At 26.8% G+C, this 54,801-nt stretch carries 54 protein-coding genes; 30 read left to right on the top strand and 24 right to left on the bottom strand.

All coding sequences use genetic code 11. From position 1 onward, the window contains the following. Positions 1-262: 262 nt before the first annotated feature. The gene (gene aldA / locus KO488_RS11600) at positions 263-1,714 is read left to right on the top strand and encodes an aldehyde dehydrogenase (RefSeq protein ID WP_216058979.1); all 1,452 of its coding nucleotides are present in this window, start codon (positions 263-265) and stop codon (positions 1,712-1,714) included. Between the two features lie 119 nt (positions 1,715-1,833). Continuing rightward, positions 1,834-3,438, top strand: a complete 1,605-nt coding sequence (locus KO488_RS11595; protein ID WP_216058978.1) for a cation:proton antiporter — start codon at positions 1,834-1,836, stop codon at positions 3,436-3,438. A gap of 14 nt (positions 3,439-3,452) precedes the next feature. Here KO488_RS11595 and KO488_RS11590 read toward each other — a convergent pair whose 3' ends face one another. Together KO488_RS11590 and KO488_RS11585 are read right to left on the bottom strand one after the other, a co-directional pair. Then, on the bottom strand, positions 3,453-3,800 hold the full coding sequence (locus KO488_RS11590; protein WP_216058977.1) for a nucleotide pyrophosphohydrolase: 348 nt from the start codon (positions 3,798-3,800) through the stop codon (positions 3,453-3,455). Between the two features lie 22 nt (positions 3,801-3,822). Next, positions 3,823-4,908: a methyltransferase gene (locus KO488_RS11585; protein ID WP_216058976.1), complete on the bottom strand. Its 1,086-nt coding sequence runs from the start codon at positions 4,906-4,908 to the stop codon at positions 3,823-3,825. Between the two features lie 156 nt (positions 4,909-5,064). Here KO488_RS11585 and KO488_RS11580 point away from each other — a divergent pair, with 156 nt between their 5' ends. Next, positions 5,065-6,066, top strand: a complete 1,002-nt coding sequence (locus KO488_RS11580; RefSeq protein WP_216058975.1) for a tRNA pseudouridine(13) synthase TruD — start codon at positions 5,065-5,067, stop codon at positions 6,064-6,066. A gap of 4 nt (positions 6,067-6,070) precedes the next feature. Here KO488_RS11580 and KO488_RS11575 read toward each other — a convergent pair whose 3' ends face one another. Further along, positions 6,071-6,448 carry a thioredoxin family protein gene (locus tag KO488_RS11575; RefSeq protein WP_216058974.1) on the bottom strand — a complete coding sequence of 126 codons (378 nt, stop codon included), beginning with the start codon at positions 6,446-6,448 and terminating at the stop codon, positions 6,071-6,073. A 159-nt stretch (positions 6,449-6,607) separates the two neighbouring features. On the opposite strand from KO488_RS11575, the gene KO488_RS11570 reads away from it, so the two are divergent. Continuing rightward, positions 6,608-8,062, top strand: a complete 1,455-nt coding sequence (locus KO488_RS11570; RefSeq protein WP_216058973.1) for a protein adenylyltransferase SelO — start codon at positions 6,608-6,610, stop codon at positions 8,060-8,062. A gap of 52 nt (positions 8,063-8,114) precedes the next feature. Here the strand turns inward: KO488_RS11570 and KO488_RS11565 are convergent, their stop codons facing one another. After that, positions 8,115-8,663 carry a YceI family protein gene (locus KO488_RS11565; RefSeq protein ID WP_216058972.1) on the bottom strand — a complete coding sequence of 183 codons (549 nt, stop codon included), beginning with the start codon at positions 8,661-8,663 and terminating at the stop codon, positions 8,115-8,117. 185 nt (positions 8,664-8,848) lie between these two features. Here KO488_RS11565 and KO488_RS11560 point away from each other — a divergent pair, with 185 nt between their 5' ends. From KO488_RS11560 to KO488_RS11540, 5 genes are all read left to right on the top strand, one after another. Then, positions 8,849-9,463 carry a TetR/AcrR family transcriptional regulator gene (locus KO488_RS11560; protein WP_216058971.1) on the top strand — a complete coding sequence of 205 codons (615 nt, stop codon included), beginning with the start codon at positions 8,849-8,851 and terminating at the stop codon, positions 9,461-9,463. Beyond that, entirely contained in the window at positions 9,456-10,523 is a 1,068-nt protein-coding gene (locus tag KO488_RS11555; RefSeq protein WP_216058970.1) for an efflux RND transporter periplasmic adaptor subunit, read from the top strand. The genes KO488_RS11560 and KO488_RS11555 overlap by 8 nt, the downstream gene beginning before the upstream one ends. A gap of 8 nt (positions 10,524-10,531) precedes the next feature. Continuing rightward, on the top strand, positions 10,532-13,660 hold the full coding sequence (locus KO488_RS11550; protein WP_216058969.1) for an efflux RND transporter permease subunit: 3,129 nt from the start codon (positions 10,532-10,534) through the stop codon (positions 13,658-13,660). Positions 13,661-13,669: 9 nt separating this feature from the next. After that, positions 13,670-14,911, top strand: coding sequence for a TolC family protein (locus KO488_RS11545; protein WP_216058968.1), 1,242 nt, complete (start codon positions 13,670-13,672; stop codon positions 14,909-14,911). Positions 14,912-15,054: 143 nt separating this feature from the next. Then, entirely contained in the window at positions 15,055-15,921 is an 867-nt protein-coding gene (locus tag KO488_RS11540; protein ID WP_216058967.1) for a delta-class carbonic anhydrase, read from the top strand. Between the two features lie 53 nt (positions 15,922-15,974). Here the strand turns inward: KO488_RS11540 and KO488_RS11535 are convergent, their stop codons facing one another. Then, positions 15,975-16,664, bottom strand: coding sequence for a response regulator transcription factor (locus tag KO488_RS11535; protein ID WP_216058966.1), 690 nt, complete (start codon positions 16,662-16,664; stop codon positions 15,975-15,977). Further along, complete coding sequence (locus tag KO488_RS11530) at positions 16,657-18,378, bottom strand: ATP-binding protein (RefSeq protein ID WP_216058965.1); 1,722 nt, start codon at positions 18,376-18,378, stop codon at positions 16,657-16,659. Before KO488_RS11530 ends, KO488_RS11535 begins: the two co-directional genes overlap by 8 nt. 97 nt (positions 18,379-18,475) lie before the next feature. Here KO488_RS11530 and KO488_RS11525 point away from each other — a divergent pair, with 97 nt between their 5' ends. After that, positions 18,476-19,339 carry a DMT family transporter gene (locus tag KO488_RS11525; RefSeq protein ID WP_216058983.1) on the top strand — a complete coding sequence of 288 codons (864 nt, stop codon included), beginning with the start codon at positions 18,476-18,478 and terminating at the stop codon, positions 19,337-19,339. 6 nt (positions 19,340-19,345) lie between these two features. Here the strand turns inward: KO488_RS11525 and KO488_RS11520 are convergent, their stop codons facing one another. From KO488_RS11520 to KO488_RS11480, 9 genes are all read right to left on the bottom strand, one after another. Further along, positions 19,346-19,591 carry a hypothetical protein gene (locus KO488_RS11520; protein ID WP_216058964.1) on the bottom strand — a complete coding sequence of 82 codons (246 nt, stop codon included), beginning with the start codon at positions 19,589-19,591 and terminating at the stop codon, positions 19,346-19,348. 48 nt (positions 19,592-19,639) lie between these two features. Further along, complete coding sequence (locus KO488_RS11515) at positions 19,640-19,984, bottom strand: metal-sulfur cluster assembly factor (RefSeq protein WP_216058963.1); 345 nt, start codon at positions 19,982-19,984, stop codon at positions 19,640-19,642. 9 nt (positions 19,985-19,993) lie between these two features. Next, positions 19,994-20,401 (bottom strand): SufE family protein, encoded by a 408-nt coding sequence (locus tag KO488_RS11510; protein ID WP_216058962.1) that lies wholly within the window; start codon positions 20,399-20,401, stop codon positions 19,994-19,996. Between the two features lie 13 nt (positions 20,402-20,414). Continuing rightward, complete coding sequence (locus tag KO488_RS11505; RefSeq protein ID WP_216058961.1) at positions 20,415-21,599, bottom strand: cysteine desulfurase; 1,185 nt, start codon at positions 21,597-21,599, stop codon at positions 20,415-20,417. Continuing rightward, a complete protein-coding gene (locus tag KO488_RS11500; protein WP_216058960.1) occupies positions 21,592-22,626 on the bottom strand; it encodes a SufD family Fe-S cluster assembly protein in 1,035 nt (344 codons plus the stop codon). The genes KO488_RS11505 and KO488_RS11500 overlap by 8 nt, the downstream gene beginning before the upstream one ends. Next, on the bottom strand, positions 22,613-23,368 hold the full coding sequence (gene sufC / locus KO488_RS11495) for a Fe-S cluster assembly ATPase SufC (protein WP_216058959.1): 756 nt from the start codon (positions 23,366-23,368) through the stop codon (positions 22,613-22,615). The genes KO488_RS11500 and sufC overlap by 14 nt, the downstream gene beginning before the upstream one ends. 21 nt (positions 23,369-23,389) lie before the next feature. Beyond that, a complete protein-coding gene (gene sufB, locus KO488_RS11490) occupies positions 23,390-24,835 on the bottom strand; it encodes a Fe-S cluster assembly protein SufB (RefSeq protein WP_216058958.1) in 1,446 nt (481 codons plus the stop codon). Positions 24,836-24,969: 134 nt separating this feature from the next. Further along, complete coding sequence (locus KO488_RS11485; protein WP_228319155.1) at positions 24,970-25,635, bottom strand: amino acid ABC transporter permease; 666 nt, start codon at positions 25,633-25,635, stop codon at positions 24,970-24,972. Positions 25,636-25,770: 135 nt separating this feature from the next. Next, on the bottom strand, positions 25,771-26,565 hold the full coding sequence (locus tag KO488_RS11480; protein WP_216058957.1) for a transporter substrate-binding domain-containing protein: 795 nt from the start codon (positions 26,563-26,565) through the stop codon (positions 25,771-25,773). 250 nt (positions 26,566-26,815) lie between these two features. Between KO488_RS11480 and KO488_RS11475 the strand changes: the two genes are divergently transcribed. From KO488_RS11475 to argH, 9 genes are all read left to right on the top strand, one after another. After that, complete coding sequence (locus KO488_RS11475) at positions 26,816-28,012, top strand: NifS family cysteine desulfurase (protein WP_216058981.1); 1,197 nt, start codon at positions 26,816-26,818, stop codon at positions 28,010-28,012. A gap of 30 nt (positions 28,013-28,042) precedes the next feature. Continuing rightward, positions 28,043-29,023 carry an iron-sulfur cluster assembly scaffold protein gene (locus KO488_RS11470; RefSeq protein ID WP_216058956.1) on the top strand — a complete coding sequence of 327 codons (981 nt, stop codon included), beginning with the start codon at positions 28,043-28,045 and terminating at the stop codon, positions 29,021-29,023. Positions 29,024-29,160: 137 nt separating this feature from the next. Then, positions 29,161-30,390 (top strand): MFS transporter, encoded by a 1,230-nt coding sequence (locus KO488_RS11465; RefSeq protein WP_216058955.1) that lies wholly within the window; start codon positions 29,161-29,163, stop codon positions 30,388-30,390. Between the two features lie 53 nt (positions 30,391-30,443). Beyond that, positions 30,444-30,965 carry a GNAT family N-acetyltransferase gene (locus KO488_RS11460; RefSeq protein WP_216058954.1) on the top strand — a complete coding sequence of 174 codons (522 nt, stop codon included), beginning with the start codon at positions 30,444-30,446 and terminating at the stop codon, positions 30,963-30,965. A gap of 52 nt (positions 30,966-31,017) precedes the next feature. Continuing rightward, complete coding sequence (locus KO488_RS11455; RefSeq protein ID WP_216058953.1) at positions 31,018-31,785, top strand: sulfite exporter TauE/SafE family protein; 768 nt, start codon at positions 31,018-31,020, stop codon at positions 31,783-31,785. A gap of 21 nt (positions 31,786-31,806) precedes the next feature. Beyond that, complete coding sequence (locus KO488_RS11450; RefSeq protein ID WP_216058952.1) at positions 31,807-32,424, top strand: hypothetical protein; 618 nt, start codon at positions 31,807-31,809, stop codon at positions 32,422-32,424. 73 nt (positions 32,425-32,497) lie between these two features. Beyond that, positions 32,498-32,932: a hemerythrin domain-containing protein gene (locus tag KO488_RS11445; RefSeq protein ID WP_216058951.1), complete on the top strand. Its 435-nt coding sequence runs from the start codon at positions 32,498-32,500 to the stop codon at positions 32,930-32,932. Between the two features lie 6 nt (positions 32,933-32,938). Beyond that, the gene (locus KO488_RS11440; protein ID WP_216058950.1) at positions 32,939-34,207 is read left to right on the top strand and encodes a hypothetical protein; all 1,269 of its coding nucleotides are present in this window, start codon (positions 32,939-32,941) and stop codon (positions 34,205-34,207) included. A 57-nt stretch (positions 34,208-34,264) separates the two neighbouring features. Continuing rightward, positions 34,265-35,659 (top strand): argininosuccinate lyase, encoded by a 1,395-nt coding sequence (gene argH, locus KO488_RS11435; protein ID WP_216058949.1) that lies wholly within the window; start codon positions 34,265-34,267, stop codon positions 35,657-35,659. Between the two features lie 53 nt (positions 35,660-35,712). Here argH and KO488_RS11430 read toward each other — a convergent pair whose 3' ends face one another. Then, a complete protein-coding gene (locus tag KO488_RS11430; protein WP_216058948.1) occupies positions 35,713-36,618 on the bottom strand; it encodes a chemotaxis protein CheV in 906 nt (301 codons plus the stop codon). 62 nt (positions 36,619-36,680) lie between these two features. Continuing rightward, positions 36,681-37,331, bottom strand: a complete 651-nt coding sequence (locus tag KO488_RS11425; RefSeq protein ID WP_216058947.1) for a tRNA threonylcarbamoyladenosine dehydratase — start codon at positions 37,329-37,331, stop codon at positions 36,681-36,683. 60 nt (positions 37,332-37,391) lie between these two features. Here KO488_RS11425 and greA point away from each other — a divergent pair, with 60 nt between their 5' ends. The 8 genes from greA (at position 37,392) to nth (ending at position 45,832) form a co-directional block, all read left to right on the top strand. Further along, positions 37,392-37,877 carry a transcription elongation factor GreA gene (gene greA, locus KO488_RS11420; RefSeq protein ID WP_216058946.1) on the top strand — a complete coding sequence of 162 codons (486 nt, stop codon included), beginning with the start codon at positions 37,392-37,394 and terminating at the stop codon, positions 37,875-37,877. Further along, positions 37,877-38,881, top strand: coding sequence for an N-acetyl-gamma-glutamyl-phosphate reductase (gene argC, locus KO488_RS11415; RefSeq protein WP_216058945.1), 1,005 nt, complete (start codon positions 37,877-37,879; stop codon positions 38,879-38,881). Before greA ends, argC begins: the two co-directional genes overlap by 1 nt. Next, positions 38,871-39,569 carry a UDP-2,3-diacylglucosamine diphosphatase gene (locus tag KO488_RS11410; protein ID WP_216058944.1) on the top strand — a complete coding sequence of 233 codons (699 nt, stop codon included), beginning with the start codon at positions 38,871-38,873 and terminating at the stop codon, positions 39,567-39,569. Before argC ends, KO488_RS11410 begins: the two co-directional genes overlap by 11 nt. Beyond that, positions 39,566-40,105, top strand: a complete 540-nt coding sequence (locus KO488_RS11405) for a hypothetical protein (RefSeq protein WP_216058943.1) — start codon at positions 39,566-39,568, stop codon at positions 40,103-40,105. Before KO488_RS11410 ends, KO488_RS11405 begins: the two co-directional genes overlap by 4 nt. A gap of 104 nt (positions 40,106-40,209) precedes the next feature. Next, positions 40,210-41,295 carry an ABC transporter substrate-binding protein gene (locus KO488_RS11400; protein ID WP_216058942.1) on the top strand — a complete coding sequence of 362 codons (1,086 nt, stop codon included), beginning with the start codon at positions 40,210-40,212 and terminating at the stop codon, positions 41,293-41,295. 4 nt (positions 41,296-41,299) lie between these two features. After that, positions 41,300-43,114, top strand: a complete 1,815-nt coding sequence (locus KO488_RS11395; RefSeq protein ID WP_216058941.1) for an ATP-binding protein — start codon at positions 41,300-41,302, stop codon at positions 43,112-43,114. 85 nt (positions 43,115-43,199) lie between these two features. Then, positions 43,200-45,173 carry an excinuclease ABC subunit UvrB gene (gene uvrB / locus KO488_RS11390; RefSeq protein WP_216058980.1) on the top strand — a complete coding sequence of 658 codons (1,974 nt, stop codon included), beginning with the start codon at positions 43,200-43,202 and terminating at the stop codon, positions 45,171-45,173. Positions 45,174-45,184: 11 nt separating this feature from the next. After that, positions 45,185-45,832 carry an endonuclease III gene (gene nth, locus KO488_RS11385; protein WP_216058940.1) on the top strand — a complete coding sequence of 216 codons (648 nt, stop codon included), beginning with the start codon at positions 45,185-45,187 and terminating at the stop codon, positions 45,830-45,832. Positions 45,833-45,843: 11 nt separating this feature from the next. On the opposite strand, the gene KO488_RS11380 is transcribed toward nth, so the two are convergent. Next, a complete protein-coding gene (locus tag KO488_RS11380; protein WP_216058939.1) occupies positions 45,844-46,242 on the bottom strand; it encodes a hypothetical protein in 399 nt (132 codons plus the stop codon). Between the two features lie 2 nt (positions 46,243-46,244). After that, on the bottom strand, positions 46,245-46,490 hold the full coding sequence (locus tag KO488_RS11375; RefSeq protein WP_216058938.1) for a hypothetical protein: 246 nt from the start codon (positions 46,488-46,490) through the stop codon (positions 46,245-46,247). 108 nt (positions 46,491-46,598) lie between these two features. On the opposite strand from KO488_RS11375, the gene KO488_RS11370 reads away from it, so the two are divergent. The 3 genes from KO488_RS11370 to KO488_RS11360 are packed head-to-tail and all read left to right on the top strand — an operon-like array spanning position 46,599 to position 49,496. Beyond that, entirely contained in the window at positions 46,599-47,759 is a 1,161-nt protein-coding gene (locus tag KO488_RS11370; protein ID WP_216058937.1) for a DUF829 domain-containing protein, read from the top strand. A 1-nt stretch (position 47,760) separates the two neighbouring features. Next, complete coding sequence (locus KO488_RS11365) at positions 47,761-49,143, top strand: cytochrome P450 (protein WP_216058936.1); 1,383 nt, start codon at positions 47,761-47,763, stop codon at positions 49,141-49,143. Then, positions 49,143-49,496 carry a hypothetical protein gene (locus tag KO488_RS11360; protein ID WP_216058935.1) on the top strand — a complete coding sequence of 118 codons (354 nt, stop codon included), beginning with the start codon at positions 49,143-49,145 and terminating at the stop codon, positions 49,494-49,496. Before KO488_RS11365 ends, KO488_RS11360 begins: the two co-directional genes overlap by 1 nt. On the opposite strand, the gene KO488_RS11355 is transcribed toward KO488_RS11360, so the two are convergent. From KO488_RS11355 to KO488_RS11335, 5 genes are all read right to left on the bottom strand, one after another. Then, complete coding sequence (locus tag KO488_RS11355) at positions 49,491-50,681, bottom strand: capsule biosynthesis protein (protein ID WP_216058934.1); 1,191 nt, start codon at positions 50,679-50,681, stop codon at positions 49,491-49,493. The two genes, KO488_RS11360 and KO488_RS11355, sit on opposite strands and share 6 nt — an antisense overlap. Further along, on the bottom strand, positions 50,682-51,779 hold the full coding sequence (locus KO488_RS15260; RefSeq protein WP_228319152.1) for a hypothetical protein: 1,098 nt from the start codon (positions 51,777-51,779) through the stop codon (positions 50,682-50,684). Beyond that, complete coding sequence (locus tag KO488_RS15255) at positions 51,766-53,652, bottom strand: glycosyltransferase (protein WP_228319150.1); 1,887 nt, start codon at positions 53,650-53,652, stop codon at positions 51,766-51,768. Before KO488_RS15255 ends, KO488_RS15260 begins: the two co-directional genes overlap by 14 nt. Continuing rightward, positions 53,645-54,472, bottom strand: a complete 828-nt coding sequence (locus tag KO488_RS11340; RefSeq protein ID WP_216058933.1) for a glycosyltransferase — start codon at positions 54,470-54,472, stop codon at positions 53,645-53,647. Before KO488_RS11340 ends, KO488_RS15255 begins: the two co-directional genes overlap by 8 nt. After that, positions 54,472-54,801, bottom strand: a 330-nt coding sequence (locus KO488_RS11335) for a GDP-mannose 4,6-dehydratase (RefSeq protein WP_216058932.1), incomplete at its 5' end; no start/stop codon positions are given. The genes KO488_RS11335 and KO488_RS11340, both read right to left, overlap by 1 nt.

Below are 54,801 nucleotides of genomic sequence, written 5' to 3'. Positions count from 1 at the left end.
GTTTTTTCATGAAAGTCCTATCTGTATTATAATTTGACGTGATTATATCTAAGTTTATCTTTGAATTTAAATGAAGAAATGTATAGTATTTTACTTGTGATTTATTTAAGATTAAACTTAAATAATTAGTGTTATATTATTATCGTTAAAGTGATGAGTTTTTTTCAAAGCTTATTTAGCTTTATATGAAGCAAGAGAGAGTGGAAATAACAAAGTAGTAATTTCTTAATATATAAAAAATATTAACTCAAAGGAGTTTCTTATGTCAAAGAATAGAGTCTATGAAATGTATATTAATGGTGAGTTTATTTCAAAAAATGAAACAATACCTGTAATAAATCCTGCTGATAAAAAGATAATATCTTATATTCCTAAAGGAACAGAAGAAGATGTGAATATAGCTGTAAATGCTGCTTTTGAAGCTCAAAAATCTTGGGAAAAACTTCCTGCGATTCAAAGAGCTTCATATCTTAAGAAGATTGCTCAAAAGATAAGAGATAATGCTGATATGTTAGCAAATACTATTACTGAAGAACAAGGGAAACTTTTAGATTTAGCTCTTGTTGAAGTAAATTTCACAGCAGATTATCTTGATTATATGGCTGAATGGGCTAGAAGATATGAAGGTGAAATCATCCAAAGTGATAGACCTAATGAAAATATATTTTTATTTAAACTTCCAATTGGTGTTGCTGCTGGTATTTTACCTTGGAATTTCCCTTTCTTTTTAATCGCTAGAAAATTAGCACCTGCATTAGTTACAGGTAATACAATAGTTATAAAACCAAGTAGTGAAACACCAAATAATGCTTTTGAGTTTGCAAAACTTGTTGATGAGATTGATTTGCCAAAGGGTGTTTTTAATCTAGTTTCAGGGACAGGTTCTGAAGTAGGAAATACTTTAGCTGGAAATGAAAAAGTTGGTATTATTAGTTTTACAGGAAGTGTTCCTGTTGGTGTTAAGATTATGGAAACTGCAGCTAAAAATGTAACAAAAGTTTCTTTAGAACTTGGAGGAAAAGCTCCTGCAATTGTTATGGCGGATGCTAATATTGATTTAGCAGTTGAAGCTATTAAAAACTCTAGAGTTATAAATAATGGTCAGGTTTGTAATTGTGCAGAAAGAGTATATGTTCATAAGAGTATAGAAAAAGAGTTTACTCAAAAATTGATAGAATCTATGAAAGAAGTAACTTATGGGGATCCATTAAAAGAAGAAGTAGCTATGGGACCACTTATTAATCAAGCTGCAATATCTCATGTTCAATCATTAGTTGATAGTGCAAAAGAAGCGGGAGCCACGATTGCTTTAGGTGGAGAGCCTTCATCAAGAGTTGATGGCTTTTATTATGAGCCAACAGTAATTACAAATGTAAAACAAGATATGAGAATTATTAAAGAAGAAATTTTTGGGCCAGTTCTTCCTGTAGTTACATTTGAAACATTTGATGAAGCAATAGAAATGGCAAATGATAGTGAGTTTGGGTTGACATCTTCAATTTATACACAAAATATAGATTTAGCTATGAGAGCTTGTAAGGAGATTAAATTTGGTGAAACATATATAAATAGAGAAAACTTTGAAGCTATGCAAGGTTTCCATGCAGGATGGCGAAAATCTGGTATTGGTGGAGCTGATGGTAAACATGGTTTAGAAGAGTTTTTACAAACAAAAGTTGTATATCTTCAATATGATATGAATAAACAACAATAATTTTTAAAAAAAGATGTAAATCAATTAATATTTATTTTTTGGTTTACATTTAAATCTATTTGTTTAGCTAATATACTTAATAATTGAACTAATCCCTCATTTTTAGCTAAAATATCAAAATGGAATCAATTTTAGTTATTATCTTTATATCCTTAGCCCTAGCAACAATTTTAAATATCTTTTTAAAAAAATGGGGTATCTCTCATATCATAGGTTATATAATAACAGGTACTATTATAAATAATATCTTTCACTTTAATAATCAAAATAACCTACAAGCACTTGAATTAATTGCTGAGTTTGGAATAGTTTTTCTAATGTTTACTATTGGTCTTGAAATGTCTGTATCTAAGTTAAAAAAAATGAAAGAGATTTTATTTTTAAATGGCTTTTTACAAGTAGGGATTAGTACTCTTATTATTTTTATGATTTCATACTATGTATTTTCAATTGATATTACTTCATCTATTATTATTTCACTTGCTTTTTCACTCTCTTCTACAGCTGTAGTTTTAACTTATTTAAAACAGTCAAAAGATATCTATACACCTTATGGAGAAAAATCAACTGCTATTTTGATTTTTCAAGATTTAGCAGTAATCCCAATATTACTACTTATTGGTTTCTTATCTAATTCCACACTTTCTATTTCTGAAGTTTTACTTCAAACATCTGTATCTGCAGCTGGAATTATATTATTTATGTTTACAATAGGTAAAAAACTTTTAAATTGGTTTTTATATTTTGCTACTAAAGCTAAGTTAGAAGAACTTTTTTTAGGTTCGGTTTTCTCTATTGTTATAGGTACATCTTTATTAGCACATGAAATTGGATTTACTTACTCTTTGGGTGCTTTTATCGCAGGAATGATTATTGCTGAAACAAATTATCATGTAAAAGTTGAATCAGATATTTCATCTTATAAGGATCTGCTTTTAGGTGCTTTCTTTTTTTCAGTTGGAACAAAGATTGATATTACATATTTTATTTATAATCTTCATTATATTTTTATAGTATTGTTATCAGTAATGATTATAAAAGCATTGGTAATATATTTTGTTATAAAAAGAAAAGCTAATAAAAGTGATTCACTTAAAGCTGCATTTGCATTATCTCAAGTTGGTGAATTTTCTTTTGCAGTATTTGCATTGGCTTCAAGCAATACTCTTCTAACAGATGAATTAAGTGAATTTCTTATTTTAGTTACTGTACTTTCCATGATTATTACACCTTTTATTGTAAATAATATATATAAACTTGCTTCATTTTTTGTAGTAGAGTTCTTTGAATCAGATAAAATTACACCTATTAATTCTAAAAATCATATCATACTTTGTGGATATTCTACTCTTGGAAGAATAGTAGCAAAACAACTAGAAGAGAAAAAAGAAGAGTTTGTTATCATATCTGATGATTTAAGACATGTATTACTTGCACAAAAAAGAGGATATCAAGCCTATTTTGGACACTTAAATAAATCTCCTGTTTTAGAATCTCTAAAAGTAGATGAAGCATCAAGCATAATTATTACAGTACATAACCTAAGCAACAAGCGGCTTATTTGTGAAGCACTTTTATCATTTAAAGAAGATATGAATATTATTCTAAATGTAGATACTGTTGAAGAAAAAAAGAGCTTAAGAGATTTACCTATTAAGTCTTTTGTCTTAGCTCAACATGAAGTTGCCGATTTATTAGTTGAAAAAGCATCAGGCAATGATTAAATACGAAACTTTTGTTACTTTTTCTTTCCGTAAATAATTTTTTCACCATTTTCATCTACTAAAGGGTAGTTTAGTTCATTTAGTTTCATTTTTTCTTTTATTGCATCTTCTAAATTTATATTTAAAGTCATGCACATTCTTATTAAGTATACTGCAATATCAGCTATTTCTTCTTTTGCATGTTGATGTTTTTGTTTATCTAAGTTTGCTGATTGATCAAAGTCTAACCACTGAAATATTTCTAAAAGCTCTGAAGCTTCAACATTTAGTGCCATCGAAATATTTTTTGGATTATGAAACTTATCCCAATCTCTTTGTTTTGAAAAATCTTTTATGATTTTTTCTATATTTTGCATATCCATGGTAATCCTTTATCAAATAGTGTTATTTCTCTTTTTTATGAGCTAATACCCATAACTCTACTTTTTCATTTTCTCTATTATCTGTTCTTTTTGTTCGCTTAGATGACGCTCTAACATCTCTTCGTAAGTGCAAGTCTTTTCTAAATCGATTATTATTTCTTAACTCTTCTATTATTGGATGTGGAGTTTCTTTATCAACTACTTCTGAAAAGTTTGAAAATATTAATACTATTTTCCCCTCAGGTTCTAAGTGTTGTTTAGCTTGTTCAAAGAATCTTGGAAAAAGTTCATCTTCATAATACATAGCTTTATCAATTCCCTCTTCTAATTTATGCTTAGCTTTTAACCAAGGAGGATTGAAAACTATTACATCTGCTTTTTCTTCGCAATTTTCAAATAAATCCCCATGATTTAAACTTATCTTATCTTCAAAACCTAATCTTTGAGACTCTTTTGCTACTCCAATAATTGCATTTTTATTTGTGTCTGTTGCTGTAATATTATTAAATCCATTTTGAATTAACTGAAAAGATAAAACACCACTGCCAACTCCAATCTCAATTGCTTTTTCTTTTGAACCATCATATTTTTTTAGCCATTTATCAAATAGTTTTAGATGATCAAATCTCGTAGGAAAATATGTTCCATAATAGGGATAAATATTTAAGTCTAATGTTTTAATCTCTATTCCTTTTTTATACCATTGCCATGAACTATTCATTCCTTGAATATCTGGATATGAGATATAAAAATCTTTTACTTCAGGATATAAAATTTCTAACCATCCAATATTTGGAGCTTTTTTTAAAGGTAGTTTATTATCTATTACTTTTATTAGTAATCTATGCGAAGCTTCTCTAAATGCAGAACGATATTCTCTTTGACCTTTAAAACTTTTATCTGTAAATGTTTTTAAAAGAACTTTTTTAAGCTCGGCTAAGACTTCTAATCCATTACTATAGTATTCTTCGACGATTACGTACTTACCTGCAATCATATCAAGAACAGTTGCACTAGTGTCCATTTTACGGTAGAAACTTATTGCTTCTACTTCTGTTGTTATAATCTCTGGTCTATCTGCTTTGATTGATTGTATATTGTTATTCATGTATTTATTCCCTTTATATTATGGGTCATTTTATTGTATAAGGGCTTATTTTAAGATTGGGATAAATTTTTAGATTTCAGCTTAAGTATTTTGGGCAATGAAAAGTAAATAAAACTTAGACTATAATTGCAAAAAATAAATACAAAGATATAACTTATGATTAAAAGAGAGTTTCTACAAAAGCACGAAAAATTAGATTTTAAATTCTATCAAAATGTTGATGATTTTATTGTTGAAGAAGTTCCAATCCCTTTTAAAGGTCGAGGTAATTTTATAATTGCAAAGATTAAAAAAACTAGATTAGGAACTTGGGATTTATTAGAAAGTTTATCAAAAGGCCTTCGAATTTATGAAAATGAATTAGGCTATGCTGGACTTAAAGATAAAAATGCAACAACAACACAATATATATCAATTCCCAAAAAGTATTCAAAAGATTTAAAACAATTTAGACACAATAAAATCAAAATCTTAGAAACTACACTTCATGGAACAAAACTAAATATTGGAGATTTAATAGGAAATTCTTTTGAAATAAATCTTCATGAAGTTAAAGCCCAAGATGTAGGAAAAATAGAAAAACTTTTAAAAGAGATTTCAAATGTTGGTATGCCAAACTATTTTGGTTACCAAAGATTTGGACGAGATGGTAAAGATAACTTAGAAAAAGCTAGAAGATATATTTATGAAGATTATCAAATAAAAGATAGAAAAATATCTAAGATGTTAGTGTCTGCTTATCAAAGTGATTTTTTTAATAAATGGTTAGTTGAAAGATTGAGTTTATGTGAAGATACATTTGTTCCAATGGATGGTGATGTATTTAGAGAATATAGAAGTGATGAGTTTTTCACACCAAAAAACTTAACACCACAAATGCTAAATGATTTTAATAATAAGAAAATTGTTCCGACAGGTTTATTACCAGGAAATAAAGCTTTTAGAAGTATTAAAGATGCAAGAGAAATTGAAGAAAAATATGATGATACTTATATTCAAGAAAAAGGCTACAGAAGGGATGCGATTGTTTATCCTACAAATATAAATGTAAACTATGATAAAAATACTAAAAAATGTAAGTTGAAGTTTACTTTGCCAAAAGGCTCATATGCTACAGTTTTAATTGAGAATATTGCTAATAGAAACCTAAGAGCTTAGGTTTCTATTTATTAGAAGAGCTTGTAAAATACTCTTTTTCATAATCTTTTAGTTGCTCAATACTTCGAACTCCAATTTCTTTAGCAACAATTTTTCCATTTTCTAAATATATTAAAGTAGGAATAGCTTTAATTTCAAATTGTGCTGTAAGAAGTTTTTGTTTTTCTATATCTAGTTTATAAATTTCTATATCACTTTGTTTGCTTGTATTATATTTTGTCAAGTTTTTACCTAAAACCTTACAAGATGGACACCAAGTAGCATAAAAATCGATAATTACATTTTTGTTCTTTAATTTATCTTCAATGTTTTCAAGAGTTAAATGCTCAAATGCAAATAATGATGAAAAACTAAGAGATAAAAGTAGAAATAATTTCTTCATTTTATCAATCCTTTTTATTTGACAAAGTATAGTTTTTATATGTGTAGTCTTTGTAAAGACAGCACTGTAAATTAAAAGAAGACAAATTTTATCTTATTCTCTAAATAGTTTTGATATCTTATTTCTTACAATTATATATTTTATTAAAAGAGAAGAATTATGAAATTAAGTAAATTAAAAGTTGATATGGATTATTTTAAAATAGATGAAAAATTATATCAAAAACTAAAACCAACACCTTTAAAAAATCCAAAGCTAGTATCCTTTAATAAAAAAGCCTGTGATTTAATAAACTTAGATTATAAAGAGTGTGAAACACAAGAGTTTTTAGATTTTTTAAATGGTACAAAAACTTTAGAAAACTCACAACCTTATGCTATGGTATATGCAGGTCATCAGTTTGGATATTTTGTACCACAATTAGGAGATGGTAGGGCTATAAATTTAGGAAATATAAATTCTTGGCACTTACAAACAAAAGGTTCAGGGCCTACAAAATATTCAAGACGAGGAGATGGTAGAGCAGTTTTACGCTCTTCAATTAGAGAATATATTATTAGTGAAGCAATGTATGCTTTAGATATTCCAACTACAAGAGCCTTAGCTATTATTGATTCGGATACATATGCGCATAGAGAATGGGAAAAAGAATCTTGTTCTATTGTTTTAAGAATGTCATCATCTTGGATAAGAATAGGTACTTTTGAATTTTTTGCAAATACAGAAAATTCAAAAGAAAATGTAACAAAACTTGCAGATTATGTAATAGAGCAAAATTATCCACATTTAAAAGAAGTAGAGGGAAAATATGAAAAAATGTTTTATTCTCTAGTTGACAAAACAGCTTCTATGTTAGCACGTTGGCAAGTATATGGATTTATGCATGGAGTTATGAATACTGATAATTTTTCAATGGCTGGCGTTACTATTGATTATGGTCCTTTTGCATTTATGGATTACTTTGATAAAAATTGTATTTGTAATCATACTGATGGGGAAGGACGATATTCTTATAATAATCAACCCTATGTCGCAAGATGGAATTTAATAGTGTTAGCTAATGCCTTAAAAGAGATATGTGATGAAAGTAAACTTCTTGAATACATGAAAACATTTCTTCCTCAACATGAAAATGTATATTTAAAACTGATGAATGAAAGATTAGGTTTAATTGCAAGTAAAAGTGGAGATAGCAATTTAGATTTAATATTAGAACTTTTAGGAGCATTAGAAACATCTAAAATGGATTATAATGTATTTTTTCATAGATTAAATTCTATTAAATCTTTTGATGACTTATCATATATTACAGATTTATGTGTATTTAGAGATCCAATAGAAAAGTGGTTTGATTCATATAAAAAAGTTTGTGAGATACAAGAGAATAGTTTTTCAAAAAGAAATGAAATAATGAAGAAAGTAAATCCAAAATATATAATAAAAAATTATATGCTTCAAGAAGCAATTGAGTTAGCACATACAGGAGATTATTCACTGGTAAATGATTTATTAGAAATTGCACAAAATCCATATGAAGAGCATTCTAAATATGAAAGATATTCAAATCCAACACCCATGAAGTTTGCAAATATTAAACTTTCTTGTTCTTCTTAAATAATAAAAAGTTAATAGCCCCAAAAGAGCTATTAATTTTTATTGTTTAGGTTTATTTATATGGAAGTGTAAATGCTATTCCTACTTCAGAATATGACTTGTTTTCATGAAAAACTTCACATTTTTTTGCAAATGCTAAAAAAGAACTTTTCATAGAAAAATCCAAAATATCAATAGTTCCCTTTGCTACAATTTTTGAATCTTTCATATCATATGACATTAAAACTTCTTTTGTAACTTCATTCATAGTCATATTTAAAATTAATTTTTTATTTTCTTCATCAACACTTTTTATATTTCCATAGATAGTTTCTGAACTTGCTAAAGAAAATAAAGTACTAGTAATACTTTTATCTCTTCCTGGATTTTTAGAATCAAATGATGCCGTTGTTATAGCTACTTTTGCACTTTTTAAAAACTCTGATAAATTTTCACTTTTATTAATATTTATTTTTATATCTTTAAAAGTACCAGAAACAGCAACTTTTTTTGCAGTTTTATATCCAGTCCATTGTACACCTAAATCACCATCAATCTCATAAGCACTTAAATTAATACTTAATCCTAATGCTAAAATTGAACTTAATAATATTTTTTTCATTGTAAATCCTTTCTTGTTTACTAAAATGTACATGAATATTATTTAATAACCACTTAGTTTTATTTGAATTAAAAAAAAGATTTGTAATTTTAACTGACTATTGGTCAATTTTAAATTTAATTAAGAGTTTTAAGCTAAACTTTTAACTGACCAATAGTCAGTCAAAATAAATAAAAGGAAACTTTTTGCCAAAAATTGTTGATAAAGAACAGAAAAGAAAAGATATTGCACTGGCATGTAGTGATTTAATTCATGACCTTGGTATTAAAAAAATAACAGTTGCTCAGGTTGCAAAAACTGCTGGAATTGGCAAAGGTACTGTTTATGGATATTTTGAAAATAAAGAAGATATAATTTTTGAAATTATAAATATACATATAGAGAAATATCATAATAATTTTTTAAAATCTATAAAAGATTTAAAGTCAACAAGAGAAAAAGTTTTTCATTTCTTTAATTTTGTAATTGATAATAGTGAAGAAAATTTAAAACATTTTAATGGTTATAAAGAGTATTTATCTATTGTTTTATCTGATAATGATGAAAAGATGATTGATTTTAATGATACATGTAATGTTTTTTTTCATAATCAATTAAAAAAAGTAATTCAAGAAGGTATAGATGAAGGTGATTTAATGCCAAAATCTATTGATTTTTGTGAATCTTTAATCGTTTTTGAAAAAGGTCTTGTTTTAAAGAAAATGACGGAAGTTGATTTTAATCCAGAAGAGATATGTCTTAATTTTATAAATAATTTATTTGATTTAATAGAAATAAAAAAAGGAAAAAAGAATGTATAAGAAATTAATAATAAGTGTTGCTTTATTTTTAGTAACACTTACAAATATAAATGCTGAGGGAACGGCCTTAGTTAATACAGATGTTATAAAACTTTCAGAGGTAAATCCTTTGCAAGAATTTGTAGGAACTGTATCTTTTGATAAGAAATCAAAAGTAGCAAGTCAAAGTTCAGGAATTGCACAAAAGATAAATTTTGAAGTAGGAAAAAAAGTAAAAAAAGGTGATATTCTTGTATCTATTGATTCAGATATTTTAAATGCACAAATTAAAGCAGCTGAATCTTCAGTTAATATGTATAGAGTGCAACTTAAAAATACAAAGAAAAACTACTTACGATATAAAGCTTTATTTGCAAAAAAATCTATTGCTCAGAAAGTTTTTGATGATTCAAAATTAGCCTATGATGTAGCCAATGAAAGTTTAATCTCTTCAGAATCTAGATTAAATGAATTAAAAATTCAAAAATCTAAAAAAGTTATAAAAGCTCCATTTAATGGTGTAATAGTAGAAAAGAATGTAAATATAAAAGAATGGTTAAATATAGGTTCCAAAGTAGCAACTATTGTGAATACACAAGAAGTTCAAATTATATTTAATTTACCACTTAGTTTTATAAATGGTCTAAAAACAGGTGATGTTTATGATGTAAATATTTCTGAAAAAATTGTAAAAGCTAAATTATATGCGGCAATTCCAAGTGGAGATACACTAACTAGAACTTTCCCTGTTAGATTTAAAGCAAATGTTGGAGATATGTTTATTTACGATGGAGCACAAGCAAAAGTTAGCTTTGCTAAAAATGCTAAAACACAAGCTTTACTAATAAATAGAGATGCCGTAATTAATAGATTTAATATGGATGTTGTATTTGCAGTAGTTGATAATAAAGCTGTAATGATTCCTGTTCAAATTGTAGGTTTCCAAGGAACAAATGCTGCGATTGCGGGAAAAGGTTTAGTTGAAGGAATGGATATTGTTGTTAAAGGAAATGAGAGAGTTTTCCCTAAAATGGATGTAAAGATTTTAAATAAACAAGATAATAAAGAAAAAGTGAAATAGGGTAAATAATGGATTTAATTAAATTTTCAATTAAAAATCCTGTAACTATAATAGTTTCAGTTTTGATTGTGGTTTTATTTGGGTTTATCTCTTTAGATAAATTACCATATCAACTAACACCAAGTGTTAGTAAGCCAGAAATTAAAATTACAACTGTATGGCCAGGTGCTACTCCTTATGAGATAGAACGGGAGATTATAGAAGATCAAGAAGATGCCTTAAAGAGTTTAAACAACTTAATAGAGTATGAATCATCTTCACAAGATAATATGGGTGAGATTACTCTTACTTTTACATTAGGTACTGATATAAGAGCTGCACTTCAAGATGTTTCAAATAAATTAAATGAAGTAAGCTCTTATCCAGCAGATGCCGAAGAACCTATAATTGAAACTGCAAGTGCAAGTCCAATTATTTGGATGATGCTTCAAACACAAGAGAATAATCCAAGACATATTGATGAGTACAAAACTTTTTTCGATGATGAAATTGTTCCTTCTATCAAAAGAGTTTCTGGAGTTTCTGGAACTATGACAGCTGGTGGAAGAAAAGAGCAGATGCAAATTAGTTTAGATTTAAATAGTCTTGCATCATATAATCTTACAATTGCTGATGTTACAAGAATATTACAAAATGAAAATATAAATGTATCAGCAGGTGTGCAGAATATAGGAAGGCGTTCGTATAGAATTAGAACAGTTCATAAGTTTTCAAATGCACAAGATATAAAAGATATTATTCTTATTTCAAATAGAGAACAAAGAGTAACATTAGGTGATGTAGCTGAGGTTAATTTTGGATATGAAACAGCAAAATCTGTTGCTATGTTCTTAGGAAAAGATGGTATTTTCTTAGGAGTTCAACCAACTGCAAACGCAAATGCAGTTCAACTTACAAATGAAGTTGAAAAAGTAGTAAATGATTTAAATGCAACAATTTTAGAAAAAGAAAAACTAAAAATGATTTGGATTTATGATCAACGTGGATATATTGTAGGTTCTGTTGATTTAGTACAACAAAATATTATGATTGGTGGTGTATTAGCCATCTTTATGCTAATTTTATTCTTACGAGCTATTTCACCAACAGCTGTTGTTTCTATTGCAATTCCAATTTCTGTAATTGGTACATTTATTATTTTATCAGCACTTGATAGAAGTTTAAATACTATTTCACTTGCTGGTATTTCCTTTGCTGTTGGTATGTTAGTTGATAGTGCTATTGTTGTTTTAGAAAATATTGATAGACATAGAAAAGAGGGAATGAGTATTCCTGATGCTGCATATAAAGGTACGAGTGAAGTTTGGGGTGCATTAATTGCATCAGCTTCTACAACTATGGCAGTATTTTTACCAATCATTTTCTTAGAAGATGAAGCTGGACAATTATTCAAAGATATTGCAATTGCTGTTGTATCATCTGTATCTTTTTCTTTATTTGTATCAATTGCGGTTATTCCAATGTTATGGAAAAAGTTTGCAAGTATGTCAGGAAAAGAGATTAAAAAAGAGACAGCTTTAACAAAACTTGGAAATAAAATAGTTGATTTCTTTATGTCTTTTGTTAACTGGTCATTAAAATCTGTGCTAACAAAAGTAGCTACTATTTTAACTTTAGGAATATTATCTGCTTCAACAATTTATTTATTATTCCCAAAATTAGACTATTTACCTCAAGGTAATAAAAACTTAATTTTTAATATCTTAATTACACCACCTGGTTTATCATATCAAGAAAGATATGATATGGGTGAGTATTTAATGAAAAAAATAGAGCCGAATATTAATAAAGATGTAGATGGAGTTCCTGGATTAAGTCGTGCCTTTTATGTTTCTTTTGGAGACTTTAACCTTTTTGGTGGAACATCTATGCATGAAAGTAGAGCAAAAGAGCTAATACCATTTTTTAGACCAATAGTAAACTCTATGCCATCAATTTTTGGTGTATCTTTACAATCAGGTGTTTTTGAAAATGGAATAGGTGAGGGTAAAACTGTTAATGTAGATATTTCTGGTGAGAGGATAGAAGATATTGCAGGAGTTGGAACTCAATTATTTATGGCTTCTAGAGGAGTTATAAAAGGTGGACAAGTTAGACCTGTACCATCTATTGAGTTACTTTATCCAGAGTTTAGAATTAAACCTAATCAAGATGCTTTAAAAGCTTTAGGTATGAGTTCTTTAGATTTAGGAAATACTATTGATGTTCTAATGAGCGGAAGAAAAATATCTGATTTTGAACAAGATGGTAAAAAGAAAATGGATTTAGTATTAAAAGCAAATGAAGAGCAAATTCAAACACCTGAAGATATTATGGCTACTCAAATAGCATTGCCAAATTCTTCATTATTACCAATATCATCATTAGCTACTTCTGAAAGTATTACAGGTATTTCAGAAATTAGACACCTAGCAGGAAAAAGAACGATTACATTACAAGTAACACCACCTGCTACTATGACAATACAAGAAACAATGCTTACATTAGAGGGTATGATTAATCAAATGAAAGATTCAGGAAAAATTTCAAACAGTGTTGAAATTGGAATTTCTGGAACAGCTGATAAATTAACACAAACAATTTCAATGCTTGAGTTAAACTTTATACTAGCACTTATAATTATTTACTTACTAATGTCTGCATTATTTGGTAACTTCTTGTATCCTATTGTTATTATGTTTACTGTGCCATTAGCAACTGCTGGTGGGTTTATTGGACTTGCTTTAACAAATACATTTATAGCACCGCAACCTTTAGATGTCTTAACAATGCTAGGCTTTATTATTCTAGTTGGTATTGTTGTAAATAATGCAATTTTAATAGTGCACCAAAGTCAGAATCTAATTAAAAATGAAGGCTATGATCATAAAAAAGCAGTTGTAGAAGCTACAAGAACAAGAATTAGACCTATTTATATGTCTTCGTTAACTTCTATTTTTGGTATGTTGCCTCTTGTTTTACTTCCAGGGCCTGGAAGTGAATTTTATAGAGGTTTAGGTTCTGTAATTACAGGTGGTCTTGCGCTTTCTACTGTATTTACAATTTTTGTAACACCAGCTCTTTTAATGTTCTTTATAAAATTAGAACAAAGAATTGGTGGAAAAACAAAAGAACCAGTTGATGTTAGTAAAGCATAGGAGAAATAAATGAAAAATATAAAAAGAAAACTAATACTAAGTATGTTAGCAGCTTCGATTTTAACTGTTAATATAAATGCTTTAACATTACCAGAAGCTGTTGATATTGCCCTAGAAAATAATCATGAGGTACAAGCAAAAAACTTTGATTATCTAGAATCACTAGAAAATGTAAAGTTAAATGATGCAGATTTCTTACCAAAAGTAGGATTAGGTTTTGTATATAATAATAGAGATGAAATAGCTTATCCTACTCAAGTAGATACAGATGCTACTTTTTCTGCTGAGGTCTCTTATAACTTATTCAATGGTTTTAAAAATATTTCAGATAGAAACTCTTCAAAGTTTTTATCTCAAAGTTCACAGTATTCATTAAATGCCTTAAAACAAGATATTATTTTAAATACTAAAATAGCTTATATAAATTATCTTGATAAAGAAAATGCACTTGAAACTTTTAAAAGTGCTTATAACCTTTTTCAAGAACAATATATTGATTCAAAGAATAGATATGAACAAGGTTTAATTGCTAAAAATGATTTACTTCAAGTTCAAGTAAATATGTCTTCTGCAAAACAAAATGTTGCAAAAGCAAAGGGCGATTTAAAAACAGCAAAAAATACATTATCAAATATTTTAGGTGGTATGGACTTATCTTCTGAAAGTATAGAAAAGTTAAGTAATACAACGCTAAAAACATCTGATTATGATATGAAACTTTTAGATAATAGAAGTGAAATTCAAGCTTTAAATATGAATTTAGAAGCGATAAAACAACAAAAGAAATCAATAAAAAGTTCTTTTTATCCAAAAGTTGATGCTTCAATATCTCATAATGAATATTATGAAGATATAAGTGATTACAAAAATCAAAATATTGCAAGTTTAAGTGCTTCATGGAACTTATACAATGGTGGATTCGATAATACTAAAGGAAATATTTATAGAACTAGATATCTAAAAGCAAAAACTCAATTAGATAAAACAAAACTTGATATTAAACTTCAATATGAAAATGCAATTTCAAATCTAGAAGTTGCAATAGAAAACTTTAATACAGCAAGTTTATCGCAAGAACAAGCAGAAGAGAATTATCAAATAGTTAAAAATAGGTTTGATGAAGGTATCTCTACTAGTACTGATTTAACAGATGCAAACTACTTATTAACTCAGTCAAAACAAGGTTTAAATAGAGCCTATTTTGATAAATTTTTAGCAGTCTCTACCCTTGATAGAATATTTGAGAAATAGAAGTTTTCTTCTGTTTCTTAAAAAGTCACTATTTAATTACTTTCTTCTTTTATAATATTCTATTAATTAATGTTTAATCCTAGGCAAATAGCGAACTTTTGTTATGTATTAAAAGTAGTTAAAAACACTTCAGGAGAGTATAAATGAGAAAAGAAATTATTGGAACACTAGCAACACTTACTGCAATATCGATTTTTACAGGTTGTGTAAATACTGAGCATCATGCAATGCATATGGCTACAGATGGTATGATTAAAGAACAAAGAGCAATGTTAGCAAAAAATACAGATGGTAAAGGATTTGGTCCTCAAGCTCCACGAGATATCGATTCTGTACTTGGTAAAAATACTAGAGCTTTTAATATTGCACCAGAATATTCAGAAATGAATCTTTGTAATATTCATTTCCATAAAAATGCAGAACATAAAGGTGGAGAGTTTACTACCTTTGCAGGAAATGGAGATGGTCATGGATATCAAAGTGGATATAAATTTAATGGTTCTTTAACTACAGCAGAATTACTTGCACCTAAAAATGAAATTTGTCCAAGTAAACATGGATCTTTAAATTCAGGTGATACTATTGAAGTTCATTATGTTCATTCTACTGCAAAAGTAAATCCTGGACCAACGTTAGGTTCTTGTTTAAGTGATTCTATTATGAATCCTCAATTAAGAGTTGAAACACAGGTATATGTATTAGTAAATGATAAAAATGCACTTGATTTTAATGAATTAACTAAATATGGTGTTAAAAATGGTTTAAATCAAGCTTTAAATATTCCAACAAATACAGGTACTCCAGTACAATATGCTGGTTCTACTACAGGTCCTGGATATAATGAAAAAGCTTCTCCTTTACAAGTATCTTGGAGTGTTAGACCAAAAGTTGCAAAAGTAAATATTAATACAGTTGGTCAGTGGTGTAAAGGTAATACATTTAAAGAAGATCATGCACATGGTGTGAGAAATCTTGTAATTAATCCTGCTTTACTTTCAAATATTAAATAATTTCTTATCATTTTTATTTTAGGTTTTCCTAAGATAAAAATGATAGTTTATTTCTAAACATTTATTTTATATCCAATACTATGAATATTTATTATTATTCCATTAGGTAATTTTCTTCTCAATTTTTTAAGTATTGTTTTAAGTGAATCTTCATGACTTTTTAAATACTCATCCCACACACTATATATAATTTTATCTATTGATAAAACTGAGTTTAAGTTATTCATAAATAAAGTAAAAATTAACTTTTCCTTATTAGTTAGATGAATTACTTTTCCATTACATGTAAGTTCTTCAGAATCGTAGTTCCATATATAACCATCTTTTAATATTTTATTTTTTAGAGCAGTTATTTTGAAGTTTGTTAATTCATCTATAACTTTTTCAAGTGATAATTTTAATGCTCTTCTTGAAATGGGTTTTACTAAATAATCTGTTAATTTCAATTTAGTTGCTTGTAATAAAAAATCTTTATCTTTGTGTGCTGTCAATACAATAGCTTTTGTTGTATGATCGTGTTGTCGTATCATTTGAAGTAAATCAAGTCCATTTATTTTTGGGATATTTATATCTATGATTAATATATTTGGTCTTTTTTCTTTATATATATTATACGCTTCTACTCCATCTGTAGCTTCATATACAAATTCAAACATAGTCTTTAGATATATTATATAATTTTTTCGGAGTATATTTTCATCTTCTATAAGTAAAATACTATAGTCATATTTAGTATTATTCATTATTTATCTCTTTTAAAATTTGTATACTAAAGCATACTCCCTTTTCATTATTTTTAAGTGTAAGTTTACCTTTCATTCCATCTTCTATAATCATTTTTGCCATATATAAACCTACTCCTCTTCCTTGCGATTTATGTTTTGTTGTGTAATAAGGTTCGAATACTCGTTCAAGTCTTTCTATATTAATTCCACCTGCATTATCTGATATTGATATAATATAAGTATTGTTTTCATCTTTAATATCTATTAATATTTTTGGATCTGGTATTTTTCTTATCATTAAAGCATCATTTGCATTACTAAGGATTATTACTAATACTTGTTGTAATTCCATAGGATATCCTATAGCCTTTAAGTCTTTATCTACATTAATTTCTACTTGGGTAAAATTAGAACAAAGAGTCCCTTTTATAATAGATATTGAGTTGTCAATAATCTCTCTTAAAAAAAAATCTATTTTTATTTTATCTTGATTAAAAAAGTTCTGAAAATTATCTATAGTATTAGACATATATTGAGTTAAATCTTCTATTTCTAACATTTTAGCTTCAATTATTTCATTTTGAAATTTTTTACTTTCAAGTACTGTATCTATAATTAAAATAGATGAATTTACTTGAGCGAGTGGTTGTCTCCATTGATGAGCTATATTTGCAATCATTTCGCCCATTTGTGCTAGTTTACTTTGCTCCATCATTATAAGTTGCTGTTTCTTATTTTTATCTATTTCATATTTAATCTTATCTTCTAAGTTAGTATTTACTTTTTTTAGCTCAGCTTTTGCATCTTGTAAATTTTTTTCAATATCTTTTCTTTTTTTAATCTCTTTACTTAATCTTTTATTAGAGAAATAAAAAACAATTATAATAAAACAAAATAGAAAAATTAAAATAGTTATTATTAAAAGTACCTTATTTAGGTCTATTTTACTAGGGTCATACATGGTTAAGTATTTATCTCTTATTTTAGATTTTTCAAAAGTTGTCCATGTTTTGAGTTCTTTATCAATAATAGATACAAGTTCACCCCAATCATTTCTAACGGCCATTGCATTTTTATGATTTGGTAATTCAGTTGGTGCTGCTACTTTTAAATTATTAAAATCATTTTCTTGGATAATAAAACTTCCTACAGTTAAATTACCAATAAAAGCGTCAGTTTTTCCTACTGCTACTGCCTCTAGTGAATCTTTTGTCGCCTGATTAGAATTTATTGGATAAAGTTTAATTTTTGGATATTTTTTTTCTAAGATTTTATATATTTCAAATTTATCTTGTACTGAGACTATTTTTTCACTTAAATCCTTAATTCCAGCAACAAAAGTGTAGTCTTTTCTTGTAAATATAACTCTAGGATGAGATAAATAAGGAAGAGTAAAAAGCATATCTTTTTTTCTTTCTTCTGTTGGATTTAAAGTAAGAAGTAAATCTATATTTCTTTTATCTTTAATTTCATTTAATACCTGTGAAAATGCATATTTATCTGTAGAGATAAACTCATATTTAATATTATATTTATTAAATATTTTGATAATATAATCTACTGAAATCCCTGAAGCTTTACCATTTTTATACATTTGAAAAGGAGGCCAGTTTGCAACTCTTACTTTTACTTTATAATCTTTATTTAGCCATTCTTTCTCTTTTTCATTTAAAATAGCAATCTTTGAGAATAAAATACTATTAAGTATAATTAAAACTATTAATATCTTCAATAAGCTTCCTTTTGATTTTTTCATTTTAATATTTTTATTTTGGTATTTTTATAACTACTTTGAGCTAAAAAAAAGAAAAGTTAATATATTATTGAGAATGATTACAATAAATAAAGAAACTACGAAACTATTAAGTTTTACAATCTTATCATTGCTATTTTTAGCTTTAAATTCTATTCTTTGTAAGGCTGCACTTGTAAATAACTATATTGATGCTTATTCTTTTACTTTTCTTAGACTCTTTTTTGGAGCACTTACTTTACTATCACTTTATTATTACAAAAATAAAAAAATTAACTTATCCTTAAAAACAAATTGGACTACATCTTTTATGCTTTTTATATATGCTATTTGTTTTTCATATTCATTCATGAATCTAGATGCAGGACTTGGGACCTTACTTTTATTTGGGGTTGTTCAAATTACTATGTTATTATCTTCTTTATTTTTAAAAGAAAAAATAAGCTTACAAAAAATCTTTGGAATGATCGTCGCTTTTTTTGGTTTAGTATATTTACTTTATCCTAAAGAAAGTTTTGACTTATCCTATATACATGTTTTTTGGATGGTTTTATCAGGTATAGCCTGGGCTTTTTATTCAATACTAGGTAAAAAATCTACAGATGCAATATCAAATACTATGGATAACTTTTTAAAAGCTACTTTTATAGGAATAGTTTTTTATTTTTTATTTAATATAAATACTTTACATTCTTCTTTAAATGGAGTTTTATTAGCCTTGCTTTCTGGAAGTTTAACATCAGCTATTGGTTATGTGGTTTGGTATAAAGTACTACCTCAAATGCAGATTATTACAGCTTCAGTAATTCAGCTATTTGTACCTATAATCTCGATTGTATTTAGTGTAATTTTCTTAAATGAGTTATTTACTTTTGATTTAGCACTTTCAACAGTTATTATATCTATTGGAATTTTACTATCAATATTTTCTAGAAAATAAATAAATTTATTTATTTCCCATATTGTTAACTCCTTTGAATGAATCTGACCATTTTAGTTTTTCAGGTAGACTTGTGTTGTTAGTTTTACTTTCCCCTGAATATAAAGCACTAAAGGCATTAGATTGCTTTTTACTAGGAGTTTTTTTTGTTAATAAGTAGCTAAATATTGCAATCATAATTAATATTATAAAAAAAAGTATTTTACCTAAATTACTTTTTTTAGGTTTTGCAGATCGATTGATTGATTTCATTTGCCGATTCTTACATAATTATGATGTGATTTTGTATTATTATCCATTTTATATAACTGCTCCTGAAGCTGCCATAATTTCTTTTCCTTCTTCACTAACCATATCATTTGTCCATCTTGGCTTAAATGTTATATGAACTTTTGCTTCATTTACTTCTTCAACAGCTTGTGTTACAAGTCTTACTTGCTCCATTATTGTTCCAGCAACAGGACATGCAGGGCTTGTTAAAGTCATCATTATAACACAGTATAAGCCTTCTTCTTTTTCTTCAAAATTTATTTCATATATTAATCCTAAATCATAAACATTTACAGGAATTTCAGGATCAAATACATTTTTTAGATTTTCTATTATCTTTTCTCTTATTTCCTCAAAATTGTAATTACTTGACATTTTAATCCTTTAAGCTTTTAGTGCATATTCTTTAATTTTTTTAATCATTCCAATAACTCCACTTTGTCTATTTGGTGTTATTATTTCACTTAAATTTAGTTCATGAACAATATCCATATCTATTTCTTGTAATTCTTCAATTGTAGAATCTGAAAATATTTGTAAAATCATATAAACTAAACCTTTTACGATTATTGCATCAGATGTTCCTTTAAAGATAAGTTTATTATCAACTTGTTCACATATTAACCAAACTTGTGAAGTACAACCATGTACTAAATTTGCAGGTATTTGATATTTTTCATCTAAAGGGTCTAGTTTTTTTCCTAAGTCAATAATATATTCATATTTTTGTAATTCATCTTCAAAAAATTCTAAATCTTCTTTTATATCTGTTACTCTTTTTTCAATACTCATTTTTAATCCTATTTTAATTCTCTAACATTTGTAAAGCTCTTTTTAGTGAGACAATTAGTTTATCAACATCACTATAATCATTATAAAAACTAATTGATACTCGTATTGTACCTTTAATATTAAGGTCTTTCATAATAGGTTGTGCACAATGATGACCAACTCTTAATGCTATTTTCATTTTGTCAACTAAAATACCAACATCATCATGAATAAGACCTTTAAAGTTAAAGCTTCTACTTCCAATTGAATCACTTATGTCATTATAAAATATAATATTTGGAAGTTTTTCTAACTCTTTATTTAAGTAGTTAAAAACATCTTTCTCTATAGCTTCTATATTTTCATAACCAATATGGTTTAGATACTTTAAAGCTTCTCCAAATCCTATTATTCCAGCTATATTTTGTGTTCCTGCTTCAAATTTAAAAGGTGCGTCCAATAGGGTTGATGAATTAAAATCAACTTGATCTATAGTTGCTCCTCCTGTTTGATAAGCTTTTACATCTTTTAAATATTTCTCTTTTATATAAATAGCTCCAACTCCTGTTGGTGCAAATGTTTTATGTCCTGAAATTGCAAAAAAATCTACATTTAGTTCTTGCATATCAACTTTCATATGAGCCAAACTTTGAGCTCCATCTATCATAACTACTGCATCATATTTATGAGCAATTGAAATAATTTGTTTAATATCATGTATTTTTCCAAAGGCATTTGATATATGTGTAATACTCACAAAAGATTTTGGATTTTCTTTTAATAAATCTTCAAAATGTTCCATATCAAAATCAAGGTTTTTATTGTACTTTACAACTTCAAGTCCCTTTCCTAAACTTCTTCCTTGTATATGCCAAGGCACGATATTTGAATGATGTTCAAGCGAAGATATTATTATTGTCTTAAAATCTTTTGCATAAGAGCTTGCAATAAAATTAATAGATTCAGTTACACCTTTTGTGAATATTATCTCTTCTTTATTTTTTGCATTTATAAACTCTTTTAATGTTTTTCTTGCATTTTCAAATTTAAGTGTTGCTTTGTTTGCATCACCAAAATTACTTCTATGTGTATTTGCACAATATTTTTCATAATACTCAACTTGCGAGGCAACTACTGCTTTTGGTTTTTGAGTAGTTGCTGCATTATCTAAATAGACTATGTCTGAGTTTTCAAAATATGTGAAATCTTTTTTAAACATAGTTTTTCCTTTTATATGAATCCATAAATTCTTTAATTAATTTATCATCAATATTATCATATATTTTACTTTCAAAAGCTTTTAAAAGTATTTCATATGCTAAGTTTTTATTTATTCCACGTGATTGTAAATATAATAATTGATCTTTATCTAAAGTTCCTGTTGTTGCACCATGACTAGCTTCAAGTTCATCTATTAAAATTTCTAAATGTGGCTGTGCATAAATAGTTGCATCATTTGAAAGTAAAATAGTATTTGAATTTTGAAATGCTTTAGTATAAAGTGCATTTTTATTTACTCTTGATAAAGCCTTGAAAACTGTACGAGAATGATCTTTTAATGAATGTTTAAAGTTTATATTACTTATTGAACTCTCCCCATTATGTACTGTTTTTATTACATTTGCTGTATTTGCTGAGTCATTAGATTTAACTAATGAATTTAACTCATAATCACAATTTTTATTATCTAATATATTTATAATATTATTGATAATTATTCCATTCCCATATTCAAAGTTTGTAATTTTACACTTTGAATTATCTTTTTGATCTATATCTAAATTAAAAAGCAAATAGTTTGCATCATTTATATCTTGAATTTTTGCATACTCTAAGTTTGCATTTTCATTTACTTCAAAAGATCTATTTACGCAATATGCACTATTTGTTGAAGTATTTGTAAAAACTTCAATCACAGATGCTTTTACATTCTCTTTAACTTCAACTTTTAAAGAGTTTGTAAAAAATGTTTCATCTTCATTTATTTTATGAATTAAACAAATTGGTTCTGGAGTATTAGCGTTTATTGTTAAAATCACTTGTTTATTATCTATATTTTTTGTTATCTCAAATAATGAATTTGCATATTCTTTTGTATCTTTTTTTACTTTCAGTCCTATAATATCTAAGTCATAGTTTTGAGTTTTTTTAAAATCATATGAAAATAGTTCTGCAAAATTTACTTTTATAAATTCTTCATCTTTTTTAGCAGGTAGAACTAACCCTTCAATATCATTTAGTCTCATCTTTAATTCCTATTCCTTCATAGCCTTTTTCATCTAGCTCTAAAGCAAGAGAGTAATCTCCTGTTTTTACAATTTGTCCGTCATTTAAAATATGAACAAAATCAGGTTTAATTAATTCTAATAATCTATCATAATGCGTAATCATAAGTACAGACTTTTTACCATCTAGCATTGCATTTACTACATTTGCAACTGTTTTAATAGCATCTACATCAAGACCTGAATCTATTTCATCTAACATAATTAAATCTGGATCAAGAAGTAGTAATTGAATTAATTCATTTCTCTTTTTTTCACCACCTGAAAAACCTTCATTTAAATCTCTTTGTAAAAGTTTTTTATCAAGGTTATATTTAGATGTTTGCTCTTTAATGATTTTTAAAAAATCCATAGTATCAATTTCATCTTGTCCTGCATATTTTCTTTTCTCATTTATTGCAGTTTTTAGAAAATAGCTATTGTTAACTCCTGGAACTTCAATAGGGTTTTGGAAACTCATAAAAATACCTTCATTAGCACGTTCTGAAACATCTAAATCTAATAAGTTTTTCTTTTTATATGTAATTGAACCTTCTGTTACAGTACAGTCATAATGAGCACTTAATGTTTTAACTAAAGTTGATTTCCCCGCTCCATTAATTCCCATTAAAGCATGAACTTCACCTTCTTTAATATTTAAGTTTAAGCCTTTTAAAATCTCTTTATCATTTATATTTACTTTTAAATCTTTTATTTCTAACATAATTTTTGTTTGCTGGTTAAATTAACCAACGCTCCCTTCTAATGATATATTTAATAATTCTTTTGCTTCAGCAGCAAATTCCATTGGTAACTCTTTTAATACTTCTTTACAGAAACCATTTACAATCATTGAAATGGCATTTTCTTCACTAATACCTCTTTGTGAGATATAAAAAAGTTGTTCATCTGAAATCTTTGAAGTTGTAGCTTCATGTTCAATAATTGCATCCATATTTCTCACTTCATGATATGGATAAGTATGCGCATTTGATGTGTTTCCAATTAGAAGTGAATCACATTCTGAAATATTACGTGCACCACTTGCATTTTTCCCAACACGAACTAATCCTCTATATGCATTTACTCCATGCATTGCTGAAATACCTTTTGAAATAATTGTTGATTTAGTATTTTTACCTAAGTGAACCATTTTTGTTCCAGTATCCGCTTGTTGCGATTTTGATGAAATAGCTACTGAATAAAATTCACCAACACTGTTATCACCTTTTAATATACATGATGGATATTTCCATGTTAAAGAAGAACCTGTTTCAACTTGTGTCCAAGATATTTTTGAGCTATCACCAAGACATAGTCCTCTTTTTGTTACAAAGTTTAAAATTCCACCTTTTCCATCTTTATCACCTGGATACCAGTTTTGAATAGTAGAATATTTTATTTGTGCATTATCAAGTGTTACTAGTTCAACAACTGCTGCGTGAAGTTGTCTTTCATCTCTAGTTGGTGCAGAACATCCTTCATTGTATGAAACATATGAATTCTCATCACATATAATAATTGTTCTCTCAAATTGTCCAGTATCTAAAGCATTAATTCTAAAGTACGTAGATAACTCCATTGGACATATAGTATTAGGTGGAACATAAACAAATGAACCATCTGTAAATACAGCCGAGTTTAAACATGCAAAATAATTATCAGTAACAGGTACAACAGATGCTAGATATTTTTTTAATAAATCTGGAAATCTATTTGCTGCTTCACTAACTGAACAAAAGATAATTCCTAATTCTTCTAATTCTGCTTGATAAGTTGTCTTAACTGAAACAGAATCAAATACGGCATCAACAGCTACAGTTTTAACACCCGCTAGTTGTTTTTGTTCTTCTAGGGGTATTCCTAGTTTTTCATAAGTTTTTAATATTTCTGGATCTACTTCATCTAAAGAGTCCAAAGCTTTTTTAGGTGCTGAATAGTATGCAATATCTTGATAATCTATTTTTGGATATTTTAAGTTTGCCCAAGAAGGCTCTTCCATTTTTAACCATTTATCATAAGCTTTAAGCCTAAAATCTAATAGCCAAGAAGGTTCTTCTTTTTTGGCAGATATTGCTTTTATAACATTTTCATTTAGTCCTTTAGGAAAAGTATCACTTTGTACTAAAGTCTCAAATCCTAATTTATATTCACTATTAATAACGTCATGAATGTGTTTATTCTCACTCATAATTGACTCCATAATTATTCAATTTTTTAAATAAGACATTAATTGTCCTATTTGAAATATAACAGTAATTAAATTAAACGAAACTTAAATAGGACAATATATATCCTATTTATAAGTTAAGTGTATAAAAAAGGTTATTTAATATCTTTTTCTAATCTATTTGTATAGTAAGAAATAGGATAGGTTAATAATAAATATCCAATTGCAAGAGGTATATAACTCTCTAGTGTTGAGTAGGTAATTGCATCAACTTCTTGTGCATTCATAGTAAATTCAGAAATTGCAATAATTGATAATAAAGATGAATCCTTAATAATAGAAGCAAACTGTCCAGTTAGTGATGGAAGCATTCTTTTAAAAGCTTGAGGAAAGATTATATATCTATATGTTTGGTAGTTTGACATTCCTAAACTTATACTTGTTTCATACTGTTCTTTATCAATTGATTGTAAAGCTGCTCTTATTATTTCAGATACATAAGCTCCTGAAAATATTGCAAGGATAAAGGTTCCTACTATATATCGGTTTTCAAAACCTAAATTATTTGCAAAAACATAGAAAAATATTAGAATTTGAACAAGCAAAGGTGTTCCTCTAATAATTTCAATATAAAATCTTGCAAAAAATCTTAAAATAATAAGTCTAGAGTTCTGAGCATAAGTAAAAAATAGACCTATTATAAAACTTAAAATTAGAGCAAAAAAAGAAATAGTAATGGTCATTAAAAAACCATTGATAAATTTTTGTTTATATTCGTAAACATGTTCCCAATTAAAGTCATAAGAAATATTTGCAAACATAAAATAAACAGGTGTAACTATGATTATACTTAAAAAGATAAAATTGAAAAAATAAACTCCCCATGAAAGGGAGTTGTTTTCTTTATAAGTTAATTCATTTATAAATAATTTTTTTATTTTAAAGATAGTAATTCCCTAGAAAAAGAAAGGTATATTTAATTCATCAAAAGTAGCTTTTGCTTCAGATAAATGTTTTTTTGCAAATTTAGCAAAGGTACCATCAGCTTTTGCTTTTTTGATAAATTCATCAACTTTTTCTTTTAACTCAACATCTTTTTTGTTTAATGCAACACCCCAGTATTCAAAATCTTTTTGAAAAGACTTTAAAAGAGCAACAGTTGTATCTTTATGTTGAACATAATTTTTATAAATTGTTAATTGGTCATATAAAAAACCATCTACTTTTCCTTGAACTACTTCAAGAACACAAGCATTTTCTTTATCAAATACTAAGATATCTGCATTTTTAAAGTTTTTGCTTACGTAAACATGTCCCGTAGAACCTTTTTTAACTGCAACTTTTTTCCCTTTTTTATCTAAATCATCAATACTTGAAACTCCAGAATTTTTATTAGCTAAAATTGCAAGTGAAGATTGCGCATAAGGAATTGAGAAATTAATAGATCTTTGTCTTTCTTTTGTAATTGTCATAGACGAAATAATTAAATCAATTCTTCCTGTTTTTAAAGATGGAATTAAACCACTCCATGCTGTGTTTTCAATAACAACTTCTCGTCCTAAATATTCACCAAGTGCTTTTGCAAAATCAACTGAAACACCTTGAGGAACACCATCTTTATCACTCATTTCAAATGGTGGATATGCTAATTCCATACCAACTGTTAAAACTTTTTTGTCTTCTTTAGTATCTGCAACTGCTAAAGTAAGAGATATTAATGTAAACATTAATGTGAATAATATTTTTTTCATTATGTACCTTTTGTTAATTTTATAATATTATTCCATACTAAACTTAACATTACTTTATTAATGGTCTATTTATTTATAAAAATTCCACTATAATATTCCGAAAATTTGTGATAAATTTAATAATTAAGATTCTGAAATCTTAATTAAGACAATTTTTATCCTATTTGCACTAAAATACGAAAATCAATTAAGAAAAAGTATTTAAAAGTAAAAAATAGAAAATATTAAACTAATAGGAATATAGAATATGATGGAAGTTTATTTAGATAATAACGCAACTACAATGGTAGACCCAAAAGTTTTCGAAGAAATGAAACCATTTTTTTGTGAGATTTACGGAAACCCTAACTCACTTCATAAATTTGGGGCAGGAACTCATCCTAAAATGGTTGAAGCTTTAGATTTCTTATATGAAGGAATTAATGCAGCTGATGAAGATGATATTATCATCACAGGAAATGCAACTGAAAGTAATAATACAGTAATTAAAGGTATTTGGGTTGATAAGATTTTAAATGGTGATAAAAATCATATCATTACTAGTGAAGTTGAACATCCAGCAATAACAGCAGCCTGTAAATTCTTAGAAACACAAGGTGTTAAAGTAACTTATTTACCTGTAAATGAAGATGGTGTTTTAGAAGCATCTTTAGTTAGAGATAATATTACAGAAGAAACGGCTTTAGTTACAATTATGTGGGCAAATAATGAAACAGGTAAAATCTTTCCAATTAAAGAGATTGGATTAATCTGTAAAACAACTGGTGTTGCTTTTCACTCTGATGCTACACAAGCTATTGGGAAATTTCCAGTTGATGTTCAAGATTGTAATCTGAACTACATAAGTTTTTCTGCACATAAATTCCATGGACCAAAAGGTGTTGGTGGATTATATGTTAAAAAAGGTTCTGAATTAACTCCATTACTTCATGGTGGTGAACAAATGGGTGGAAATAGAGCTGGTACTGTTGATGTTGCATCAATGGTTGGAATGGGATGGGCTATGCATTTAGCAACATCTACTATGGCTTTAGCTTATGAAAAAAATCACGTAAGTAAATTAAGAGATAAATTAGAAGCAGCAATTTTAGAATTACCAGAAACTATTGTAATTGGTGGAAAAGACAATAGAACTCCGAATACAACATTAATTTCTATTAGAGGTGTTGAAGGTGAATCTATGTTATGGGATTTAAATCAGAATGGTATTGGAGCTTCAACTGGAAGTGCATGTGCTAGTGAAGATTTAGAAGCAAATCCTGTTATGAATGCATTTGGTAGTGATAGTGAATTAGCTCATACAGGTGTACGATTCTCATTAAGTAGATTTAATACAGAAGAACAAATTGATTATGCAATTGAAGTAGTTAAAAATGCTGTTACAAGATTAAGAGCACTTTCAAGTTCGTATGCATATGCGCCAGAATCGCATAAGTCAGCTTTATAAAAATAAAAGAATAATAAAAAGGAAAATGATATGGCAAAAAATGATTTAATTAGTGGATCAATTTGGGACGAGTATTCAAATCAAGTTGTAAATAGAATGAATAACCCACAACATCAAGGTGAAATTACTGAAGAGCGAGCAAAAGAATTAGGAACAAAATTAATTGTTGCTGATTTTGGTGCTGAATCATGTGGTGACGCAGTAAGATTATACTGGGCAGTAAATGAAAAAACTGATGAGATTGTTGAATCTAAATTCAAATCTTTTGGTTGTGGTACGGCAATTGCATCTTCTGATGTTATGGCTGAATTATGTGTTGGTAAAACTGTTGATGAAGCTGTTAAGATTACAAATATTGATGTTGAAAAAGCATTAAGAGATAATCCAGATACTCCAGCTGTTCCACCACAAAAAATGCACTGTTCAGTTATGGCTTATGATGTAATTAAAAAAGCAGCATCTGAGTATAAAGGTGTTGATATGGAATCTTTTGAAACTGAAATTATTGTATGTGAATGTGCAAGAGTAAGTTTAGGAACAATTCAAGAAGTTATTAAAATTAATGACTTAAAAACAGTTGAGCAAATTACTGATTATACAAAAGCAGGTGCTTTTTGTAAATCATGTGTTAAGCCAGGTGGCCACGAAGAAATGGATTACTATTTAGTTGATATCTTGGCTGATACAAGAGCTCAAATGGAGGAAGAAAAAATGAAAAATGCAGCAGATGCTAGTGAATCTGGAGAATTAACTTTTGATAAAATGACTTTAGTTCAAAGAATTAAAACTATTGATTCAGTATTAGATGAAGATATCAGACCAATGTTAGTAATGGATGGTGGAAATATGGAAATTATTGATATTAAAGATAATATTCCTCATTATGATTTATATATCAGATATTTAGGTTCATGTTCAGGATGTTCGTCTGGGTCTACTGGAACTTTATATGCAATCGAATCTGTATTACAACAAAAAATTGATGAAAACATAAGAGTTTTACCAATTTAATAAATCGATACAAATATAAATATTTTAAAGGTTCATTCTTCTGAATGAGCCTTTTTTATTTGAAAAATAGTATTAAAATATAGCTATTTTTAGTTAGGATATCGCTTATTAATATATATATTTAAATAAGGCTATTCATGAGTGTAAAAAAAATTATCTTTCCTATATCTTCTTTATTCTTTGCAATTGGTTTTTTAGCAATTGGCTATGGAATGATTCTGACATTTATTGGAATTTATTTAAAAGAGTTAGAAGTTAGTAATTCTGTAATTGGTATAATTAATGCCTCGTTTTTTTTAGGTGCAGTATTATCTTCGATTTTTAGTCAAAAAATCATTTCTAGTGTTGGACATATCAGAAGTTTTGCAGCATTTGCAGCATTAATGGTAATCACTTTTTTATTGCATGCAGTTTTTTTTAATGAAGTATTATGGGCAATTTTAAGACTTCTTTCTGGTTTTTCTTTTTATGCTCTTTTAATCATATTAGAAAGTTGGTTAAACGAAAAAAGTTCTGAAGATAGTAGAGGAAAAATATTAGCAATATATACAATTATTTTTTATCTAGCAACTGCAATTGGACAACTTTTTTTAAATATTGATGAACACTTCAAGCAATTTATTTTTACAATTGGTTCGGCTCTTGTTTTATTTTCTGTAATTTTTATATCATTAACAAAAATTAAAGAACCTGTTTTAACACCTTTTGATAAGTTTAGTTTTCCAAAGATATTTTCAATAGTTCCTCTTGCCACGGTTACTAGTTTTATTAGTGGATTTTTAATAGGTGGTTTTTTTACGATGCTTCCTGTTTATATCTTAATGCAAAGTGATTCAGTTGAATTAGTATCAAAATTCATGTTAATTTCAATTATTGGAGGATTGATTTCTCAGTGGCCAGTAGGAATGCTTTCTGATAAATTTGGTAGAAGAAAACTTATATCTATTGTATCTTTTATAAGTGCTATTACTTCACTGCTTTTTGTTGTATATGCAAATGAAGAGTTATATTTACTTATACTTGGTTTCTCTTTAGGGTTGACAATATTCACATTATATCCTTTAGCTGTTGCACGTGCAAATGATATTGTTGATGAAAATAAAGATATAGTTGAAATTAGTAGGACTTTACTTTTTACTTATGGAATAGGCTCATTTCTTTCTCCTTTAATTATAGGATTAGGTTTGAGTTTAACTCCTAACTTTTTATTTATATGTTTTTTTGTTTTATGTTTAGTTTTAAGTATCTATGCTTTAACACAAGAAAGAGTAAAAGATAAAGATTTAAGTGTCTTTGTAAATATTCCTATTACTTCAGGAGCCGAATTGCCAGAGTTAGACCCAAGACAAGACGAAGAATATAGTTAAGAAATAAAAGAAAATAATATGGAAAGGTGATACAGCTTTTAGCTATTTTAATTATGAGAATAATTTATCTAAAAAATAAAAATGATCTTTTCTTTAATTCTGCATGGGAATTATATATAGAATCTTTTCCTTTAGAAGAAAGGAGAACTTTAGATGAACAAATAAAATTACTAGATGAAAAAGATTATAAAATGCTTTGTTATATTGAAAATGATATTTTACTTTCTATTGTTTTTTATTGGAAAATATCTTCATATACTTACTTAGAACATTTTGCAGTAAACAGTAATTTAAGAGGTATGTCTTATGGTTCTAAAATCTTAGAAGAATTTATAAAAGATAATAAAAATATTGTTTTGGAAATAGAAGAGATTAGTGATGAAATAAGTGAAAAAAGATTAAAGTTTTATAAAAAATTCGAGTTTCAATTAAATGAACATGAACATTATCAAGTGCCATTTAGAAAAGGTGAAAAAGAATTAAAACTTTTATTAATGACTCATAAAAAGGTTTTAAAGAAAGATGAATATAAAGACTTATATATGAAAATGAAAGAATCACTTACTCAAGCTTAGCCTAGCATTTTGTAATTTTTAGATATACTCCCAAAAAAGAAAAAGAGAATATATGGAATTTTTACAAGATATAACAAGTACCTGGATTGTTATTTTTATTATTACAGGTTTTATAGCAGGATATATAGATTCAATTGCTGGGGGTGGAGGAATGGTTCAAGTGCCAGTTTTACTCCTAAGTGGGATTCCTCCTGTTTTTGTACTAGCAACAAATAAAATGGCAAGTTTATTTGGCGTTTCAATGGCAACACTTAAATACTATCTTAGTAAAAAGATTTCTTTTAAAGTTGTAAGTATTGCAATTATCCCATGTTTAATAGCTTCTTATGTAGGAAGTGAATTAGTAATGTTTTTGTCAGATGAAATTATACAATGGGCTATTTTAATATCAATTCCTATTGCACTTCTTTTCTTAATGAAGAAAAGTAGAGATATAAAAGAAGAAAATACTGAATTAACGAAAAAAAATATAGTATTAGCAACTGCTCCTATTGGATTTTATGATGGATTATTAGGTCCTGGAACTGGAACTTATATGACAATTTCAATGAAAAAGTTCTTACATTTAGATTATATTATTTCAACTGCATCAACTAAACCTTTAAATTTAGCAACAAACTTAGGTTCAGCAATTGCTTTTGTAGCTGCCGGAAAAGTTTTATGGATGATTGCACTTCCTATGGCATTAGCAAATATGGCAGGGTCTTGGACTGGAAGTCACTATGCTATTAAAGGTGGTGAAAAGTTTATTAAAAAAGTATTAATTATAGTTTTAGTTTTTATGCTTCTTGCAAATCTTATTAAGATTATTATTTCATAGTTTTTTAGATTAGATTATCACATGTTAAAAAAACTTTCAGTTATTTTATTTAGACCCTTTATTTCTTTACTTATTATAGGTTCTCTTATAGGTTATTTTCATAAGTATGATTTTTTAGTCTTTCTATTATTATTATGTGTATTTATCTACAGATTTTATAAAGATATAAATACTAATTACGAGAAAAATAAAGCTTATATTTTATTAGCTGGGACTTTTATAAGTGCAGTTTTAGGAGTTTCTGCTGAATTATGGGGAATTAAAAATGGATACTGGTTATATTTTGATTTAAGTAATAATAGGCAGTTCCCTTATTGGTTACCACTTGCTTGGGGCTTAACTTTTATGTTTTTTTATCGTATTGAAGAAGATATATTAAAGGTAATAAATATAAATAGATTTAAAAATAAATTACTTATGCTTGTTCTTTTATCTGCAATATTACCAACTTTTGGTGAAATTATAACTATCTATTTAGGAGTTTGGAATTATACTTGGCCATATCAAATACTTGGTGTTCCTATTTTAGCTATATTTTTATTAGTTGTTTTTCATACTTCCATTTTCTTTTCATTTATGTTTATTTGTAGAAAATATAATATCCAAAATAAGGTTTTTAATAATAAAGACAATTTTTAATCATATTGATTGTTATCAATTTAACTAATTTAAATTTCCAATATAATGTCCTAAATTAAAACAAGGCATTATCATGGAAACAATATCATCATTTTTAACGCAAGATCATAGAGCTTGTGACGAAGAATTCGCAAATATGGAAAATTCAGTTGCTTCAGGAGATTGGATAGATGCTAATTCTAAATTAGTTAAATTCTCTACAGATTTATTGCATCATTTTGATATGGAGGAAAAAGTAATGTTTCCTGCATTTGAAAATAAGACTGGCATAACTCAAGGACCAACAGCAATGATGAGAATGGAACATGACCAAATGAGAGGTCTTTTAGAAGATTTAAAAGCTGATGTAAATGCAACAAATAAAGATCACTTCTTTGGTGTTAGTGAAAGTTTAATGATGCTAATGCAACAACACAATATGAAAGAAGAACAAATGTTATATGCAATGGCAGATAGTCATTTAGGTGATGTTGTAAGTGATGTTGTAGAAAATATGAAAGCAATTTAAAAGCTTATGTTCAATCAAGGTTTAAGTCTAGATCAAGCACCACCTATTAGTGTACCTATTAAGTTTTTCTTAAGTGCTCCTATTTTTGGAGTACTTTTAGGTCTTCTTTTTCTTTTTTCTCCTTTTTTAGAAATCTCAAATCAATATTCATATATAGCAATTGCTGCTGTGCATTTATTTACACTAGGTATTCTAAGTATGATTATTTTTGGTGCAATGCAACAAATGATGCCAGTACTTGCAGGCTGCGTAATAAAAAAACCACTTTTATTTGGAAATGTTGTTCATACTAGTTTAGTTTTGGGTACTTTAGGATTAAGCTCTTCTTTTATCTTTGATATAAAAATGTTTTTACATATTGGGGTATTGTTTTTATCAATTGCTTTTTTGCTCTTTTTTATAATCACAATAAAACTACTTTTTAAAGTTGAATTCTTAACATCAACAGTTAAAGCAATGAGATTATTTTCTATTTCAGGATTAATTACTTTTTTCTTAGGATTATTTCTTGCTATTTCTCATATAAGTGGAAGTATGGGAGAAAACTATTCAGTTTTTGTAAACTCTCATATTTTATTCGCTCTTTTTGGTTTTGCAAGCTTAATTATAATGGGCGTTTCTTTTCAAGTAATTCCTATGTTTTATGTATCCCAAGATTTTCCTAAAGTTATACAAAATAAAGTGCCATTAGTTTTATTTGCACTTTTATTTATAAGTTTTTTCTTTTTATTATTTGAAATAAATTTTTTTATTTTAAAATTACTTTTTGTATGTATTTTTATTTCATACTCATATTTTGGATTAAAGTCACTAAATAATAGAAAACGGCCAGTTTTTGATATCACTTTATGGTATTGGAAACTTTCTCTTATTATGTTTATACTATCAATGATTTTATGGTTATTTGATGTTTTTGAATCAAACTTTATTTTAGCTATTGTATTTGCTTTTGGTTTTCTTTATTCATTATTACAAGGAATGGTTTATAAAATTATTCCTTTCTTATCCTGGTTTCATTTAAGTTCAAAAGGTTATTTTTCAATTCCAACAATTAGAGAGTTTATTGAAGAAAAAAATATAAAATATCATTTCTTTTTTCACTTAGCTTCTGTAGTATTTTTTGTTTTAAGCTATTTTATTAACACTTTCATTTATCTAGCCTCAATACTTTTCATTATTTCAAATAGTATGTTTTTTATTAACTGTTTAATTGGAGTGAAAAAATACTCAAAAATAGCAAAAACTGATCCTGCGGATATGACTGCTTTTAAATAATATCACTTATGTTATAATACGCGAAATTTAAGCTTATTACAACATAGGGATATAAATATGTCAAATCAAAATAATCAAATATTAAAAAATACAAATGCACAAATTCTAGATGAATTTAATGCTTCAATTATGTTCGATAAAGAACTTTATTCACAAGATATAAAAGGTTCTATTGCTCATTCTCAAATGTTATGTGAACAAGGTGTTTTAACTTTTGAAGAGCAAAAGGCAATTGAAAATGGCTTATTACAAGTAAAAGAAGAGATTGAAACTGGTGCTTTTGAATTTTCACTTGCATATGAAGATATTCATATGGCAGTTGAAAATAGACTTACTGAAATCATAGGTGAACCTGGAAAAAGACTTCATACAGCTAGAAGTAGAAATGACCAAGTTGCAACTGATTTTAGATTATATGTACAAGAAAAATCATTAAGTATTAAAGAGTTATTAAAACAATTAGTTGAAACTTTTGTAAATGTAGCAGCAAATCATACTGAAACTTTAATTCCAGGAATGACTCACTTGCAACATGCACAACCACTTAACTTTGGATATCACTTACTAGCTTATGCAAATATGTTTAAAAGAGATTTACAAAGATTTGAAAGTTCATATGAAAGAAATAATTACTCGCCTCTAGGCTCAGCAGCCTTAGCTGGAACTCCACATAATATAAATAGACAGAGTACATCTGATAAGTTAGGATTTTATGCACCTACTGCACATGCTATGGATACAGTTTCAGATAGAGATTTTGCTTTAGAGATTTTATTTAATATTTCAACTTCAATGATGCACATTAGTAGAATTTCTGAAGAGTTAGTAACTTGGTCATCTTATGAATTCCAATTTGTAAGAATGAGTGATGAGTATGCAACAACTTCTTCTATTATGCCACAAAAGAAAAACCCTGATGTTCCTGAATTACTTCGTGGAAAAACAGGACGTGTATACGGGAACTTAATTTCATTATTTACAGTAATGAAAGGTTTACCATTAGCTTATAATAAAGATACTCAAGAAGATAAAGAAGGTGTTTTTGATTCTGTAAAAACTATTGAAATTTCATTAAAAATTTTAAATGAAGTTATAAAAACTATGATTGTAAATGTAGATAAAATGGAAAGTGCTTGTAAAATAGGACATTTAAGTGCTACTGATTTAGCAGACTTTTTAGTACAAAAACAAAATATGCCTTTTAGAACAGCATATTACATTACAAAAGATGTAGTAGAAAAAGCTAATAGTTTAAATAAAGATATTAGTGAATTAACAGTTGAAGAAATCAGGGAATCAAATGATGAAATCAAAGATATTGATGAAGAAATTGTTATGTATTTAGATTTAAGAAATTCAATGAATGCAAGAACTTCACTTGGTGGAACATCAACGACACAAACAATAAAACAAATAGAAGATTTAAAAAGATGGTTAGAAGAAATTAAATAAGAAAAGTAAACTAGAAGAAAACTTCTAGTTTAAGTTATTTAAATATTATAATATTAAGTTAAGAATTTTTTAGTTAATTCAAATAATGTAGGAATATCTGTTTTTCCTACAAAACCATCAACTCCAATTTGATCCATTTTCCCTCTTACTGCATCTGTTGTCATAGATGAGTTTACAATAACTGGAATATGTTCATATTTTGAATTTGATTTAACAAATGATGCAACTTGATATCCATCAGTTCCAGGCATTTCAATATCAGTAATTATCATACCAATTGATTGTGGATCAAGCTCTTCGATTCTTTTTATTAATAGAGTTCCATTTGTATATATTTCAAATCTAACACCTGTTTTTTTAAAGAAAGAATTTAAAACTTCTCTAGCAACTCCTGAATCTTCCGCTGCTAAGATTATTTTTTCAGATTGTAATTTATTTTCAACATATTTTTGAACATCATTTTCTCCATCATCAGTCCAACCAATATCTCTTAATAATTGTTCTGCATTAAAGACTGTACATAGTTCATCTTTATTATGAACTTTAACATAAGTTGTGTATGTTATCTTGGAATTTGTTTCTTCTGTATGTCTTAGTTCATCAGTTGTTTTTTCTACAATATCAAGCATATCTTTTACTAAAAATCCAATTTTTTTATGATTAAATTCACAAAATATCACTAATTTGTATTCTTTTACTTCTAATGCTTTACCACCTAACCATGCATCTAAATTGATTAATGTAACTGGTTCACCTCTAATTGTAGCAATTCCTGCGATTACATCAGAATCAGTTGGAGTATCGTTTATTGCTACTTCTTCTGTAATTATAAAAGCTTTTACTTTTGCTATATTAATTGCGTAAATATTATCGTGACCAGTGTAAAATACTGCTAATTGCTGGACATTTCTCAAGTGAGCTTGTGTCATTTGCTCAACACTACCACTAATTCCGCTCATATTAATCCTTTTATCTCTTAATTGATTTATTATATATCTTTTATTCTTTAAGTAACTTTAAGTTATTTTTTCATTTTAGCAATAACTTTTTGTATTGTAACAGAAGCCATCATCAAACCAAAAGATGCAGTAACTCCTTCAAAACTTCCTTTTTCAATACACATTGGATTTTCAGATGAAAAAATTACTTTAAATTTTTTCTTAAAACCTTTTTGTTTTAATTCAGTTCTGATTTTTCTAATGAAGGGATCATTATACGTATCCCAAATTGAAATATATTCGATTTTACTAGGATCAATTCTTTTAGCTCCACCACTTGTTGTAATAACTTTTTTATAATGTCTTTGAATTAAATGAACTTTTGGTTTAACATCATCAATTGCATCTAAAATATAATCATAAGATGAAAAATCAAAATCATCAATCCATTGAGGTGTGATTTTTTCATTAATTGCAATTACTTCTGGATATCTCTCTTTCATTACATCAACTTTAATTCTTCCAATATTACCAACACTTCCTAATTGTCTATTCATATTTGACTCTTCATAAGTATCAAAATCTACAATTGTAATATTAGTAATTCCTGTGTTATAAAGTGCATCTAATGCAAAACTACCAACTCCACCAACACCAAATAAAATTAGTTTTGTATCTTGGAATTTATTAAAAGTTTCATCACCAAATAGCTTTTTTGTTCTATCATATTTCATCTAAACTACTCTTTTAAAAATTTTCGCTATTATATCATAAATTAATGATTGGAGATGTTGATGGATAAAGAACCCATGACAAATATCGGATACGAAAAAATTACAGGTGAATTGGAGTTTCTAAAAAAGAAAGAGAGACCTGAAACTGTAATTGCATTAGAAGAAGCTAGACAACTAGGTGATTTAAAAGAGAATGCAGAGTATCATTCAGCAAAAGAGAAATTAGCATTAATAGATATCCAAATGGCAGAAATTGGTGCCGTGATTTCTAAAGCTGTAATTATAGATCCTAAAACTCTTCCACATACTAAAGTAAGTTTTGGTTCAACAGTTGAACTTGTTGATGTAAATACAGATGAAGAATTTAAATATGCAATTGTAGGTGGTGTTGAATCAAATGCGGATAATGGATTAATATCTTTTAATTCACCTTTAGCAAAACAGCTTTTAGGAAAAGAAGAGGGTGATGAAATCAAAGCAATGCTTCCTGGTGGAGTTAAAACTTTTGAAGTTCTAAGTGTTGGATACGAGGAGTTGAAAATATAATGAATGTAGCAATTATAGGGGCTAGTGGTTATACTGGTTTAGAATTAATTAAAATATTATTAAATCACCCAAAATTTAATATTACTTATATTGCAAATACAACAGGTGATATTAATGTAGAAGATTTACATCCTTGTTTAAAAGGTGTATTAGATATTAAAGTAGAAAAAGCAAGTGCTAGTGATGTTGCTGCCAAGGCTGATTTAGCTTTTTTAGCACTTCCTCATAAAGCATCTATGTCTTTTGCAAAAGAGTTATTATCCTTAGATGTAAAAGTTGTAGATTTATCAGCTGATTATAGACTTGAGCTTGATACTTATGAAGAACATTATTGTGCTCATGAAGATAAAGAAAATATTCCTAATTCTGTTTATGGATTACCTGAGTATTATAGAAATGAAATAAAAAATACTAATTTAGTTGCAAACCCTGGATGTTATCCAACAGCTTCATTATTAGGATTATTACCTTTTATAGATTATATTGAAGAAGGAAGTCAAATTTTTATTGATGCAAAATCTGGAATAAGTGGAGCTGGTAAAAAATTAACAGAATTAGCTCATTTTGCTAATTTAAATGAAAATATGATGGCTTATAATCCTTTTAAACATAGACATATGCCTGAAATTGAAGAAAAAATTAAATTAGTAAAAAATAAAGAGTTTCAAATTAATTTTGTTCCTCAATTAATTCCTGTTACAAGAGGTATGTTGATTTCAGTTTATGCAACATTAAAAGAAGAAGTAAATGTTGAAGAAATTTTAGAAGAAAGATATAAAAATAGTGAATTTGTAAGAGTTAGAAAAAGTGCAGTTGATATTAAATCAACAGCTGGAACAAACTTTTGTGATGTTTTTGTAGCTAGAAATAAGAAAGCATTATTTATAAATTCTTCAATTGACAATCTATTAAGAGGAGCTTCATCACAAGCTGTAGTAAATGCAAATATTATGTGTGGCTTTGAAGATAATGAAGGAATTCCAAAAATAGCCTATGTTCCTTAATCTAGAAGATAACGCAATTTTTGTAGCGGATTCTCATTTTAATTCAAAAAATAGAGAATTTTTAGTCTTTTTAGAGGAATTAGACTCTAAAAAGATTGATACACATCAACTCATTCTTATGGGTGATAATTTTGACTTTCTATCAGGTGAAAGTAAATACTTTATAAAACAAAATAAAATCTTGATTGATCTTTTAAATAAATTATCCTTAAGCATAGAAATAGTTTACTTAGAGGGAAACCATGATTATAACTTGCAAAAACTATTTCCCAATATAAAAGTTTATAAAAGAGAAAAACAGCCTTTACTTGGTAAATATAAAGATAAAACAATTGCGTTATCTCATGGAGATAATTTTATAAATTGGCAATATGATTTATATTGTTCAATTATTAGAAATTCAATCTTATTAAAATTTTTGAATATGATTGATTTTGGCAATTTTATTTCAAAAAAAATAGATTCATCACTTTTAGAAAAAAACATTTGTCATAAAATGCAAACTTATGAAAAATTAGTAGCTAAAAGAATAAATAATTATAAAACTGATATAATTATAGAAGGTCACTATCATCAAGGTTCTACTTTTGAATTTGAGAGCAAAAAATATATAAATATTCCTTCTCTTTGTTGTGATAAAAAATATATAAGATTAAATAACTATGAGTTTGTAGGAGAAAAAATATGAGTGCATTTTTAATTGGAATTATAACTGTAATAATAGTTATAGCTATTTTATTACTTTTGATTTTAATTAATATAAGTAGTCAAAATAAAAGTTCTAATAAAAGTTCTAATACTAATATTAGTGCTCCAAAAAACTTAGTCGTTGAAAATATAATGTTACCAAAAAAAATATCTCAAATGGATGACTATTCACTAACAAAAGCTGCAAAACAAGTATTTGAGTCTTTTAAAGCATTAGATTATGCAAGTAAATCTCCTTCGAAACTTGATAAGATTGAATGGCATACATGGCAAGTTTCACTATTGATGGCTATGTTTAAACAAAATAAATTTTTATTTGTGTCAAATGACGATTCTTTATTTCATGATTTAATTCTAAATAGTAATAAAAATTTAATAGTTCAATCTACTCAAAAAATTATTGATAAATATAATAATCATATTAATCTTAATAAAAGTAGAGATGAATTGTCTCAAGATATTATTTGGTCAAGCAGGGAAGTATCCATACTTTTTTATTACATGTCTAAATATTAGAAATATAATTTCATAAAATAATTATTTTATTTTATTATTAATGAAAAGATGATATGATGTTTGTATTATTAAATCAGATTATAACTATTCAGTTAAGGAAAATTATGATTAGAAATATTTTATTAATAATTTTTATATTTATATCATTTAACGCATGTATTGATAAAAATAAAGATGATAGTATAAAAATAGGTGTTATATTAGGACTTACAGGTAAATATTCTGATTTAGGCTTATATGAAAAAAATGGGATTGTTTTAGCTTTTGATAAAATTAATTATCAGATAAATAATAAGAAAGTTGAATTAATCTTTAAAGATGATAAGCAAGATAAAGAAGTTAACGAAAAAGCAGTAAAAGAACTTATTGAGTCTGATGTTAAATATATTATTGGAAATGCTACAAGTTCTATGACTGAAGTTACACTTGATATTACTTCAAAATATAATGACATCTTTCAAATCTCTCCATCTGCTAGTAGTAGTAAATTTTCTAATATTGATGATAATTTTTTTAGACTTCAAACAGCAAACTCTTCGAAACATTTTATTAATTTAATCAAGTTATTACAGAAGAATAATGCAAAAAAGATTTTTTTAATTGGTGATAAAAAAAATAAATCATATCTATATGACTACATGCATATTTTCAATGATAATAAAAATATGAAATTTGAAGAAATAATTGATGCAAGTTTACCTTATGAAGAAATTCTAGAAAAAATTAAACCTGCTGATTTTATAGTACAAGTTCAAAATAGTAGAGATTCAGCAAGTTTAATCCAATATTTAAGAATCAATAACAATCATACCCCTATAATCTCATCGGGATGGGCAATGAATAAAGAGTTTATTGAAAATTCTGGTAAATGGTCAGAAGGTATTTATTTTATTTCATCAGATTATATTAATTATGAAGATGAGGAATATCGTAAATTTGAGAAATATTTTTCTAAAGTATATAGATATGAAGCAAATAGATCAAATATGCAAGGATATCAAACTGCTAAAGTTCTAATTGAAGCATTACAACATGGCAATAAAAATGTTAATGATATTAAAAAATATATTATTGAAAAAGAGACTTTCAATATATCTGGGGATAAAATATCATTTAATAAATTTGGAGATATTAAAACACCATATTATATTTTTGAAGTAATAGATAGTAAGTTTAAGAAAATAAAGTAAGTCGATGAAAACTCAAGGCAAAATATTTAAAAAAGATCTTTATAGGAAATTCTTATTGTTTTCTATTGTTCCTATAGTATTGTTAAGTCTTATTTTTATTTTTTTAATAATTAAAGAAAAATATGATTTGATTTTATCACAACATACTAATATAGTAAAAAACATACAATATAATATTAATATATTCAATCAAGATATTAAAGATATTCCTAAATTACTAAAGGGTGTGAATGATGATAAAAGAAAAGAATTATTATTAGAAATTTTAAAATATAAAAAATCAACTGATACTATTATGATTTTAGATGAATTTGGAAAAATTATAGAAGTTTCTTCAAAGAAAGATATAAGAGTTTTCCCTGGATTTGATTACTCAAACAAGCCAATGTTTAGAGAATATATGAATTTAAAGAAAGACTTTTTAAGTAATGTCTATTTTTCTAATCTAGTTGAAACTCCTTTAATATCTTATGTTTTTGAATTTCATAATCAAATTTATATAATAGAATTAAATTTAGAGTTTATAAACAAGTTAGTTTCAAATCTAAATTCATCAAGAATTAGTGATATTGACATCTCAATTATAGATAAAAATGGTTCATATATTTTAGACACTTCAAATGAATTTAATGTAACAAATAGAAATTCATTTTTTACAACAAGTTTATATAAAGAAAAAATATCTAAAAATAAAGAGAATACACTTATCAAATATTATAATGAAGATAGTGATAAGAATAATTATATTTCATATAAAAAATTCAATAATCTATCTTGGATGATAATTGTCAAAGAGAACAATGATGAAGTTAATAAATATATATTTAATATCTCTTTTGTTCTTTTATTAATTATTTTACTTATAGCATTTATTTCAATAATGAGTGCTAAAAAAATTGCAAGTAGTATAGTTAGTCCTCTCGAGCAGTTAACTTCACATATTAATAAATTTGCTATAGATCATACTTTTAAAATGGATGAAAATGTTAGGAGTGATTATAATATATTTACAATGTTGATAAAAAACTTTAATTTTATGCAAGAATCAATTATTAAAAATGAAGAATCTTTAAAACATCAAATAGTAGAGAATAAACAAAAAGATAAAATATTAGGTAATCAATCAAAGATGGTGGCAATGGGTGAAATGATTGGAAATATTGCACATCAATGGAGACAGCCACTATCTGTAATTACTACTGCAGCAACTGGAATAATACTTCAGAAAAAATATGACATATTAGATGAAAATAAACTTATTGAAACCTGTACAATTATAAATGATAATGCCCAATATTTATCAAGAACTATAGATGATTTTAAAAATTTCATCAAAGGTGATAGATCTAGAAAAGTATTTAAGTTAAAAAGAACTATTGAAAGTTTCTTACACTTAGTAAATTCTACTATTAAAGATAACCATATAAATATAATACTTGATTTACAAGAAGATATTGAAATAAATGGTTATGAAAATGAGTTAGTTCAATGCCTTATTAATATATTCAATAATGCAAAAGATGCACTAAAAGAGAAAAATATTGAAAATAAACTCATTTTTATTTCAACATATAAAGAAAAAGAAAGAATAATTATTAAAGTTAAAGATAATGCATATGGAATACCAAATAATATTATACCTCACATTTTTGAACCATATTTCACTACAAAATATAAATCTCAAGGAACAGGCCTAGGACTTCATATGGCATATAATTTAATTGTTGATGGAATGAATGGAGAGATTGAAGCTAAAAATGCAATCTATAAATATGAAGATGAAGAATATTCTGGAGCAGAATTAGTTATAGTTTTATAAAAAAGAACTATTTTTAGACCTAAACCAACTCATAATAAAATCTTAGATACAATAACAAAAATATTAAAATCACAAGGATAATAAAATCGCAAAGTTTGAAGTTATAAGTGACTATAGTCCAGCAGGTGATCAACCTAATGCCATAAAAGCCTTAAGTGATTCAATTAATGCGGGAAATCAATATAATACTCTTTTAGGTGTTACTGGTTCAGGTAAGACTTATACTATGGCAAAGGTAATTGAAAAGACTCAAAAACCAACGCTAATAATGACTCATAATAAAACTTTAGCAGCTCAATTATATAGTGAATTCAAACAGTTTTTCCCAAATAACCATGTTGAATACTTTATCTCTTACTATGATTATTATCAACCAGAAGCTTATATTCCTAGGTCTGATTTATTTATTGAAAAAGATTCATCTATAAATGAAGAACTTGAAAGATTAAGACTTAGTACTACAGCATCATTACTTTCTTTTGATGACGTTATTGTAATTGCATCTGTATCTGCAAACTACGGTTTAGGAAATCCTGAAGAGTACCAAGCAATGGTTCAAAGACTTGAAGTAGGTTTTGAATATTCTCAAAGAGAACTTTTATTAAAACTTGTAGAAATGGGATATAAAAGAAATGATAAGTTCTTTGATAGATCTGATTTTAGAGTAAATGGTGATGTAATTGATATATATCCTGCTTATTATGAAGATGAGTTTATTAGAATTGAATTTTTTGCAGATGAAGTTGAATCTATTACAAAACATGAGTATTTAACAAATAATAAAACTCAAGAGTTAAAAGAAGTGATTATTTATTCAGTTAATCCTTTTGTTGTGTCAAATGATAAACTTTCAGTTGCAGTAAAACAAATAGAAGAAGAGTTGGATGAGAGACTTAAAAATTTAAAAGAAAATGATAAGTTAGTTGAGTATCAAAGACTAAAACAAAGAGTAGAGTTTGATTTAGAAATGATTGAAGGTACTGGAATGTGTAAAGGTATTGAAAATTATGCACGACATTTAACAGGTCAGAAACCAGGCGAAACTCCATACTCTTTAATGAACTATTTTGAACAAATAGGGAAAGATTTTCTTTTAATAGTTGATGAATCACATGTATCGCTTCCACAATTTAGAGGAATGCATGCCGCTGATAGGTCTAGAAAAGAAGTATTAGTTGATTATGGATTTAGACTTCCTAGTGCACTTGACAATAGACCTTTAAAATTTGATGAATTTATAAAAAAAGCTCCAAGCTTTCTTTTTGTAAGTGCAACACCAAATGAATTGGAAGTAAATTTATCTTCAGTTGTAGCAGAGCAAGTTATACGACCAACTGGTTTAATTGAACCCAAAATTGATATTATGGATTCAGAATACCAAGTTGAAAAATTACATGATGAAATTAAAAGAGTAATAGCAAAAGATGAAAGAGTACTAGTAACTGTTTTAACTAAAAAAATGGCAGAAGAGTTAGCATCTTATTATAGTGATTTAGGTATCAAAGTTAAATATATGCATAGTGATATTGATGCAATTCAAAGAAACCATATAATTCGACAACTAAGACTAGGTGAGTTTGATGTGCTTATTGGAATTAACTTGCTTAGAGAAGGTTTAGATATCCCTGAAGCTTCTTTAATAGCTATTTTAGATGCAGATAAAGAAGGATTTTTAAGATCACGTACAGCGCTTATTCAAACAATGGGTAGGGGTGCACGTAATGAAAATGGAAGAGTAATCCTTTTTGCAAAAAGAATAACAGATTCGATGCAGTTTGCAATTGATGAAACAAATAGAAGAAGAAAGATTCAAGAAGCACATAATAAAGAATTTGGAATAACACCAAAATCAACAAAAAGAAAACTAGATGGAAGTTTAAAACTAGAAGAGTATGATGAACTTGCTTGGAAAAAAGAAAAAATTGAAAAAATGCCAGCAGCTGAAAGAAAGAAAATATTAATAGAATTAAATAAACAAATGAAAAAAGCCTCACATGATTTAAACTTTGAAGAAGCAATTAGAATAAGAGATGAAATAGAAAAAATTAAGAAGATATAAAAAGATAAAATATGAAAAAAGCAACAAAAAAAGAAATAGAAATATTAAAAGAAGCCTTTATAGAAAAATATGCAGATGCAGTTACTGAGCTTGATTACAAAAATGACTATGAGTTATTAATAGCTATTATTTTATCAGCACAATGTACAGATAAAAGAGTGAATATTATAACACCTGCTTTATTTGAAAAGTATCCAAGTGTTTATGAGTTGGCTGATGCTTCACTTGATGATGTAAAAGATTTACTAAAATCTTGTTCATTTTTTAATAATAAATCAAAAAATATTATAAAAATGGCACAAAGTGTCATTGAAAACTATGATGGAGAGATTCCACATATTCAAAAAGAGCTTATGAAACTAGCAGGGGTTGGTAATAAAACAGCAAATGTTTTTATGATTGAGTTTGAGGGTGCAAATTTAATGGCTGTAGATACGCATGTATTTAGAGTTTCTCATAGATTAGGACTTAGCGATGGGAAGACAGTAGAGATTACTGAGGCTGATTTAGTTAAAAAACTAAAAGGTCATGATTTACATATCTTTCATCAAGCTATGGTTTTATTTGGTAGATATATTTGTAAAGCAGTTAAACCAGATTGTGATAACTGCCTTTTTCCTCATGTTTGTAAAACAAAGAAGAGTTTTAAACCTGCTTAGGTTTTAAAACTCTATTTTAATTTACACTCTTCTTTATACTCTTTGATTACGTATTCATCTTCTATTAGTAAAACTTCTACGTTTTTAGCTTCACATACATACTCTTGATTGCCTTTTTTGATTATATAAATAAAATCGTAAATAGATCTTGTACTACTTAAAACTTCAAAATTTACCTGTGTTGAAGATAGTTTTAAAATCTCTATATTTTTCTCTTGTAAATAGTTTTCTTTAAATACATTTGGTAGTTTCTCTTCTTGAACCTTACTATTATAAACAATAAATGCTATTATTAGACCTACTGCTACAAAGAAAATAATGATATCTTTTTGTGTAATTGACTTTTTAATCTTGTAGATTAAATATGTTAATATTGCTAAAATTACTAGTGAAAATATTAATATTTGCATTTTTATCCTTTTCTTAATTTATTTTTATAAGCATTTCTTGAAAGATACTTCCCAGTACTTGGAGTGCTAGTTATAAATTCATCTTCTAAAATATGCTGCTGTTTTGCAAGTTTTTTTTCTTGTATTCTAGAGTTTATATTGTTTGTTGGCGCTGATATATTTTTAATCAAACCAACTTTTAAATTATTTAAAATTATTAATACTGTATCAATGTTTTTATCATCAACATCTAAAACTATTTTACTCAAAGCTCTTCCTTTTTATTTTTGTGATTATATCTTATAATAGTAAAATTTTAAATAATATCCTATGCTAGTTTTGACTATAATACATGATAATATTAAAAAGTGAGCTTGATGGAAAGTATTAAAAATAGAGAAGTCTTTTATATTGCAGGATATGATCCAAGAGGTTATAGATATTATTATTCTATATACAAGAAGAATGCAAAAAAACAAAATAAAATTAATAATCTTAATTTAAAAATATCAAAAACAAAGAAAATAAATGAAAATATACATTCCTGTGAAATAACAAGTGATAAAGATACAAAGACAACTTATAATTTCTTTTCATGGAATGATATAGTAAAACAAACTTGGGCAGAAGGCTTTGTAAAAAACTTATTAGATACACTTTATTTTATAAAAATGTATTTGTTTTCAGGTATTTTTGTACGTTTTACAAAAGAATCAAGAAACCAACTAATAGCTGGACTGTATCCTCTTATATATCTAATAAGTACGCTATCTCTTGTTTTTTATGTCTCTTATCAATGTTATTCATTTTTGTTTAATTATCTAAATATTTATTTAGCAATAGTAGTAAGTATAATTGTTTTTATTTTAGGAATTAAACTTATTTATATTATTGCAAATAAAATAGCAGTTTTTTGGTTATCGAGAATTTATGCTTTTTGTGCAAGATGGGGAGAAGAAAAGATTTTAAAAGTAGATGATAGAGTTGAGTACTTTTCTGAATATATCTTTGAACAAATAAAAGAAACTACTGATAAAAATAAAGAGTTTATATTATCTGCACATAGTGTTGGCACGATTCTTGCTATTAATATTGCAAATAAGGTTATCAAAAAATGTTTAGATGAAAACATAGATTATTCTAGTTTTAAATTATTGACCTTAGGACACTGTATCCCACTTGTTAGTTATCAAAGAAATTCTAAAAAACATAAAGAAGTATTAGAAGATTTAGGTAAAACAAAGAATTTTATTTGGATTGATTACACTGCAACTATTGATGGTGCTTGTTTTTGTGTTGATCCTATTGTTTCTTCTGGAATAAACAGAGAAAAAGATTGTGGTCCTGTACTAATGTCTCCAAGATTTTTTAAGCTTTTTACTAAAGTGAACTATAAAAGAATAAAGAAAGAAAAATATAAAGCACATTTTTTATATCTTACAGCAACTGACCTAGCAGGGAATTATGATTATTTCGATATAACAGCAGGAAATAAAGTATTAGAATATCGAATCAAAAACTATATGAAGGAAAAATAAGATGGCACAATGCCCCTTTCACCCAAAACCACATAAAAATAAAGCATCACTTTTTACGACACTATTTTTGAAAAGACGTTCATGGCTCGATGGATTATATGAAAAAAGCTATGGCATGAAAATGGGCAGAGTTAAAATGCCAGGACTGGATTTGCATGTAGTAAATGATCCAAAAGAAGTACGAAGAATAATGGTAGATGAGGTTCGAGAATTTCCTAAAAGTGAGCTTCTTCATGAATTACTAAATCCCTTATTAGGAGATAGTATTTTTACTACAAATGATAAAGTATGGGAAAAGCAAAGAGATTTAATCAAACCATCTTTTGAAATGACAAGAATATCAAGAGTTTTTGAACATATGAAAAATGCTGCAAATGATTTGATAAAGCATTTAGACAAAAATAAAAGTGGAAACGTTGTAGAAATGGATGAAGAAATGACATATGTAACTGCAGATGTTATTTTTAGAACTATTATGTCTGAACGCTTAGATAGGGAAGAAGGTAAAAAAGTATTAGAAGCTTTTGTAACTTTCCAAGAAGAAACAGCAAGAGCTGCAATGAGAAAGATGTTTTGTTTTCCAAGATGGATATCTTATTTTTTAGGTGAAAAAAGAAGACTAAAAGCTGGTGAAGAAATTAGAACAGTTTTGGCAAATATAATAAAACCAAGATATGATGCTGTTACAAACAAGGAAGAAATAGAAAATGAAGATATTTTATCGTCTCTTTTACAAGTAGTAGATTGTGATACAAATGAGAGATTTTCTTTTGAAGAGATTTTAGATCAAGTTGCTATGCTATTTTTAGCAGGTCATGAGACAACTGCTAGTTCTTTGACTTGGACGCTATATTTATTAAGTATGTTCCAAGAAGAGCAGGAAAAAGCTTATGTTGAAGTTTTAGAAGTACAAGGTGAAGAAGAAGTAACAATCCATCATATTAGAAAAATGAAATACCTTACAAATGTATTTAAAGAAGCTTTACGACTTTATCCTCCAGTAGGTTTTTTTGCAAGAGAATCAAAAGATGACACTACTATGAGAGGAAAAGATATCAAAAAAGGTGCAGCTATGGTTGTAGCTCCTTGGTTAATACATAGACATAAAGACTTTTGGGAGAATCCAAATGGTTTTGATCCTACTAGATATGAAAAAAACAAAGAAATCAAAAAAGACACTTATCTTCCTTTTGGTATGGGTGAGAGAGTTTGTATAGGTCAAGGTTTTGCAATGCAAGAATCAATACTAATACTTTCTTCAATACTTAAAAACTATAAGATAGAACTAGAAGAGGGCTTTGTTCCAGATGTAGTAGGTCGTCTAACAGTACGTTCTGCAAATGGAATGAATATAATTTTAACAAAAAGAGAAAAACAAAAATAATGAAAGAAAAACTAGCAGGAACACTTTTGATGTGTGCCATAGTTCCACTTGCAGTGATAAGTTACCTTTTTATAGTTATTGTTGGTACTTTTGGAAATGTAGCTCGAGTTAGACAAGGCGTTCGAGCTTTGGATCACTTTGTAAATGCCACACTTTTCAATGGCTACGCATGGGAATCATTATCTTCTCATGCCTGGAGAGAAAAAGATAAAAAATGGGCAAAAATTGTAATCAAACTAACAGACAAGTTTCAAAAAGATCACTGTAAGAGAGCAAACAAAAGAGAACAGCCTATCGTTGATTTAGTTTTAAAGAAAAAACTACACCAACAAACAGTTGGAAAACAATTATAAGTAAAAGTTACTATTTACCTGAGTTGTTTGTATAAGGTAGGTTCGATATTTTCTAAATAACTCTTGATCTACTTCTTTATAATTTTCCCAAAACTCATCTAAAGATAAACCTTTTGAAGTTAAACCTTCTATATCATAGATAGCTTTACCTAAACATATAGTTGGTGCTTTGTGATATAGTGATTGTATTCCTACTGTACTATTAATCATAATACTTCCAATAGAATGTTTAAGAAGTGTTGGTAGGTGGACATCCCAAGTTATTATTACTCTATGTTTTATTCCATAATAATTTGAATAAAAATCTATATATTTTTTGTAGTTTTTCTTTCCTCTATCCATTGGGTGGTGTTTAAATACCAGATATTTATCTTTTGGAGCATGTTTTGAAAATGATATTAAAACCTCTTTTATAAATTCTTCTATAGAGTTATATTTACTATGTGTTATTATTTGAAAGTCATTATATGTTTGAAGTGGTACAAAATAGTATTTATTACTTAATTCTTTTTCAAAATAATTATTAAGATTTCTTTCTTTTATTCTATTTATATTTTTTCTTGTAAAATTTACTATTCCTATCCAACCTTCTTTAAGAAATGAGAAACATCTGTGATGTTTATAGTTTGGATATTTATAGTAAAATAAATTACCTAAAAAATAGTATACAGTAGCTTCCCAAGCCATTTTATTATAAGTTGATCCAAAGTTTTCTAAGTGTTCAATTTCTAAAATCACATCATCATCTAAATTTAGATTGTCATAAAAATCTCTATTTCTAGGAATTGTACTATGATTATTTACTCCATATTTTTCAAGTGTAATAAAATTTGGTCTTAAATAACCTTCTTCAAAAACATATACTTCAATATTATTTTCTTTTGCAATTTTTATTGCATATTTTTGATAAAATCTACAATCACCAAATACAAACAATTTATCAATTTTATATGTTTTATAATAGTTTGAAATAAAATTAGGCCAGTTTTTAGGAATATCTTTATATCCTGTATATTGATTACTTTTTGCAAAATACTCATCTGCTGCGTTAAAACCTATACGAAAAGTATTTGCTTCATCCTTTTTGAACTTTTCATCTAAAGTATTGAAAAAGCTTCCCATTGGACCTTGTAATAGTAATATATTATTATTTTTTACTTCACCAACTATTTTTTTTATTTTCATCTACTTTACCATACTTATTATTTTTTGAGTTAATCTACTTAAGTAAGAATATACTTTACTTTTATATTTATATATTATATTATTATTTATCTTCTTTCTTTCTTTTTCTAACTCATCAATCAATATATTAGGAGTACAATATTCTAAAGTTTTTGGATTTATATATCTTGGATATAGTATATAAACACCACAAACTAGTTCATCAAGAGTTAAGTTTCTATTTCTTCTCTCACAAGTTTTTTTATCAAGTGTTAATCCCCATCCAGAATAAAAAGGCAAACCATAAGTCACAACTTTCTTACTATATAATAGTCCCTCAAATCCTGTAAGTGAAGTCATTGTGTGAACTTCATCAATGGCATCTAAAACTGAAGACATACTAATATCTATTAATATTTCATTACAATATTTTAAGGCAGTTTTTTCTTCTATATTTCCTATTCTATTTCCGCTTAACACATCTGGATGTGGTTTGAAAACTATATAAGACTTTGGATTATCTTGTTTTACTTCCTTTAAAAGCTGTAAATTTGTCATTCCCATAGCCCCATACTTTATAGAAGCATCATCTTCTACTTGACCTGAAACTAATATTTTAACTTTATCTTTTGGGAAAGATAGCTTTTTGTGATTTGAAGTGTTATATTTTGATATCTTAGTTTTTAGTATTTTTTCTCTTAAATCTTTGGCTTCTTTTAATAACTCTTGATTTGATTGAAAATCATAAGTTTTAAGTATAGTTTCTAAAGTACTAGATTTTGAAGGATCAAAATATATACCTTCCTTATCAATTACAAGTGAATAGGGCCAAGTAAGGTCCGAACCTAAACCAACTGATCTTATAAAACCATCTTCTATTCTTGTGATATTTATATTATTTATTTTTGCAAAGTATTCTATTTCTTTAAACTCTTTTTTACCCCAAATAAATATATCACTATTTTTATTTAAACCTTTTTTTAAAGCTAAATCAAAATGAGATTTAAAAATAGGATTTATATATATGATATTTTTTATAGGATATTCTTTAATAAAGTATTTAAAATAAAATCTTTTATACCATGAAAAACCAAAGAGATAAAGTTTATTTTTTTTCATTTGACGCTTTCATCTTAGCTATTGTATTTATTGTTTCTATTATATCAATTTCTTTTTTTAAATATGGATTTGTATATTTACTATAAAGTATATAAGAAGCTGCAAATACTTCTTCTATTGTACGTACCTTTACCCTTCTAGCTTCTTTTATTTTATCATCAGTAATTCCCCAACCTGCATAAAAAGGCATACCAAAACACACACATTTACAACCTACTAGAATTGCTTCAAATCCCATTTGTGAAGTTTTAGTATATACTGTATGAAAGTTTTTTAGAAGAGATATAGGATTTATATTTTCACTTATGAGAACTATTTTTTTATCTATATTTGTTATATTTATATCAGAAGTTTTTTTGCCACTTAATACATCAGGATGTATTTTTAGATATATCTTTGAATCTGGATTTTCTTCACATGCTTTAGATATTATTTCTTCAGTAGAAAAAGTATTTCCATTTCCATATTCTAGACTACTATCCCCTGCTGTTTGAGCTATAATAAGAACTCTTTTTTCATCTTTTAAGAAATAGTTTTCAGCTATATCTTTTGAGTTGTTGTATTTTGAGATATGATATTTTTTTATTAAAGATATTGCTTCTTTTGCTTTATTCATAAGCTTTTTATCTGAAGAAAAGTTATAAGTATTTAAAATATTTTCTAATTTACTAGCAGTTTTAGCATCATAATATATGCCAGTATCATCTTCAACAATTGAAAAAGAGGGAGAATTATCAACTCCTAATCCAAGAGATCTAATGAATCCATCTTCTTGTAAAGTTAAAGTTCCACCAAAGTTTTTATGACACCAAAGTGCAAATTTTCCTGTTTTTTTTCTTCCCCAACCTTGAAATACTTTTGATGAAAATATTTCAAAAATATTATAAGTATAAAAGTTTTTCTTTGAAATATCTTTTTTTCTTATTAAAGTAGATAAAGCATAAACTTTATACTTAAAATCTCTTTTATAAAAAGAATATTTAAATGCATTCTGGATTTTTGTAAATGTAGTTGTTTCAGAAGATAAGTACTCTTGAAATTTTATTAATATTTGTTTGTCATCTTTAGAAATTTTGAAATTCTTGAGTATGTAGGAAATAAGTAAAAATCTATGGCTTTTTATGTAAGCTGGGTAATTATTATTTGTAAATAATTCTTTAAATAAAGTGAATAAAGTTTTTTTCGAGCTTAGTTTAGCTTCTGTATTACTTGTATTTGTAGGATGTATTCTGTATTTTACTAATTTGTTATTTAGTGTAATTCTTTTTCCAAGAATTTCATTTATCAATGAAATCCAATAGTCATGATTCTCAACATAAATAGGAAAGGGTAAAATATTCTTTTTAAGTATTTTATTAAATAATATAGTATTACCCATAACTCCACATGGTCCTATAATATGACCTAAGTCCTTATCTTTTTTTAATTTATATTTTCTAAAATTTAAATATGAATTATTTATGATTCTATCATCTTTATCAATTATTGATAAATCAGAATGTATTAAAATTGGTATATCTAAAGAGTGTTTTTCTTCTTCTATCATTATTTTTAATTGTTTTTCTAATTTATTATTTTCCCAGATATCATCTTGATCACTTAGTGCAATATAATCGGCCGTACAAAGTTTTATTGCTTTTTCAAAGTTTTTTACATAGCCTAGATTTGAACTATTTTTATAAAGTTTTATAAAACTATATTTATTTACATATGCTTGTAATATTTCTAAGGTTTTATCACTTGACTTATCATCACAAATTATGATTTCTATATTTTTATAACTTTGATTAATAATCGAATCTAATTGTTTTTCCAAAAAGAATTCACCATTATATGTGGTCATTGCTATTGAGATTAAAGGATTGTTATTCATAAATAAGCTTTCCAAACTTTTTATTTCTAAAATCTCTTATTCCTATAAAAATCATATGAATTGACTTAATCTTTTCTTTTGAAAATAAAATATGTTTAAGAAAGAATTTTTGCATATATTTATCTCTTTTTAGGAAAAATTCTTTTTGCTCATCTTTGTATTTTTCTCTTAAATATAAATAATTTCTTATCATATAATATAGTCTAAAAGGTTCATATATAGTAATATTTCTTTTGTTTTTAGTTCCTAATTGATGATTTATAGCAATTCTATAATCTTGTAATATTGTATATTCATTTTTGATTGTTTTAAAACAAAAGTCATGGTCTACTTCATCTATAAATAGTTTCTCTTCAAATCCATTTATAGACAAAGCATTTTGTATATTTAAAATATTTGCAGATGTCATGACAAATGACTCTTCTTGATAATAATCTTTGATAAATTTTTTGTTGTGAATTGGTGAATAAATCATTAGTTTTGATTTATTAGGTATCTTTGAAAAATAAGCTAGTAGTTTAGTAAAATCATTTTCTATAAAAGAACTATCTTGGTCCATAGTCATAATCCACTTAAAGTTATCACTATTAGCTTGATCTAAAGCTAAATTTATAGCTTTAGATATACCTATATTTTTTCCATTGTGAAGTAATCTTATAGTAGTTAGTTTTTGTAACTTTAATAAAAAGTCATCTCTTATCAAAGAGTTACCAACTATATACAAGGTTTCTAAATCCTTTGCATATGTTAAAATATTTTCATAAACCTCTTTATAATTGGGTTTATAAAGTATTATTATAGCTGCTAACTCTTCTCTCATTATTTATATTTATCTAAATACCACTGTACAGTTAAAACAATTCCACTATCAAAGTTCTCGTCAGCTTTCCAACCAAGCTCTGTTTCAAGTTTTGTAGCATCAATAGCATATCTTCTATCATGTCCTGCTCTATCTTCTACAAATGTAATTAAGTCTCTGTAAGAGTTTAAAGTTCTTGATGGAGATTTAGTATCAAGAATAGAACAAATAGTATCTACTATTTGAAGATTTGTTCTTTCATTTCTTCCGCCAATATTATATACATTAGCTTCTAATCCTGTATGATAAACTAAATCTATTCCCTTACAGTGATCTAGTACATATAACCA

The organism is Poseidonibacter lekithochrous, assembly GCF_018861145.1.
GTDB lineage: Bacteria > Campylobacterota > Campylobacteria > Campylobacterales > Arcobacteraceae > Poseidonibacter > Poseidonibacter lekithochrous_A.
Note: the sequence above shows the minus strand (reverse complement) of the source record. Positions and strands in the feature narration are given on the sequence as shown.

Bases quoted from the DNA above. Each gene is read 5' to 3' on its own strand.
- aldA (WP_216058979.1), top strand. From the start codon at position 263: ATGTCAAAGAATAGAGTCTATGAAATGTATATTAATGGTGAGTTTATT.
- KO488_RS11595 (WP_216058978.1), top strand. From the start codon at position 1,834: ATGGAATCAATTTTAGTTATTATCTTTATATCCTTAGCCCTAGCAACA.
- KO488_RS11590 (WP_216058977.1), bottom strand. From the start codon at position 3,800: ATGGATATGCAAAATATAGAAAAAATCATAAAAGATTTTTCAAAACAA.
- KO488_RS11585 (WP_216058976.1), bottom strand. From the start codon at position 4,908: ATGAATAACAATATACAATCAATCAAAGCAGATAGACCAGAGATTATA.
- KO488_RS11580 (WP_216058975.1), top strand. From the start codon at position 5,065: ATGATTAAAAGAGAGTTTCTACAAAAGCACGAAAAATTAGATTTTAAA.
- KO488_RS11575 (WP_216058974.1), bottom strand. From the start codon at position 6,448: ATGAAGAAATTATTTCTACTTTTATCTCTTAGTTTTTCATCATTATTT.
- KO488_RS11570 (WP_216058973.1), top strand. From the start codon at position 6,608: ATGAAATTAAGTAAATTAAAAGTTGATATGGATTATTTTAAAATAGAT.
- KO488_RS11565 (WP_216058972.1), bottom strand. From the start codon at position 8,663: ATGAAAAAAATATTATTAAGTTCAATTTTAGCATTAGGATTAAGTATT.
- KO488_RS11555 (WP_216058970.1), top strand. From the start codon at position 9,456: ATGTATAAGAAATTAATAATAAGTGTTGCTTTATTTTTAGTAACACTT.
- KO488_RS11550 (WP_216058969.1), top strand. From the start codon at position 10,532: ATGGATTTAATTAAATTTTCAATTAAAAATCCTGTAACTATAATAGTT.
- KO488_RS11545 (WP_216058968.1), top strand. From the start codon at position 13,670: ATGAAAAATATAAAAAGAAAACTAATACTAAGTATGTTAGCAGCTTCG.
- KO488_RS11540 (WP_216058967.1), top strand. From the start codon at position 15,055: ATGAGAAAAGAAATTATTGGAACACTAGCAACACTTACTGCAATATCG.
- KO488_RS11535 (WP_216058966.1), bottom strand. From the start codon at position 16,664: ATGAATAATACTAAATATGACTATAGTATTTTACTTATAGAAGATGAA.
- KO488_RS11525 (WP_216058983.1), top strand. From the start codon at position 18,476: ATGATTACAATAAATAAAGAAACTACGAAACTATTAAGTTTTACAATC.
- KO488_RS11520 (WP_216058964.1), bottom strand. From the start codon at position 19,591: ATGAAATCAATCAATCGATCTGCAAAACCTAAAAAAAGTAATTTAGGT.
- KO488_RS11515 (WP_216058963.1), bottom strand. From the start codon at position 19,984: ATGTCAAGTAATTACAATTTTGAGGAAATAAGAGAAAAGATAATAGAA.
- KO488_RS11510 (WP_216058962.1), bottom strand. From the start codon at position 20,401: ATGAGTATTGAAAAAAGAGTAACAGATATAAAAGAAGATTTAGAATTT.
- KO488_RS11505 (WP_216058961.1), bottom strand. From the start codon at position 21,599: ATGTTTAAAAAAGATTTCACATATTTTGAAAACTCAGACATAGTCTAT.
- KO488_RS11500 (WP_216058960.1), bottom strand. From the start codon at position 22,626: ATGAGACTAAATGATATTGAAGGGTTAGTTCTACCTGCTAAAAAAGAT.
- sufC (WP_216058959.1), bottom strand. From the start codon at position 23,368: ATGTTAGAAATAAAAGATTTAAAAGTAAATATAAATGATAAAGAGATT.
- sufB (WP_216058958.1), bottom strand. From the start codon at position 24,835: ATGAGTGAGAATAAACACATTCATGACGTTATTAATAGTGAATATAAA.
- KO488_RS11485 (WP_228319155.1), bottom strand. From the start codon at position 25,635: ATGTTTGCAAATATTTCTTATGACTTTAATTGGGAACATGTTTACGAA.
- KO488_RS11480 (WP_216058957.1), bottom strand. From the start codon at position 26,565: ATGAAAAAAATATTATTCACATTAATGTTTACATTAATATCTCTTACT.
- KO488_RS11475 (WP_216058981.1), top strand. From the start codon at position 26,816: ATGGAAGTTTATTTAGATAATAACGCAACTACAATGGTAGACCCAAAA.
- KO488_RS11470 (WP_216058956.1), top strand. From the start codon at position 28,043: ATGGCAAAAAATGATTTAATTAGTGGATCAATTTGGGACGAGTATTCA.
- KO488_RS11465 (WP_216058955.1), top strand. From the start codon at position 29,161: ATGAGTGTAAAAAAAATTATCTTTCCTATATCTTCTTTATTCTTTGCA.
- KO488_RS11460 (WP_216058954.1), top strand. From the start codon at position 30,444: ATGAGAATAATTTATCTAAAAAATAAAAATGATCTTTTCTTTAATTCT.
- KO488_RS11455 (WP_216058953.1), top strand. From the start codon at position 31,018: ATGGAATTTTTACAAGATATAACAAGTACCTGGATTGTTATTTTTATT.
- KO488_RS11450 (WP_216058952.1), top strand. From the start codon at position 31,807: ATGTTAAAAAAACTTTCAGTTATTTTATTTAGACCCTTTATTTCTTTA.
- KO488_RS11445 (WP_216058951.1), top strand. From the start codon at position 32,498: ATGGAAACAATATCATCATTTTTAACGCAAGATCATAGAGCTTGTGAC.
- KO488_RS11440 (WP_216058950.1), top strand. From the start codon at position 32,939: ATGTTCAATCAAGGTTTAAGTCTAGATCAAGCACCACCTATTAGTGTA.
- argH (WP_216058949.1), top strand. From the start codon at position 34,265: ATGTCAAATCAAAATAATCAAATATTAAAAAATACAAATGCACAAATT.
- KO488_RS11430 (WP_216058948.1), bottom strand. From the start codon at position 36,618: ATGAGCGGAATTAGTGGTAGTGTTGAGCAAATGACACAAGCTCACTTG.
- KO488_RS11425 (WP_216058947.1), bottom strand. From the start codon at position 37,331: ATGAAATATGATAGAACAAAAAAGCTATTTGGTGATGAAACTTTTAAT.
- greA (WP_216058946.1), top strand. From the start codon at position 37,392: ATGGATAAAGAACCCATGACAAATATCGGATACGAAAAAATTACAGGT.
- argC (WP_216058945.1), top strand. From the start codon at position 37,877: ATGAATGTAGCAATTATAGGGGCTAGTGGTTATACTGGTTTAGAATTA.
- KO488_RS11410 (WP_216058944.1), top strand. From the start codon at position 38,871: ATGTTCCTTAATCTAGAAGATAACGCAATTTTTGTAGCGGATTCTCAT.
- KO488_RS11405 (WP_216058943.1), top strand. From the start codon at position 39,566: ATGAGTGCATTTTTAATTGGAATTATAACTGTAATAATAGTTATAGCT.
- KO488_RS11400 (WP_216058942.1), top strand. From the start codon at position 40,210: ATGATTAGAAATATTTTATTAATAATTTTTATATTTATATCATTTAAC.
- KO488_RS11395 (WP_216058941.1), top strand. From the start codon at position 41,300: ATGAAAACTCAAGGCAAAATATTTAAAAAAGATCTTTATAGGAAATTC.
- nth (WP_216058940.1), top strand. From the start codon at position 45,185: ATGAAAAAAGCAACAAAAAAAGAAATAGAAATATTAAAAGAAGCCTTT.
- KO488_RS11380 (WP_216058939.1), bottom strand. From the start codon at position 46,242: ATGCAAATATTAATATTTTCACTAGTAATTTTAGCAATATTAACATAT.
- KO488_RS11370 (WP_216058937.1), top strand. From the start codon at position 46,599: ATGGAAAGTATTAAAAATAGAGAAGTCTTTTATATTGCAGGATATGAT.
- KO488_RS11365 (WP_216058936.1), top strand. From the start codon at position 47,761: ATGGCACAATGCCCCTTTCACCCAAAACCACATAAAAATAAAGCATCA.
- KO488_RS11360 (WP_216058935.1), top strand. From the start codon at position 49,143: ATGAAAGAAAAACTAGCAGGAACACTTTTGATGTGTGCCATAGTTCCA.
- KO488_RS11355 (WP_216058934.1), bottom strand. From the start codon at position 50,681: ATGAAAATAAAAAAAATAGTTGGTGAAGTAAAAAATAATAATATATTA.
- KO488_RS15260 (WP_228319152.1), bottom strand. From the start codon at position 51,779: ATGAAAAAAAATAAACTTTATCTCTTTGGTTTTTCATGGTATAAAAGA.
- KO488_RS15255 (WP_228319150.1), bottom strand. From the start codon at position 53,652: ATGAATAACAATCCTTTAATCTCAATAGCAATGACCACATATAATGGT.
- KO488_RS11340 (WP_216058933.1), bottom strand. From the start codon at position 54,472: ATGAGAGAAGAGTTAGCAGCTATAATAATACTTTATAAACCCAATTAT.